Here is a 57,671-nt window from a genome sequence, read left to right as displayed (position 1 = left end):
ATCGGTTTGCGTAGCCCGTGTGAACATAAAAACGAGACATAGATATGGCAAAGGATAATACTTTCTCGGGAATGGCGCACAATGCGCTTACGGCAGAGACTACGGTCGTAGGCAAGATTGTTTCGCAGAAGGACATTCGCATAGACGGCACGCTCGAAGGGCGGCTGGAGTGTCAGGGTAAAGTGGTAATCGGCGAAACCGGTCAGGTAATCGGCGACATCGTGGCCGTGAATGCCGAGGTCGTGGGCCGTGTCACAGGCAATGTGATGGTGGCCGAGATGCTGGTCTTGAAGGCCACTTCGTCGCTCGAGGGCGATGTGCAGGCCCGGCGCCTGGCCATAGAGCCGGGGGCGGTGCTGAACGGCAAGTGCACCATGCAGCCGCCGCTTGACGAGGGTGGCGAGGCTTGAGTCGCGGTGGCGGCCGGGGGCTGTGGGCTTGAGAGCCGCGAGGTGAAGAGCCGGTCTGTAGGAGTAAGAATATGGAAAAGCAAGTAATACCCGTTTTGGAAATGAGTTGCGCCGTGTGCGCCGCTACGGTCGAGAAGACCGTGAGAGAGATGCCGGGGGTGGCCGAGGCTACGGTCAATTTCGCGGCCAACACCTTGCAGGTGGTTTACGATCCCAAGAAAATTTCGTTGAAAGAGATGCAGGCTGCCGTGCAGGCGGCGGGTTACGACCTGGTCATTTCGGATAATGCCGAGGCCGATGCCGCCGATGCCGAGCACCGGCACTATGTCGATATGAAACGCCGCACGTTGGGGGCCTGGCTCTTCGGTGTGCCGGTCATGGTGCTGTCGATGCTGTTTCACGAACCGTCGACGATATGGGTGTGGATATTGATGCTCCTCACCCTGCCGGTCCTCTATCTGGGCAGGTCGTTCTACATCTCGGGCTGGAAGGCTGCCCGACAGGGGCGGGCCAACATGGACACGTTGGTCATGCTCAGTACCTCGGTATCGTTTCTCTTCAGCCTGTTCAGTACGATTTATCCCCAATTCTGGGTGTCGCTGGGGCTGGTGCCTCACGTCTACTACGAGGCGGTGGCGATGATTATCGCCTTTGTGCTCACGGGCAAGTTGCTCGAGGCTCGGGCCAAGCAGAGCACTTCGGCCTCGATTCGGTCGCTCATGGGGCTGCAGCCCAAGACGGCCCGGCTGGTCGACGAGAACGGCGAGGAGCGCGATGTGCCCATCGGCATGCTGCGCCCCGGCAATCGGGTGAGTGTGCGCCCCGGCGAGAAGATTCCCGTCGATGGCGTGCTGCTCGAGGGGTCGTCGTATGTCGACGAGAGCATGATCAGCGGCGAGTCGGAGGCGGTGGCCAAGCAGCCCGGCGACCGGGTGCTGGCCGGTACCCTCAACCAGCGGGGGGCTTTCGTGCTGGATGTGCAGGCCTCGGGTGCCGATACGGTGCTGTCGCGCATGGTGCGCATGGTGCGTGAGGCGCAGGGCAGCAAGGCTCCCGTGCAGGGCATTGTCGACAAGGTGGCGGCTATCTTCGTGCCGGTGGTTATCGGCATCTCGATAGTGACCTTTGTCGTCTGGATTGCCGTGGCCGGTTGGGGCATGTTCCCCTATGCCCTGTTGAGTGCCGTCTCGGTACTGGTGATTGCCTGTCCGTGTGCCCTCGGCCTGGCTACTCCCACCGCTTTGACGGTGGGGATAGGCAAGGGGGCGCAACAACATATCCTTATTAAAGATGCCTTTGCCCTCGAAAACATGTGCCGGGTAAATGCCGTGGTGCTCGACAAGACGGGGACCCTCACCGAGGGGGCTCCCCAGGTGGTGGGCGAGAAGCTCTACCCCGATTTCGACCGCTACGCCCCGGTATTGCTGGCCGCCGAAATGAAGTCGGAGCACCCGTTGGCCCTGTCGCTGGCCGAGAACCTGCGACAGCGAGGATACAAGCCGGCCGAGCAGGTAGCCGACTTCGAAAGCCTTACGGGGCGCGGTGTGGTCTGCACCTGCGAGGGTATCCCCTTCTGGGCAGGCAACCAGGCCCTGGCCGAAGAGCGGCTGAAGGGGGTGGAGTTGCCCGAAGGGTATACCATCTACTTCGGGAACGACCGGGAGTTGCTGGCTGCCTTTGAGGTGAAAGATGCCTTGAAAGCGACTTCGCGCGAGGCGGTGGAGCAGTTGAAACGGTGCGGTATCGAGGTCTACATGCTCACCGGCGACAAGGAGTCGACCGCGGCCGAGGTGGCCCGGGCGGCTGGTATCGAGCACTATCGGTGGGGCGTGCTGCCCGACGACAAGGAGCGTTTCGTGGCCGAGTTGCAAAAGGCCGGCAAGTGCGTGGCCATGGTGGGCGACGGTATCAACGACTCGCAGGCTCTGGCTCGTGCCGATGTGAGCGTGGCTATGGGCAAGGGTACCGATGTGGCCATGGATGTGGCCATGGTGACCTTGATGAACTCCGACCTGTTGCTGTTGCCGCGGGCTGTGACTCTGTCGCGCAAGACGGTGCGCATCATTCGCGAGAACCTCTTCTGGGCCTTCGGCTACAACGTGGTGTGTATCCCGGTAGCTGCCGGGGTGCTCTATCCCATAGGAATATTGCTCACCCCCATGTGGGCGAGTGCGGCGATGGCCTTCAGTTCGGTGTCGGTTATCCTCAACAGCTTGCGATTGCGATAAGAAATAGATGTTTAATCTCAAAAAGATAGAATCATGATACAGGTAAAGACTTCGGCCAAATGTGCCGGTTGTGTAGCCAAGATTGGCGAAAAGTTGAATCAGTTTCTGACTCCCGAGCAGTGGAGCCTCGATTTGTCGAATCCCGATAAATTGCTGACCGTCAATGCCGACGTGCCAGCCGAGCGGGTAGTCGAGGCCGTGCGTGCCGCCGGTTTCAAAGCCGAGTTACGCTAAGGGCGTGGCGCAGATCATCACCCACTCGGGGTGGGTGCGGTACCACAGCCGGTAACCGCGTCGCGCCGGTGTGCGGCTCTCGGTGGCGGTAAATATCCCCTCCTTTTCGATAGTGTCGGGCGGGGTGAGGTGCAGGTGTTCGCGAAAGTCGATTTCGGTTTCGGGTATCGCCTTGAACAGCGCCTCCTTGGCCGACCAGCACAGGTGCAGCCACACGGTGTGCGTCTGGGCCGGGTCGGCGTGTGCCTGCAGTTCGGCATCGCCGAATACGCGTGTGGCCACGCGCTCTACCTGCACGCCTGTCCGCTCGATGTCTATCCCCACCGGCAGGGTGGGGTGCCACGCCACGGCCACCCATTGGCGGGTGTGCGAGATGGAGAGGTGCCCCGGGCGTCCCGGCAGATAGGGTTGCCCTTCTTCCGTATGGGCCACGAGGGCTCCGCGGGTAGCCTCCATGTGCTCGAGCAGCAGACGGGTGGCCGCCTGTTCGCAGAATCGTTTGGACGATAGTCCCTCTCCCGTCAGTCGCAGACGCTCCTCTTCGGGCAGAAGAGCTGCCAGTTCCGGCTCCGTTTCGGTGAGGTGCCACAAGGCAACGGTGGCTCCGGTGGGGGTCGATATGTAGTCGTAGAGCGGCATGGCTATCGGGCAGGGGTTTCTATGCTTTCGATGAGGTGGGCGATGTGGTCGGAGAGGTATCCGACGACGGGCGCGATGGAGTCGCTTTTACCCGGTTCGTCGAAGTAGACCGAGCCTCGCAGCAGGTACCGCACGCTGTCGGTCGCGATAAATTGCAGCGGCGTGGCGCTCTCGGCCGAGAGGTCGTAGAGGGTGGCGTAGATGTGCAGACTGTCGTTTTCGTAGGTGCCGGCCTGTACGGCTTCGGGGCGGATGCTCTGGCGGTAGACCAGTTCGCGGCTTTCGTCGAGCAGTCGGTCCAGATTGCCCCGCAAGGGGTGGTAGCTGCAATAGAGGGTAGCCCGGTAGCGGGGGAACCGGATGTTGAGCCACTGTACCCCACCGTGATGGCGGGTCGTATCATGGTCGAGCGTCTCGACCGTCCCCTCGGGGACCTCGAACGAGAGGGCTGGCTCCAGCAGCGTGGTGCGCCGGTAGCTATCGGGATAGGGGTCGATACGGAAGTAGCCGTCGGGTTTGGGAGTATACTGGCGGCGGCATGAGTAGCCGGCCGATCCGGCCACGAGACAGAGCAGCGCGTAGAGAGCCAGTCGATAGGGTCGTATGCGAAGGGTCGGCTTCATGGGGTCGCAGGGGTTATTCTTCGGTTTTGGCAGGGTCGATTTTTACCTTCACCTTGCCGATGCGTCGTTTGTCGAGCTCGAGTACCAGGAAGCTGCAACGGCCGTAGTCGATTTGCTCCTTCACCTTGGGGAAATCCTCCTTGATGTCGAGAATCAGCCCGGCCAGGGTTTCGGCGTCCTCGGCCTTGTCGCCGAACTCGCTCTCGTCGAGTCCCGTGATTTTGTAGAAGTCGTTCAGCAGGGTTTTCCCCTCGAAGATGTAGGTGTTGTCGTCGAGCTTGACGTAGTTCTTCTCCTCCTCGTCGTACTCGTCGCTAATGTCGCCCACAATCTCTTCGAGAATATCTTCCATCGTGACGATACCCGATGTGCCGCCGAATTCGTCGACGACGATGGCCATGTGGATTTTTTTCGTGCGGAACTCCTCCAGCAGGTCGTCGATCATCTTGGTCTCGGGCACGAAGTAGGCCCGGCGCATGAGCTTGCGCCAGTTGAACGAGGCATCCTGCCCGATGTAGGGCAAGAGGTCCTTGCTGTATATGATGCCCTTGATGTCGTCTTCGGTGGTGTCGTAGACGGGCAGCCGCGAGTAGCCGGTCTCGATGACGAGGTCGAGCAGCTCCTTGAAGTCGGTACGTATCTCTACGTCGGTAATGTCGACGCGGGCCGTCATCACCTCCTGCACGGTTTTGCCGCCGAATTTGATGATGCCCTCGAGCATCTCCTTCTCGTCATTCGCCTCGACCTGAGTCATCTCGAGAGCCTGCGAGAGTTCGTTCATCGAGATGTTGGCACTCTTCTTCACCATGTGCTTGTTGACGATGTGGGTCGTGTTGACCAGCAAGTTGGCCAGCGGAGAGAAAATCTTCTCCAGTACCGACAGCCCCCGGCAACTGCGTCGCACCCAGTTGACCGGCTTCTGATTGGCATAGAACTTGGGCATCACCTCGCCGAAGAGCAGCAGCAGGAAGGTGAGCAGAATCGTCTGGAAGATGAAATCCAGTACGTCGCTGTGGAAATGAAGAATATCTGAAAAGAAGAAGTTGCAGAGAATAACGATGGCCACATTGACCAGGTTGTTTGAGATAAGTATCGTAGCCAGCAGATACTCGGGACGGGAAAGCAGCTTTTTGACCAGGGCGTTGGTCGTAGACTCGTCGTTGTCAAACTCGTGAAGCTCTTCGGACGAGAGCGAGAAGTAGGCTATTTCGGAAGCTGAAACAAAAGCAGAGACACACAATAACAATCCTGCCAGGATGATAGCCAGAATGGCACCGCCCGAAGGGGAGGTCACTTCGATGGCAGAGAAAACCGATAAATACGAATCTGGGTCCAAGAAAAATGAGTATTAGTTAAACAATAGGCTTGCCTCTCCCGATGCCGGGTCGGCAACTCCTCGTGCCGGTCTGAACCGGCACGAGGAGCGTAGCCCGTTAATTGCCTGCAAAATTACAACAATCTATCAGAACGGCAAATCGTCGTCGGCACTATTTCCGCCAAGCGGTGCATTTCCCGGGTTGGCCGGAGCCTGGTAGCTTTGCGGTTGAGCCTGAGGCTGTGCGGCCGGAGCCGGTGCTGCGGTTGCCTGGCTGTCGCGACGGCCCAGCAGCTCCATGTTGTCGACATAGATTTCGGTGGTGTAGCGGCGAATCTTGTTCTGGTCTTCCCACGAGCGGGTACGAATCTTTCCCTCGATATAGAGTTGAGTGCCTTTGCGCACATACTTCTCGGCCACTTCGGCCAGGCCGCGCCAGGCCACGATGTTGTGCCACTCGGTTTTATCGGGTATCTGCACCCCGCTTTGGGTGGTATATCCGCGTTCGGTGGTTGCCAGGGTGAAGTTGGCCACGCACACGTTGTTTTCGATGTATCGCACGTCGGGGTCTTTCCCCACGTTACCTATCAGAATGACTTTGTTTACAGACATATTGTTGAGTTGTTGGTGGTATAATCTTTTTCAAAAATAGAGCGTTCACTTGAACTTTATGCCGAACCGCATCCTATCTTCGTGTAACAAAGATAGAGAAAAAAGCGAGCCGATGCAAGTGGCGCTTGAGTTTTCGTGCAGGAGCAATCGACAAAAAAGGACTCCCTTGATTTCAAGGAAGTCCCTCATGTAAAAAAATACAGGAATGTGTCGTTTTTAACGACGGAACGGTTCTTGTTTTGTGATGGAGATCCTCTCTGTCTTGATGTGCGTGTAAAGGCTGCTCGAGCCCCCTTGCGCTCTCACGGCTGCTTTCTGGACTTGAATTTCGATATTCCTATATCGGGCATTCGCCCGAAAACAAGCCGCATGATGTTTCATGCCTTTACAAAGAGTATTCCTGTATTTATGTCCCCTTTTTTAGTTTTGTACTTTTGTTTTTTTGAACCGTGTAACCATACAAAATACAACTCAAAGATAGGACGATAAAAGCAGCCCGGCAACTGTGCGGTAGGTGGCTTTTGAGATAAGAGGCCCGATTGTTGGATAAGAGGTGAAAAATCGGGATTAACAGGTTTGTTTTTAAAAATGGTAAACGTGTCGGAAAAAAGTAGTACCTTTGTTTCTTGCAAAATGGTTGATGCTCGATATTGTCAAAGGGGGGCCCTTTCTACTCTCGTGGATGTGGTAAAATGCTGTCTCCGATTAGGCATAGCCCGCGAATGATTTATACCTTTTGAGCCTTGACTGTTGTTTATAGAATAAGTGATTGACCCATGAAAATAATACAGTTTTGGCGATTGGCCCCTTGGTTTTTGTGTGGGATATTGGTGGGTAGTGGCTGTACCTCTCGACAGTCCGAGACCGTATCGCTCGATGCCATTAACCAGACGATAGCCGATTCGCTGAAGAGACACAATATTTCGTTTGTCGTTCAGGCCATCAACCAGGGAAAACGCGAGGCGCGCGACAGCGACGAGTATTATAACTTTGTGACACAGGATATTGTACGCCATTTCTATACGGGGCGTCCCGACTCGGTATTGCTCAATACCGACAGCGTGCTGCACTATTTGTCGGGGAAACCCTTTTCGGAATTCCGTAACCGATTGATGGTCAAATGTATGCAGGCTAAGGGTATCTATTACACCCAGTTTGTGTTCAATGCCGACTCGATGCTCTTCTATCAGAAAGAGGCCTGTCGCTATGCCGAGCAGGGTGATGAAGAGTCGGAGAAGCTGTTGTGCTATGCCAATTTGGCCGATGCCTACAAGTTTGGAGGCGATTTGTCGATGAGTGCCATGACCTACCGGCAAGCCATTGCTCTGGCCGACTCCATTCAGGCCGATACGGCCAGCTATATTCCGCTGTACAGTGGTTTGGCTGCGACCTATACGACCCTGCGCGATTTTGAGCAAAGTCGAATCTGGTGGGAGAAGTGCGGCCGGTTGTGGCCCCTGATGACGGTTTACGACCGGTTCAACTACTTGAACAGCCTGGGTAACGACTATTTCTATCAAAAGGATTATCCGCAGGCGCTGGAGACCTTTTTGCGGCTCGATACTTTTCTGCTCGACTATCCCGACATGAAGTGGGAGCGCCACTTCTGCCAAGCCAACTTGTCGGACATCTACCTGAAGCTGCACCAGCCCGAGCAGGCTCGCCCGCTCATTGCCGAGAATCTGGCGTTTTTCGGGGCAAGCGGACACAACGAGATGGTGATGTCGCACCTGCGCACCCAACAGATGGAACTGGCTTTGCAAGATGGCGATTTCGACAAGGCCGGCGAGCTGGTGGCCCGGTATCCCTATCGGGACGAACTGCGGTCGGAGCAGGGATTGCTGCGGCTCGATTTCCTGCGGCGGTTTTCAGAGGCCCGGCACGATTGGAAGCGGGCATTCGAATACAGTCAGACCTATACCTCCCTCTCCGATTCGCTGCGCAGCGAGCGGGTGCGCATGAAGATTGCCGAGAACCGCATGCGCTACGAGCGCGATGCCACCATCCTGAATCAATACCTGGTCATCAGCGACAAGGAGGCCCAGTTGATGCGCACCTACGCCCTGCTGGCCGGGGTGACGGTCGTTGTGCTGGTGCTGATTTTTTTCTACTTCTACCGCCGCAAACAGGTGAAACAGCGGGAGGAGCAGATGATGCGGCGCATCGTGACCATGAAGATGGAGAATGCCCGCAACCGCATCACGCCGCACTTCATCTACAATGCTCTCAACCACGAGTTGCTGGCCCGGCAGGAGGGGCGCCCTTCGTCGCTGGGGGTCCTGGTCGACATGCTCCGCCAGGGGCAGTCGCTGGCGAGTGCCTTCATCACGACGCTGCGCGAGGAGCTCGATTTTATCAACCTCTATGTAGCTGTCGAGGGCGAGTCGCTGGGCGAAAATTTTGATTATCAGGTAAAGGTAGCCGATGGAATTGCGCTGGATGCCGTGCAGTTGCCCTCGATGATGGTGCAGATTTTCGTGGAGAATGCCATTAAGCACGGCTTGAAGAAACTGCCCCACGATGCCGCCAAACGGTTGACGGTACAGGTCGACCGCCACGACGGAGCCATCCGCATCGAGGTGCTCAACAACGGGCCGTTGCCCGTCGTGCAGCGTAGCGGCGACAAGGTCCAAGTGGGCTTGCGGGTCGTTGCCCAGATTATTCAGTTGCTCAACACCCGCAACAAGCGGCCGATGAGTTTCGAGTTGAGCGGCTGTCACACTCCCGAGGGTGAAGAGGGGTGTCGAGCCCAGCTGATTATCCCCGACGGCTATAACTTCGATATAAACGATTGATATGGAAAACAGAATTGATACCGTAATCGTCGACGACGACAACCCGTCGATACGGCTCTTGGCCGACCGGCTGAAAGCCTACCCCGATGTGCGGGTGGTAGCTACAGCCGGTAACGGCGAGGAGGGTTGGAATACGGTCTTGAGGTATAAACCCGACCTACTCTTTCTCGATGTGGAGCTCTCCGACACGTCGGGGCTGGAGTTCCTGTCGTCGCTCGACAGGCACATCGACTGGGATATGAAGGTGGTATTTTATACCTCGTACGAGAAATACCTGTTGCCGGCTCTGCGGTTGCAGGCTTTCGATTATTTGCTCAAGCCGGTGAGCGACAGTGAACTGTCGCTGATTATGGACCGTTACTACCTGTTGCGCGACGAGTCTAGCCGGATGGTTGTCCCGCCTTCGATACCGTCGCCGTCGCCGATGCAGTCGATACTGATTACCACCATTACCAACGACAAGCTCATTGTGCGGGCCGAGAATATCGGCTTTTTCAAATACGATTCGGAGCGCAAGTTGTGGAAGGTCATCCTGAACAATCTGCAGCACTTTATTCTGAAACACCAGACCACGGCCGATACGATTCTGAATTACGCTCCCGAGTTTATCCAGATTCACAAGTCGTATATCATCAATATCAATTACCTGTATATGATTTCGGAGAACAGCTGCACGTTGTTGCCTCCGTTCAACAAGGTGTCGGAGCTCCGGGTGAGCAAGGTCTACAAAAAGAAATTGCTGGACCGGTTTTACGATTTGTAAACCAGCCCAGCAATAGCTCTTCGGAGGGATGTGCCTATTTCGAGGCCTTCAATCCCCGAACGACGGCAGCCGAAAATCCGGCGGCCTCCATTTCGTTAAGTCCTTTGATGGTGATGCCGCCGGGTGTGGTCACGCGGTCTATCTCCACCTCGGGGTGGTTGCCGGTATCGAGCAGCAGTTCGGCGGCCCCTTTGACGGTCTGTTCTACGACCAGTTGGGCATCTTGAGGACGGAATCCCATCTCTATGCCCCCCTCGATGGCAGCCCGTATGTAGCGCATGGCAAAGGCTGTGCCGCAAGAGCAGAGCGCTGTGCCGGCCTCCATGAGGCTCTCGTCGACGAGAAGGCTCTTGCCCAGGCTGTCGAGCATCGTCTTGATGACGTCTACCTGCTCGGGTGTGGCGTTGTAGGGGGTGAAGAGGGTCATGCTCTGCCGGATAGCCACGGCCGTGTTGGGCATCACCCGGAAGATGGCGGGGATGGCATCGCCCGAAGCGAAGAGAGCGGCCAGGCGTTCGATAGTGGCGCCGGCTACAATCGAGACAATCATCTGGCGGGGCAGGTCGAGCTCCTTGCGAATGTCGATGGCCACGCTGTCGAGAACCCAAGGCTTCACGGCCAGGACGATGATGTCGGCATCCTTCACGGCGGCCTTGTTGTCGGTGGTGGTGTGAATCGAGGCAATCTCGCCCTGAATCGTTTCCAGTTTCTCTTTACCCCGGTTGCTCACTGTAATGTCGTCCGGGTTTACGAAAGTGCTTTTGGTCAGTCCGCGGGCTATGGCTCCACCCATATTCCCGCATCCTATAATCGTTATTTTCATGGAAGTATGTTTTTAAGTTTACCGATAAAACAATCGGCTTGTTCTTGCGATAGCGACAGAGGCGGCAGCAATCGTATCACGTTCGTGCCCGAGGCTCCGGTAAATACGTGCTGCTCGAACAGCAGTTTGTGGCGCAGCTCCTTGACGGGCTGGTCGAACTCGAGCCCGATCATCAACCCCTTGCCCCGTACCTCCTTGATTTGAGGAATCTCCCGGAGCCGGTCGATGAGGTATTGCCCCACGCGGGCCGCGTTGTCGACGAGGTGTTCGTCGCGCATCACGTCGAGCACGGCACAGGCAGCGGCGCAGGCCAGGTGGTTGCCGCCGAAGGTGGTGCCCAGCATCCCGTATACGGGGGTGAACTGGGGGCTGATGAGGACTCCCCCGATGGGGAATCCGTTGCCCATGCCCTTGGCCATGGTGATGAGGTCGGGGCGTATGCCGGCATGCTGGTGGGCAAAGAACTTGCCCGTGCGGCCGTAGCCTGACTGTACTTCGTCGACGATGAGCACGACTCCGTGGCGGGTGCAGGCCTCGCGCAGGTCGCGCAGGAACTGCGCGTCGGGTACCTGAATGCCGCCCACGCCCTGTATGCCCTCGATGATGACGGCGCAGACGTCGCCGGCGGCCATCTCCTGCTCGACACGAGCCATGTCGTTGAGGGGGAGGAAAGCCACCTCGAAGGTGTCGTTGATGGGGGCGACGATGCGGGGGTTGTCGGTCACCTTGACTGCGGCCGAGGTACGGCCGTGGAAGGAGTGGGCAAAGGCGATGACCTTCTTCTTGCCGGTGTGGAACGAGGCCAGTTTCAGCGCGTTTTCGTTGGCCTCGGCCCCCGAGTTGATGAGGAAGAGGGCATAGTCGTCATACCCCGACAGGGCGCCCAGCTTATCGGCCAGTTGCTGTTGCAGGCTGTTGATAACCGAGTTGGAGTAGAAGACGAGCTTCTGGGCCTGCTCGGTAATGCGTTTCACGTAGCAGGGGTGCGAGTGGCCTATGGAGATGACGGCGTGACCCCCGTAGAGGTCGAGGTACTCGGTGCCCTGCGTGTCGTAGGTGTAGCACCCTTTCCCGGCTACGATTTCCAGGTCGAACAGCGGATATACGTCAAATAGTTTCATAACAGTTTCCAGCTTAAAAAGCCGAAGGTTTCAACTGCAGCCCCACCCGTTCGTGCAGGCCGAACAGCAGGTTCATGTTGTGTACGGCTTGTCCCGAGGCTCCTTTCAACAGGTTGTCGATGACCGAGACGATGAGCAGTTTGCCGTCGTGCTTCTCGAGATAGAGGAGGCACTTGTTGGTGTTGACCACCTGCTTCAGGTCGGGCATCCGGTCGGTGAGGAAGGTGAAGTTATGATCGTCGTAGTAGGTGTTGTACAGCTCCTTCAGCAGCTCCAGCTCGACGGGGCAGTCGAGGTAGAGCGTGGCAAAGATGCCCCGCGAGAAGTTACCCCTGACGGGGATGAAGTTGATGGGGGCCGAGAAGCTGTTCTGCAACTTTGAGAGGCTCTGCCGTATCTCGGACAGGTGCTGGTGGTTGAACGGCTTGTAGATGGAGATGTTGTCGTTGCGCCAGCTGAAGTGGCTGGTGGGCGAGGGCTTCTGCCCCGCGCCGGTCGAGCCGGTGATGGCGTGCACGTGTATCTCGCTGTTGAGCAGCAGGTTCTTGGCCAGCGGTAGCAGCGCCAGTTGAATGGCCGTGGCGAAGCAACCCGGGTTGGCCACATGCTTGGAGCGGATGATGTACTTGCGGTTCAGCTCGGGCAGCCCGTAGACGAAGTCGTTGTCGGGGGCATCGAGCCGATAGTCGGCCGAGAGGTCGATGATGCGCAGCTCGTCGGGCAGCTTGTGGCTCTCCATGAACTTGCGGGTGTCGCCGTGTGCCGTGCAGAAGAAGAGCAGGTCTATTTCGTCGAAGGGCATCTCGCGGGTAAAGACAAGGTCGGTCTCGCCGAACAGTCCGGTGTGAACGTCGGTCACTCGGTTTCCGGCGTTGCTTTCGCTGTGTACGAACACAATCTCTACATCGGGGTGGTTGATCAACAATCTTATCAATTCGCCGGCGGTATACCCTGCGCCGCCTATAATACCTACTTTAATCATAACGATGGGGTTGACAGTTTTGATTTTCGGACTCTAATCTACGATTTATTTTTTGTTTTTATTTTGTATGGAATAGAAAATTTTCATCTGGTTGCCCAAAATTTTGGTGAAGCCCTTCACATCGTCGGCGCTCCAGGCCTTGTTCACCTCGCCGTATTCGCCGAAATCCGACTTCATCAGGTCGTAGTCGCTCTCGATGCCCACCAGCACATAGCGATAGGGGTGCAGCTCGATGATTACGCGGCCGGTGACGTTGTGTTGCGAGCTGTCGAGGAAGGCCTCGATGTCGCGCATGACCGGCTCGAGGTACTGGGCCTCGTGCAGGAACATGCCGTACCACGTGGCTACCTGGTCTTTCCAGTATTGCTGCCACTTGGTGAGGGTGTGCTTCTCGAGCATCTTGTGGGCGGCGATGATGAGCATGGGGGCGGCGGCTTCGAATCCCACCCGTCCCTTGATGCCGATGATGGTGTCGCCTATGTGCATGTCGCGGCCTATGGCATAGGGCGAGGCGATGGCTTCGAGGGCCTGTATGGCCTTCACCTTGTCGTCGTAGGCCTGCCCGTCGATGGCGGCAATCTCGCCCTTCACGAAGTCGAGTGTGAGGGTGCGGCTCTGCGTGGCCGTCATCTGCGAGGGGTAGGCCTCCTCGGGCAACGTCTGGTTGCTCTTGAGGGTCTCCTTGCCGCCGATGCTGGTGCCCCACAACCCTTTGTTTATCGAGTATTCCATCTTCTTGAAGTCGGCCGTGTAGCCGTGCTTCTTGAGGTATTCGATTTCGTATTCGCGGGTGAGGGTCATGTCGCGGGTGGGGGTGATGATGCCGATTTCGGGGGCCAGAATCTGGAACGTAAGGTCGAACCGCACCTGGTCGTTACCGGCACCGGTGCTGCCGTGGGCCACGTAGTCGGCCCCGATCTCCTTGGCATAGTTGATGATGGCGATGGCCTGGAAAGTACGTTCGGAACTTACCGAGATGGGGTAGGTGCCGTTGCGCAGCACATTCCCGAACACCATGTATTTGATGCTCTTCTGGTAATACTCCTGGGTGATGTCGAGCGTAGCGTGCTTGACGGCGCCCAGTCGGTAGGCTCGCTCTTCGATCGATTTCAACTCTTCGGGACCGAAACCGCCGGTGTTGGCAATGGCGGTATAGACGTCATACCCGCACTCCTGCGACAGGTATTTTACACAAAAGGAGGTGTCGAGACCTCCGCTAAAAGCCAATACTACTTTCTTGTTAGCCATGATATGCAGTTATTTTTGAGGTTGATTGTCGTTGTTTTCGTGTTCGTGGGGGTCGTAGAGCATGCCGGTGCAGAGGCACATGCGGCGGTTGTTGCGCTGCAGGATGTCGAAGTTGACGCAGCTCTCGCACCCTTTCCAGAAGGCGGGGTCGTCGGTGAGCGAGGCAAATGCCACGGGGCGGTAGCCCAGTTCGTTGTTGATTTTCATCACGGCCTCGCCGGTGGTGAGTCCGAATATTTTGGCTTCGGGGAATCGCTCACGCGACAGCTCGAAGGCTTTGCGTTTGATGCGTTTGGCCAGGCCGTGACCGCGATAGGCGTCGACGACGATGAGGCCCGAGTTGGCCACGAATTGCTTGTTGCTCCAGCTCTCGATGTAGCAGAAGCCGGCAAACTTGTCGCCGTCGAGCGCGATGATGGCCTTGCGCTCGAGCATCTTCTGTTTTACATATTCGGGAGACCGTTTGGCAATACCGGTTCCTCTTATCTTGGCTGCTTTCTCGATGGTGTCGAGGATGGTGTCGACGTAGGGGATATGTCTTTCGTCGGCAACGATGACTTTGATTTCTTCTTCCATAATGTGTTTGTCCTCTTCTCCTTAAGAGGGGGTTATAGCGTCGTAGAATTTGTGTGGTTACTTGTGCAGGTCGGGCATGAAGGGCGAGAGCGCCAACATGGCTTGCTGGTGGTTGATGTTCTCTTCGAGAATCACCAGCACCGTGTCGTCACCGGCGATGGTGCCCAGCACTTCGGGCGGCGTGTTGCTGTCGATGTCGTAGGCCAGACTGCCGGCATATCCGGGTCGGGTCTTGATGACTGCCAGGTTGCCCGAGAAGTTGATGGAGATGAAGCTCCCCGAGACTGGACGTTCGGAGTTGTCGGCCAGCTTCTCCTGCATGAGTTTCCCTACGCTCCCGATTTCGGGCATGATGTAGACGTAGGAGCCGTCGCTGCCGGGAACCTTGGCGATGCGCAGTTGCTTCAAGTCGCGCGAGAGGGTGGCTTGGGTCAGGTCGAAGCCCGATTCATGCAGACGTTGCAGAATTTCGTCCTGGCTTTTTACCCTCGAGTGGATGATGATTTCTCGTATTGCTTGTAGACGAGCAGCTTTATTTTTCATAATGCGAATTTTACTGTTGAATAATTATGCGACAAATATAACTAAAAAATAGAATAATGGAATAAAATTTGTATATTTTTTACAGTATAGGGCGAAATTTAAACTCTAACTGCATGCTTATGCAATAAAACAGTCTTTGAGCCTGCCGGTCGGTCGGGTGTGGCTCGGATGTGGGGAGAAGAGGAGAAATTTTTTCGACGCTATAACCCCCTCCCTTGCACCTTTGCCTCCCGTGAGTTGTCCGGGCTGTGTCATGCAAAAGGGTGCGCTCGATTGGAGAACCGGAACGCACCCTTGTATTGCCTGTTAGAGTAGGGGTTTCACCCCCTGCTGTAATTTACAGGTTCAATATCGAGGCAAACTCGGGTGCGGTGCCGACGGCCGAGCAGTCGGTCGAGCAGGGTACGATGGTGGCGTAGCCGCGGTCGAGCCAATACTCGTCGGTATCGGTGGCATCGGGTTCGTTGTTTTTGAAGGTGCCGGTGAGCCAGAAGTATTCCCGGCCGTGCGGGTCGACGCGGCAGTCATACTCTTCGGTCCAGTATCCCTGGGCGGCCCGGCACAGCTTCACGCCGTTGAGTTGCGGCCGGTTGGGTATGTTCACGTTGAGCCCGATACCCTGCGGCCATTGCTTGGCGGCGAGTGCCTTCCGGCAGATGTCGACCACGAGGTCGCGGCACGGTGCAAAGTCGGCATCGGCCTTGTGGTTGCAGAGTGAGAAACCTATGGAGGGGATGTGCAGCAGCGCTCCCTCGAACACGGCACCCATGGTGCCCGAGTAGACCACGCTTACGCCCGAGTTGGAGCCGTGGTTGATGCCCGAGACGATGAGGTCGGGGCGACGGTCGAACAGAATATTCATCGACAGTTTTATGCAGTCGACGGGCGTACCGTTGGTGCTGATCTGGCAGAAGCCCTCCTGCTCGTCGATTACCTTCATGCGCAGGGGCACGGTGACCGTGATGGCCGAGCTCTGTCCCGAGCGGGGGCCGTCGGGGGCCACCACTACGATGTCGCCCAGCGGTTTCAGAAATTGGGCGACCTGCTGCAATCCTCTGGCCTGGATGCCGTCATCGTTAGTGATGAGGATGAGCGGTCGCTGAGAATGAATTATTTTTTTCATATCATGCGGAAATCTGTTTAATGATGCAAAAGTAATGAATAAAAATCTTAATCTTTTATATTTTAACGGATAATATGGAGTCCTAAAATAGGTAAAAGAGGCGGCCGTTTCTGGTGGAAGTCTCTGAAAAAAAGTGTATCTTTACGCAGAAAAACAGCGAAGTGGCTGTTGTGTTTATCAACAAAAGGGGCCACTTATCAACAATTGGACTATTTTCGAGTACACCGGAGTGCGTAATGTGGATGAAAAGATATTCCTTTGTATAGTGAAAAAATAACAGTATGGGTAAAATTATCGCTATTGCAAATCAAAAAGGGGGCGTCGGGAAGACGACGACTTCGATCAATTTGGCTACCTCTCTGGCTGTTTTGGAAAAGAAGGTTTTGCTCCTCGATGCCGATCCTCAGGCCAATGCCTCGTCGGGTCTGGGCATAGACCCGCAACAGGTGAAATCGTCGATCTACGAGTGTCTGGTAGGACAGGCCTCGATTAAGGATTCGGTGGTAGATACCTGTGTCGACGGGCTTAACCTGGTAGCTTCGCATATCGACTTGGTGGGTGCCGAGCTGGAACTGATGAATATGAGAAACCGCGAACGGGTGTTGGCGCAGGCGCTCAACGAAGTGCGCGACGACTACGACTACATATTGATCGACTGCTCGCCCTCGTTGGGACTGATTACGGTCAATGCCCTCACCGCGGCCGATTCTGTTATTATCCCCGTACAGGCCGAATATTTCGCGCTGGAGGGGATTAGCAAATTGTTGAATACGATTAAGATAATCAAATCGAAACTGAACCCGAAGCTCGAAATCGAGGGCTTTCTGCTCACGATGTACGACTCGCGTTTGAGACTGGCCAACCAGATTTACGAAGAGCTGAAAGGCCACTTCGGCAGTCTGGTGTTCAATACGGTAATCCAACGGAACATCCGTTTGAGCGAGGCCCCCAGTCACGGCCTGCCGGCGTTGCTCTACGACTGCGAGTCGCGGGGTAGCGTCAACCACATGGAGCTGGCCAAAGAGTTGATTACCAAGAATCGATAGATAGTAGAAAAGAAGGAGAACAAAGATATGTCAGCACCTAAAAGAAGTGCATTGGGTAGAGGACTGGATGCCCTGATTTCGATGGACAACATCGTTACCAGCGGTACCTCCTCGATTCATGAAGTAGAGTTGTCGCGGATTGTGCCCAACCCCGACCAGCCCCGGCGCGAGTTCGATCAGGAGGCGCTCGAGGAGTTGGCGGCTTCGATTCGCGAGTTGGGCATCATACAGCCCATTTCGCTCCGACAGTTGGAGGGCGGCGACTACCAGATAATTGCCGGTGAACGCCGTTACCGCGCTGCCCAGATGGCCGGGCTCGACACGATTCCCGCCTATGTGCGTACGGCCGAGGACGAGACCCTCATGGAGATGGCTCTCATCGAGAACATCCAGCGCGAAGACTTGAACGCGATTGAAATCGCCCTGGCCTTCCAGAAGCTCATCGAGCTCTATCAGCTCACGCAAGAGAAGCTGAGCGAGCGGGTGGGCAAGAAACGGACCACCATAGCCAACTACCTGCGGCTGTTGAAACTCCCGGCCGAGGTACAGATAGGCCTGCGCGACAAGCGCATCGACATGGGTCACGCCCGGGCTCTGCTCTCGGTCTCCGACCCGGCCCTGCAGCTCGAGCTCTACGAGCGCATCCTCTCCGACGGGTTGAGCGTGCGCAACGTCGAGGAGTTGGCCAAGACCCTTGCGGCCGGTGGCGAACGTGCCCGCAAGAAGGCACAGAAGAAGGTGATGATGCGGCAGGAGTACAACGTGCTCAAATCGCACCTCTCCGACTTCTTCCAAGCCAAAGTGCAGTTTAGCTGCGACGAGAAAGGAAAAGGAAAAATATCGATCCCGTTTAAGAACGAGGAAGACTTAGAACGAATTATCGGTTTGTTCGATAAATTGAAATAGAGTTTTGAGACTATCGGGTAACATGGGCTGGAAAAGAGCCTCGATACTGGTGTGGATAATAGGGTGGTGGAGCTTGACGTCGTTGGGCGCGGTTCCCGAATTGTCGCGGCCTGTTACCGGCGGACGGCTCGTCCCGGGTGCAGCCCGTCAGGCCCAGGGGGCCAAGAGCCTCCCGGCCGATTCGATACGGGCCGTCGAGCCGCAAGTGGTGGCCGACTCGGTGTCGGTGACCTCGGGCGACAGCATAGGCGCGCTGCTGCAAGACTCGGTACCCCTGATGATTACCGACTCGCTGGGGCAGATTGCCCTGGCCGATACCGCCCAGCTGAAATCGACACACCGCAAGTCGTGGCGTCCCGCCTCGTTCAACCCCGACCCCATGCGGGCGGTGTGGCTGTCGGCCCTCTTCCCGGGACTGGGGCAGATTTACAACCGCCGCTACTGGAAACTGCCTATCGTCGTGGGCGGTTATGTGGGGCTCTTCTATGCGACGACCTGGAACAGCAACATGTTGGCCGACTACCAGCGGGCCTATCTCGATATCATGGACAGCGACCCCACGACCAACAGCTATATGGACTTTTTCTCCTCGGCTTACAAGGAGGAGGATATAGACAAGGATTGGCTCACCAGCGTGCTGAAGCAGCGCAAGGACTACTACCGGCAGTATCGCGACCTCTGTATCATCTGCATGATCGGGCTCTATGCCATCTGTATGATCGATGCCTATGTCGATGCCCAGTTGTATCACTTCGACGTGAGCCCCGACATATCGATGCAGTGGCAGCCGGCCGTGATACCCACCGGCCGATCGGCATTGCCGGCGGTGGGTGTGCAGTGTGCGATTACGTTTTAATGAATTGGAATAAAGAGAAAGAGGATAATGAAGAGGATAGGATTTATTTTAGCAGGTTTGGGGCTTTCGTTGTGTAGCTTCGCCCAGGGGGTGGAGCTCGACGAGGAGTATATCGAGTTGGATACGACCGAGGTGGCCTTGCCCGACTCGATGGAGATATTGGTCTCTGACAGTACCGAAGTGTATCCCGAGAGTATGGAGGCCGATTTGAATACACTGCTGACCAACTGGTACATACAGCAGTATGCCGTGGTCGACAATTCGTGCCTGGAAAACAGCGTGAATGTCGATTATCCCGACTCGGTCTATATCCGCAAGCTGTCGCAACTGCCCACGGTTATCGAGATGCCCTACAACAGCGTGGTGCGTCGCTATATCGACATGTATGTGCAACGACGTCGTGCCCTGGTGGAGAACCTGCTGGGTCTGAGTACCTACTACATGCCTATCTTCGAGGAGGCTCTCGAGCGTGAAGGGCTCCCGCTCGAACTGAAATATCTGCCCATCATCGAGTCGGCACTGCGACCCGATGCCACTTCGCGTGCGGGTGCCGCCGGCTTGTGGCAGTTCATGGTGAAGACCGGCAAGAGCATGGGACTCGAGGTGAACAGCCTGGTCGACGAGCGCCGCGATCCCATCAAGTCGTCGGCCATGGCGGCCCGCTACCTCAAAGACCTCTACGGCATCTATCACGACTGGGCATTGGCTATAGCCTCGTACAACTGCGGCCCCGGCAATGTGAGCAAGGCCATCCGTCGCTCGGGCGGCAAGACCGACTATTGGGAGATTTATCCTTACCTGCCTCGCGAGACGAGGGGATACGTGCCGGCCTTCATTGCCGTCAACTATGTGATGAACTATTACAACGACCACAATATTTGTCCCGTGCTTACACGTCGGCCCCTCCTGACCGATACGGTGCAGGTGACTCGCCGGGTGCACCTCAAGCAAATATCCGATGTGCTGCAAATCCCGATCGAGGAGATTCGCAGCCTCAATCCCCAGTACCGCCGCGACATTATCCCGGGCAACATTCGCCCCTATGCACTCATCTTGCCTTCGCAGCAGGTCTATGCCTATATCGAGGCTCAGGACGATATTTTTGCCCATGATGCCGAGCTGTATGCGCAGCGCACTTCGGTCGAGCCGGCCGGTATTGCCCCCGGCACGATGGTCTATCACAAGGTGCGCAAGGGTGAGACTCTCTCGAAGATAGCTCAGAAGTATGGCGTATCGGTGAGCAATCTGCGGGCCTGGAACAACCTGAGCAAGAGCTCCTATCTGCGTATCGGGCAGCGATTGGCCGTGAGCAGCAAGGGGGCGAAGAAGAGCAGCAGTACGGCTGTAGCAGCTTCGTCGGCCAAAAGTAAAAGCGGTTCTTCGGCGTCGAAGTATCACACGGTGCGCAAAGGCGAAAGTCTGTGGACCATCTCCCAAAAGTATAAAGGCATTTCGGCCGAAGACATTAAGCGCGAAAACAATCTGAAAGGCAATGCCATCCGGCCGGGACAGCGGCTGAAGATTCCGGCAGCCTGATCAGGACCGATTATTCAATCTCCATCGAAAGGGGTATCGTCGTCTATCTCCTCGAGGTCGATAATGGCATCGAGGATGAGACTTTGGTCTATTTGAGCAAAGTAGATACGGCGGGCTCCCATGTACCGTTTGGCATAATAGGGCGACGAGCTCCAATCCTCGCGTATACCCTGCGAGGTAGAGGCATGTATGAACTTGAATCGCCCGTCGGGGTAGACTTCGGTTACCAGTCCTACGTGTCCCACCCTTGCCCGGCGGCTGTTACTCCCCTTGAAAAATACCAGGTCGCCCCGGCGTATCTGTTCGTCGGCTACCGAGATGCCCTGCAGAAACTGCGAAGCCGAACTGGCGTTGAGCGGGTAGGAAAAGTGGTTGAAGACATATTGCATGAATCCCGAGCAGTCGAATCGATTGGGTCCCTTTCCGCCCCGGCGGTAGGGGGTGCCGGTATATTTGCGGGCATAGACGATGAGGCTGTCGATTTGTTTGTCGACCAGAGTTTGAGGCAGAGGTACCGACAGCGGCTTCATCAGCGAGTCGGGTATGTTTACGGCGGTATTGGTATCGCGAGGGGTTGCAGCGGTATGGCTTTTTTTAGGAGCAGCTCCGGCCGACAGAAGACAGGTTGCGGTCAGAAATACGATGGCTGCGTGACGATAAGTAATACAAATCCTCTTCATAATCTTTCTTGTTTTTGAGCGATAGGCCGGTCGCCTGAGTCGGGATGGATGCGGGTTGTCAAAAGGCTTCTCGGTATTTCCCGTCGGAACTGTCGTCGATGATGCTCAGGTAGCTGGCGTATCTCGATTCGCTTATCTCGTGATTTTCGAGAGCCTTCAACACCGCACAGCCGGGTTCGTGCCGGTGGGTGCAGTCGCTGAAGCGGCATCCCCGCGAAATCTCGAATATCTCGGGGAAGAAGTGAGCCACCTCGCTTGGGTCGAAGTCGATGGTGCCGAAACCCTTGATGCCCGGGGTGTCGATGAGGTATCCCCCTTGAGGCAGCGGGTACATCTCGGAGAAGGTGGTCGTGTGCATGCCCTTGTGGTGGGCGGTCGATACGGCACCGATTCTGATTTCGACACCGGGCAGGATGCGGCTGATGATGGTCGATTTCCCCACCCCCGAATTACCCGATAGCAGGGTGATGCGATCTTTGAGCGAGTCGGTGATGAAGTCGAACCCCTCGCCCGTGGCGGCCGACACGCAGCGGCACTCGTAGCCGATGGAGCGGTAGAGGTAGCAGAGTGCCTCGGCATACTCCCGGTCGTCGGGGGTGAAGGTGTCGCACTTGTTGATGACGATGTGCACGGGTATGCGGTAGGCCTCGGCCGTGGCCAGAAAGCGGTCGATGAAGGTGGTCGAGGTGAGGGGCGAGTTGACGGTGACCACAAGCAGGGCCAGGTCGATGTTGGCGGCGATGATGTGCGACTCTTTCGACAGGTTGGAGGCCCGGCGTATGATGTAGTTCTTCCGCTCGTGTATGCGGGTGATGAAGGCGGTATGGTCGGGGTTCATCTCGATGTCGACCCGGTCGCCCACCGATACCGGGTTGGTACTGCGTATTCCCTTCAATCGGAAATTCCCCTTGATTTTGCACGGTATCGACTCGCCCGCATCGGTGCGCACGATATACCAGCTACCCGTATTTTTGATGACAAGCCCTTCCACGTAATCGGTTTTTTGGTTACAAATGTAGCAGAAAGTTTTGGAAATGGAAATAAAAAGGAGGTGAGCCTGTGGTTTTTCGACCCGGCTCACCTCTGGTATGACCAATTTGAAAGTGTCGTTATACGGTGAGAATCTCTTTCTCCTTCTCGGCAAAGATGTCGTCGATTTTTTTCATGTATTTGTCGTGCAGCTTTTGAGCCGAGGCTTCGCCATCTTTGGCTACATCTTCCGACATGCCCTCTTTCTGGGCCTTTTTCAAGGCGTCGATTACATCGCGGCGGGCGTTACGTACGCTCACTTTGGCATTTTCGGCCTCTTGTTTCGACTGTTTCACGAGCGCTTTGCGTCGTTCCTCGGTCAACGGGGGAATGGAGAGCCGGATAATTTCGCCGTTGTTCTCGGGGGTGATGCCCAGCTCGGAGTCGAGAATGGCTTTTTCGATAACCCGGAACATCGATTTTTCCCACGGGGTGATGACGATGGTGCGGGCGTCGGGCACCGAAATGTTGGCTACATTCGAGAGCGGGGCCTGGCTGCCGTAGTAGTCGACCCGTATGCCGTCGAGAATCCGCGGGTTTGCTTTACCGGCCCGGATGTGAGCCAGAGCCTCGTCGAGGAATTCGATAGCCATAGACATTTTTTCTTCGGCCGTGTTGAGATATGTTTTTACGTCGTCCATAATAAAGTAGGGTTGAAAAGTTTCTAATAGTTTTGTGAACAAATGTACTCTTTTTTTCGAGAATGACCAAGCGGGCCGGTTAATATACCAGGGTGCCGATGTTCTCGCCCGACAATACCTTTTTCAGGTTGCCCACGGTATCCATGTCGAATACGATGATGGGCAGGTGGTTCTCTTTGCAGAGGGTGGTGGCGGTGAGGTCCATTACCTTCAGGCCGCGGGTGTAGATTTCGTCGTAGCTGATCTTGTCGAACTTCACGGCGGTGGGGTCTTTCTCGGGGTCGGCCGTGTAGATGCCGTCGACGCGGGTACCCTTGAGCATCACGTCGGCTTCGATTTCGATACCGCGCAGGGCCGAACCGGTGTCGGTGGTGAAGAAGGGGTTGCCCGTTCCGCACGAGATAATGGCGATTTCGCCCTTCTGCATGGCCTCGATGGCTTTCCACTTGCTGTAATGCTCGCCGATGGGGAACATGTTGATGGCCGTGAATACCCGGGCCTTTTGGCCTACCTTCTCGAGCGCCGAACTCAAGGCCAGGCTGTTGATGACAGTGGCCAACATGCCCATCTGGTCGCCTTTCACCCGGTCGACCCCTTGGGTCGTTCCGCTCAATCCGCGGAATATGTTGCCGCCGCCGATGACGATACCGATTTCGATACCCATCCCGGCAATCTCTTTGATTTGCGAGGCATACTCGGTTACCCGTTTTTCGTCGATGCCATATTGTTTTTCACCCATGAGCGACTCGCCGCTCAGTTTCAGGAGTATTCTTTTGTAACGATTGCTCATAACCACACTGTGTTTGTTGATTTTATTGGTTTTCAAAAATAGTGAATTTTTATTATTCTCTGAATTTTGGGTCGCAAATTCTGTAAGAAAAATAGCAGTTTCGTTTTTTTAGCCTCTTCTTTGCCGATATTCCGCTGCCGAATGTGTATATTTGTCCGTCTGTAATGTGATTGATTAAACGTATGAATATGAGGCGGGTAATAGGTGTGCTTCTTTTGTGTGCGACGCTCTTTGCGGCATGGGGTGAACAGCCGTATCGCACTGTATTGCGGAAGGCCGACGACTACTTTGTAAATGCCGAGTGGCGCGATGCTCTTGCCATGTGCGACACGCTGCTCGAGCGTCGACCCGGTCGGGTGAAAACCTATGTCGATGCGGTGGTTGCTTCGGCCATGCTCAACGACTCGGCGGCTATCATGCAATATGTGGTGCGGTCCGAGATGCAGGGGCTCTCGCTCGATTCGCTCTTTACGGGCATCGATGTGCTCTCCCGCTCCATTGGACAGACCGGCGTGTATGAACAGGTGCTGCTGCTGGTCAAGAGCGAGCAGCCTTGGTTTACGCGGGTGGCAAACAATTACCTGTTGGGTTACTACGAGTTCCGGCGTGATGCGGTCCACACCCTGGCCATTGCCGATGAGTTGCTGGCGGTGATGCCTCGCCAGGTCAACTACCTGAAGTCGAAGGCTAATGCCCTGCTGCTGGCCGGCGACAGCGAGGCCGCTGTCGAGGTGCAGAAGTCGATTCTGCAAATCGACTCGCTCGACTTCGATGCCAATCTTTTTCTGGGTAGCTACTATGCCGTCAAGGGGCAGGAACGACTCGATTCGATAGATACCCGTTATCTCGAGGAGGTGGGGCAGCCACCGGTGCAGGCCTCGTACTATCGCGAGGCCAAGCGCGAGGTACTCGCTTCCGATATAGCCAGTGCCCGTCGCTATTTTACGGCGGCGGTTCAGAGGCAAAGCAATCGGTATTTGACCGACCAACTGGCTCGGCTGGACCGTCTGACCGACGAGTTGCCCCAGCTCAGCGGCATTGTCAAACCGTTGCTCTGGCGGTTAAAGCAGGAATGATACCTCTTTGAAGGCGAAGCGTCTCTCCTCGCCCGTATCGGTCGTGAGTATCAGATGGCCGTCGGGCTCTACCCCTGTAATCGAAGCATAAAAGGTTTTGCCCTCGCTGCAATAGGGATACTCTCCGTCGTTGCGGTAGAGGGTGGCTGCATACTCTTCGCGCAGCGCCCGGGCCGAGTCGGTAAAGGTCTGCTGGTAGCGGGTGCGGAAAGCATCGACAAACTGGTCGAGAACCGCCTCGATGTCATAGGTATGACCCGTAATCTGGAACAGCGAAACGGGGTTGGGAGCATCGCTCACGAAAGTTGCTTGATTGATGTTGAGTCCTATGCCCACGATGGAGCGGGCAAAAGTGGTGCCGCTCAATACATTTTCGATGAGGATGCCGGCTATCTTCTTGTCCTCCCAGTAGATGTCGTTGGGCCATTTGATGGAGAAGCCTGTGGCATAGCGGCCGAGCAGGTCGGTCATGGCCAGCGAAACGGCCTGCGAGAGCAGAAACTGTTGGTTGGCCGGGATGTGTTCGGGGCGCAGCAGCAGGCTGAAGGTAAGGTTCTTGCCCGGTTCCGATTCCCACGAGTTGCCCCGTTGTCCACGTCCGGCCCGTTGGGTATCGGTGTAGACGATATAGCCCTCGGGCAAGTGCCGGTCGGTATCGAGTTGTTGCAGATAGGTGTTGGTCGAAGCGGTTTCGACCAGGTGGTCTTTGGTGAAAATTATCTCTTTGGTTTCCATTGCGTTTGCAGATGAATGTTAACAGTTAAGAGGGGCGAGAAAGGCATCTTCGATATGTTCGATTTCGAAGCTGTCGTTATTGCCCACAAGGGTGATGATGTCGAATCGCACCTCGAACGGGATATTGAACAGGCGTATGTAAGCATCGGTAGCCCGCACGATATTCTTGATTTTGCGCAGGGTCACCGCCTCTTCGGGGCGTAGAAAGTCGAGACTGCTGCGGGTCTTCACCTCGACCACGACGAGGGTCGTGTCGCGATAGGCCACCAGGTCGAGCTCCATCTTCCCGCTGCGCCAGTTGATGTCGCGAATGATGTACCCCTTTGAGATGAGGTATTCGGCCGCCCGTTCTTCGCCGGTCTTTCCCAATTGGTTGTGTTGTGCCATAGGCTTGCGATTGGGTAGCGAATATACGAAGATTCGGCGGGAATCGGAAGCCGGAGTGCAGATAAAGTGAAAGAGAATAGGGGGAAAATGGTTTTTAAGCGTTATCTATTCAATTATTCAATAATAGTTATATATTTGTGCAGGAGTATGTAATCCGTAAAAATAGAAGAGATATGAAAAACAAGTGGATTGTACCGGCTATCATTGTAGCCTTGGGCCTGTTTTTGTTGGGCCAGCGTATCGAGAGTGGCATCGTCAAGTCGAAAGAGGCTGTGCGAACGGTCTCGGTGAAAGGCCTTTCGGAGCGGGAAGTCCCGGCCGATCGGGTCATCTGGCCGCTGGTATATAAGGAGTTGGGCAACGATTTGAGCTCGATATACCGGGCGGTGAATGCCAAGAACAAAATCGTGATCGATTTCTTGAAATCGAACGGCATTGGCGAGAACGAAATTTCGGTGGCCCCTCCCAGCATCGTCGACATGCAGGCCGACCGATATAGCAACCTCAATAATCCGTATCGATACAACGTCACCTCGGTTATCACCGTTTCGTCGAATCAGGTCGACAAGGTGCGCGAGCTCATTGTGAAACAGGCCTCTCTGCTGGAGCAGGGGGTAGCCATCGTGTCGGGCGACTACCAGTACAACACGCAGTTCCTCTTTACCAAGTTGAACGAATTGAAACCCGAGATGATTGCCGAGGCCACCCAGAATGCCCGTATCGCCGCCGAGAAGTTTGCCAAGGATTCGGACAGCAAGCTGGGCAAAATCTCTTCGGCCTATCAGGGGCAGTTCTCTATCGAGGATCGCGATGCCAATACACCTTATTTAAAACACGTGCGCGTAGTGACCTCGGTGGTTTATTACCTGAAAGATTGATTGAAATTGTTTTATGCGTTAACTTTGCGGAGAGTCCTTGAGTCGGTAGCGACCGGGGATTCTCCACTTTTTTTATAAGTGCAACAGAATGATGGACGATAAAGAAAAAGACGAGCGATATATGCGGATGGCCTTGCAGGAGGCCCGGGCGGCTTTCGAGGCTGGCGAAATTCCGGTGGGGGCCGTAGTGGTGTGTAAGGACCGGGTAGTAGCCCGAGCCCATAACTTGACCGAGTGTCTGGGCGATGTGACGGCTCATGCCGAGATGCAAGCCATCACCTCGGCGGCCGCTTCGTTGGGGGGCAAGTATCTGACCGACTGTACCCTCTACGTTACCCTGGAGCCTTGTGTAATGTGTGCCGGGGCTATCGGATGGTCGCAGTTGTCGCGTGTCGTCTTCGGGGCCGGCGACGACAAGCGGGGTTACCGCCGCTTTGCTCCCGAAGCCCTGCACCCCAAAACCCGCGTCGAGTCTGGTATTCTGGCCGACGAGTGCGCCGCCTTGATGAAGAGCTTTTTCAAACGGCGGAGGTAGGTTACAGACCGAAGCAACGGTATATGAGCGGGGATGGTATTTTCTTGATGATTTTGGCAACGAGTACCGGGAGATAGATACCTATGAGAATGCTGGCCAGATAGAGAGTCCAATAGGAGACCTCGGAATGGGGGATTTTCGTGTATACGATTCGAATGGCTATTTGCGGGAAGATACCCAGTAAAAAGATTTGGAATGTATAATCTCTGAACGAAGCAAACAGCCGAGGTGTCAAAGGTGCCAGATTAAGAGCTAAAGAGGTTGAAGCGAGTATACCCGAGAGATTTAGCAGCAGCCTGGGGCATCCCGGAATAAGCGTAAAGGCACAGAATAGAGCCAATAGCACGATGAATATCCAAGGTGTGCTCAGGTATTGGTGCAGGTGAAATTGACAAAAGAGTATCCCCAGACAAAAGAAAATCAGCATATAAGCCACATTGGAGAGTCAGAGCAACTCAATATCGGCAGGAAAAAATAGATTCAGTGCGATACACCCCAATAAGAGTATTCCAATCTTGAAGGGACTTGTAATCATATATTTCAAGAGAGGGTAGGTAAGCATGATAATAAAGAGAGTTGCGACAAACCACATTTCGCTTAAGGGATTGCTCCCCGGATACAGGAAACTGTTGACAAACTGCGAAATTGACAACTCCACAGGGCGTTTCATAAACGGGGCAAATGCAAATTTCACTGCAAATGTGAACAGCGTGAAGAAGAGAAACGGAATACCTAATCGTTTGAGCTTATCGATAACTACATTTTTTTATAAGCGATATTGCGGCTTATTTTGGTATAATAGAAAAGGAAGCCCGATATAAACATGAACAGGGGCATGTGGAAACTGTAAATAATTGTTTCGATGGCTGCGCTTACCGGGGTCTCGGGATTCTCAAAGGTTCCGGTGAGCGTGATGTGCCCGACGACGACCAGCAGCATGCTCCATCCTTGCAGTATCTGGAGCCATGTAATTTTTTGTTTCATGTGGGGGTAGTAATAGTCTTTCTTTATAAAACACAAAAAGTTTATATTTATTGTATGTTTTTTCTTGATTGCCGGCAGGGTTCCGGTTTTTGTCGTGAACGATTGTAAGTGATTATTATCGAAATAGTTTGCAGAGAAAAAAAGATTTCGTATCTTCGCACCGATTTTAACAGACCATATAATGTCTAACTTAGTAATCAAAAAATCAATTATTTAAACAACATGAGTGAAGAACTGAAAAATGGCCCGGTAGAAAATTTCGACTGGGACGCCTATGAAAATGGCGAAGTGTATGGCGACAAAAGCCACGACGAATTGGTAAAAACTTATGACCAATCGCTGAACACCGTTAAAGACAAAGAGGTAATCGAAGGTACGGTTATCGCCCTGAACAAGCGCGAGGTAGTCGTAAACATCGGTTACAAATCGGATGGTATCATTCCGATGAGCGAATTCCGCTACAATCCCGATTTGAAAGTGGGAGACAAAGTAGAGGTTTATATCGAAAATCAAGAAGACAAGAAAGGACAATTGGTTCTGTCGCACAAGAAAGCCCGCGCTACCCGTTCTTGGGATCGTGTTAACTCGGCTCTCGAAAACGACGAAATCATCAAGGGTTATATCAAATGTCGTACCAAGGGCGGTATGATTGTCGATGTATTTGGCATCGAAGCATTCTTGCCCGGTTCTCAAATCGACGTGAAACCCATCCGCGACTACGATGTATTCGTAGGTAAAACGATGGAATTCAAGGTGGTTAAAATCAATCAAGAATTCAAGAACGTGGTTGTTTCGCACAAGGCTCTCATCGAGGCCGAGCTCGAGCAACAGAAGAAAGAGATCATCGCCAAACTCGAAAAAGGTCAGGTTCTCGAGGGTACCGTCAAGAACATTACCTCGTATGGTGTATTCATCGACCTGGGCGGCGTAGACGGTCTGATTCACATCACCGACCTCTCTTGGGGCCGTGTTTCGCACCCCGAAGAGGTGGTTTCGCTCGACCAGAAACTCAACGTCGTTATCCTCGACTTCGACGACGAGAAGAAACGTATCGCTCTGGGCTTGAAACAACTGCAACCGCATCCCTGGGATGCTCTCGATCCCAACCTGAAAGTAGGCGACAAAGTAAAAGGCAAAGTCGTTGTGATGGCCGATTACGGTGCATTCGTCGAAATCGCTCCGGGTGTAGAGGGTCTTATCCACGTTTCGGAAATGTCGTGGTCGCAACACCTGCGTAGCGCTCAAGACTTCATGAAAGTGGGCGACGAGGTAGAGGCCGTAATCCTTACGCTCGACCGCGAAGAGCGCAAAATGTCGCTGGGTATCAAACAACTCAAACCCGATCCCTGGGAAAATATCGAAGAGAAATATGCCGTTGGTTCGCGTCACCACGCCAAAGTTCGCAACTTCACCAACTTCGGTGTATTTGTTGAACTCGAAGAGGGCGTAGACGGTCTTATCCACATTTCGGACCTCTCTTGGACGAAGAAAATCAAACACCCCTCGGAGTTCACTCAGATCGGTGCCGACATCGAAGTTCAAGTGCTCGAAATCGACAAGGAGAACCGTCGTCTCAGCCTCGGTCACAAACAACTCGAGGAGAATCCTTGGGACGTATTCGAGAACATCTTTACCGTTGATTCTATCCACGAGGGTACAATCGTCGAGATGCTCGACAAGGGTGCCGTTATCGCATTGCCTTACGGTGTAGAAGGTTTCGCTACTCCCAAACACCTGGTAAAACAAGACGGTACGCAAGCTCAACTCGAGGAGAAACTCCCCTTCAAGGTTATCGAGTTCAACAAAGACGCCAAACGTATCATCCTCTCGCACAGCCGTATCTTCGAAGATGAGGCTAAGGCTGAGGCCAAGAAAGAATCGGCTGCCAAGAAAGCTGCCAAGAAAGCTGCTAAGGCCGAGGATACGATTGTAACTCCGCAAGTTGAGAAGACGACGCTGGGCGACATCGACGCTCTGGCTGCTCTGAAAGAGAAACTCGAAGCCGAGGACAAAAACAACAAATAATCGTTGTGAAGTAATCGACAAATGACTCTATACCGATAGGCCGGCAATTTTGCCGGCCTATCTTTTTATCGGGGTATCGTATTGTCTGAAGTAACGTATCTGCTCGAAAAGGGTTATCTTTGTAGATATTGTATACCGTCAGAAGTTATGGGAAAATTTGAAATCAATGTTTTGGGATGCGGCTCGGCCTTGCCTACCTTGCGTCACTACCCGAGTACTCAGGTGCTCAATCTGCGTGACAATCTGTTTATGATCGATTGCGGCGAGGGGGCGCAAATCCAGTTTCGCCGCATGCACCTGAAGTTTACCCGGCTGGGGCACATCTTCCTGAGTCATCTGCACGGCGACCACTGTTTCGGGCTTATCGGCCTGATTTCGACCCTGTCGTTGCTGGGGCGCACGGGCGAGCTGGTGATTCATGCCCACCCGCAGGCCGAGGCGGTTTTCCGTCCGCAACTCGACTTCTTTTGCCGGGAATTGCCCTTTGCCGTGCGGTTCGAACCCGTCGTGCCCAATTGTTCGGAGGTAATCTACGAAGATCGTTCGATACGGGTACGCTCCTTGCCGTTGATTCACCGGGTGCCCTGCTCGGGCTTCCTTTTCGAGGAGAAGCCGGGGCAGCTTCATCTGCGGGGCGATATGGTGAAGTTCTACGACATACCCGTCTACCGGAGAGCCGAAATCAAGGCCGGTGCCGACTACACGACCCCCGACGGGCAGACCATACCCAATGACCGACTCACCACCCCGGCCGACCCGCCGCTACGCTATGCCTATTGTTCCGACACGGCCTACAACGAAGCCCTCATTCCTTTGATTGAAGGGGCCGATTGCCTCTATCACGAAGCTACGTTTGGCGACGATGCCGAGGAGTTGGCTCGCCTTACCTGCCATTCGACGGCTCGTCAGGCCGCTCGTATTGCCCGGGCTGCATCGGTCAAACAGTTGGTGCTGGGCCATTTTTCGGCTCGGTACGAAGATGAGCAGCCCCTTTGCGACGAAGCCAGCCAGGAGTTTACCCCCTGCACCCTGGCCCGGGAAGGAATGAAGATTGTTTTGGGCCGATGAGCCGCATAAACAAAAGTGAGGATGAAATTGTTATTCCAATATCGATTTTCTTGGAAAATTGGCAAGAAAAGCATAAAAAATACATTGAGTATTAAAAATAAAGAAAAAATGTATTAACTTTGCATCGGATTAAAACAATGTGTTTTCAAGTTGTTTAATTTAAACGTAAAAAAGAATGAACGTAGAAGTTATTGGAACATGGGCAGGCCAAGTTTGGAATGCTTTGCATGAGTCGGGTAAACTGACTGTAAAAGGTCTGAAGAAAGCGACTAAACTGAAAGAAAAAGAAATTTATGCCGCCCTGGGCTGGTTGGCTCGCGAAGGTAAAGTGAGCATCAGCGAAACAGAAGCTGACGTAGAAGTTGTATTGCTCTAATAGAAGACGCAGTACGGAAGTTATAAATCGAGGGCACGGGATTTTTCCCGTGCCCTCGATTGTTGTTGACCGGGGCGGTAGAATAAACAAAAGGGCGTCATCGGCTGTTTAGTAAGCAAGAAACTAAAAAACGAACAGCTATGAAAGAAGCCCTTGTACCGATAAAACCCGAGGTGGTCGTGAGAGTAATCGAGTGTGGCCCGCTGCGTATTGGCGGGCATGTGCGCATCCAGTTTTCCGATGGCAGTATGGTCGTAAAGCAGCGAGCCTTCATGTGCCGTTGCGGCAAGTCGGCCAACCAGCCGTTTTGCGACGGTTCCCACGCCAAGAAATAGCCGTTGCCGGTTCTTCCGGCCGAGGCCGACCTCATCCTTCATCAGGGAGAGGCCGGCATTTTTTATGGATAGTGCAGAGGGGTAGACCGGGTTCGACCCGAGCCCAAATGAAAACCCGTGGTTTTCATTTGCCTCAGCGCTCACCTTTCACTATCTTTGAAGAAGATAGGGAGCGGCTCGGTATAGCCAAATCTTGAAAACTGTGTTTCCGGTTTGTCTCTACTCTCACCTTTCTCTATTTTTGTTACACGAAGATAGGAGTCGGTTCGGCATAGCCAAATTTGAAAACCCGTGGTTTTCCTTTGTCTCTGCGCTCACCTTTCACTATCTTTGTACAAGAAAAACATACAACAGCATAATAGATTATGGTAGAAATTGGAACGGTACTGACCCCTGTCGGTAAAAAAGCATTGCTCTGCGGTAGCGGAGAGTTAGGAAAAGAGGTTGCAATCGAGTTGCAACGCTATGGTGTAGAGGTGGTTGCGTTGGATAAATATGCCAATGCTCCGGCCATGCAGATAGCTCATCGCAGCCACGTGCTGTCGATGCTCGACGGTAAGAAACTGCGCGAAGTGATTGAGGAGGAACGCCCCGATTACATTATTCCCGAGGTAGAGGCTATTGCTACCGATACGTTGGTGGCTCTCGAGAAAGAGGGCTACTCGGTTACCCCTACGGCTACGGCCGCTTACCTGACGATGAACCGTGAAGGCATACGCCGTCTGGCCGCCGAGCAACTGGGTTTGCCCACCTCGCCCTATCGGTTTGCCTCGACCCGCGAGGAGTTCGAAGCTGCCGTGAAAGAGATAGGCATGCCTTGCGTGGTGAAGCCCATTATGAGCTCGTCGGGTCACGGACAGAGTGTCGTACGTACCGCCGATGATATAGACCACGCCTGGCACTATGCCCAGGAGGGTGGCCGTGCCGGAGCCGGTCGGGTGATTGTCGAAGGTTTCGTGAAGTTCGACTACGAGATTACCCAGCTCACCGTGCGCCACTCGGCCGGGACTACCTTCCTCAAACCCGTCGGTCACATACAGGTCGATGGCGACTATCGAGAGTCGTGGCAGCCGCAAGCCATGTCGCCGAAGGCCTTGGAGCGCGCTCAGGAGATTGCCCGCAAGATTACCGACGCTCTGGGCGGTTACGGCATCTTCGGGGTCGAGTTGTTTATCAAGGGCGACGACGTGCTCTTCAGCGAGGTTTCACCTCGTCCGCACGACACCGGTATGGTGACGATGATTTCGCAAGACCTCTCGCAGTTTGCCCTGCATGCTCGCGCCGTGTTGGGCCTGCCCGTTCCCGGCATTCGCTTCTACGGTCCCTCGGCCTCGCGTGCCATTGTGGTCGAAGGCGATACCGACAAGGTGGTATTCGGCAATCTCGACCAGGTACTCGCCGAAGAGGGTGTGCAGATACGTATCTTCGGTAAACCCGAAGTGGTGGGCCACCGCCGTCTGGGTGTGATTCTGGCTATCGCCGATACCGTAGAGGAGGCTCGCGCCAAAGCCGACCGTGCCTACAAGAAACTGCAGATAAAAGTTCTGCCCCGATAAGGGCATTCGCTTCGGTCAAATAGAGACTGAATATAGAATCTGGAAATAAAGACAAGCCCCGGGAGCATTGCTCTCGGGGCTCGTCATATATAAAGAGAGGTAAGGATTACTCGACGATGAATTTACCGGTGTGCATCCTCTCGTCAACCTTGTAGAGGGCGAGGTAGGCTCCCTTCTTCAGGTACGAGGTGTCGATGGTGCATTGGTCGATTTGCTTCATGAGCATCTGACCGGTGAGGTCGTAGATGTTCAGCTCCGAGGCGCAGCCTTGAGCCAGGCGTATCTTTTCGCCCTGCTTCACCACCGAGGGGATGAGGTTGCCGGTCTCGGTGTGGCTCTCGACCGGGACGATGGCCGACTCGACCTGAATTTGGGCCTGGCCTTTCAGTTTGATGTCGCGCGACGAGAATCCCAGTTCGATGTTGTAATCTCCGTTGTCGACTACGAAATTCTTGCGGTTCACGTCGTAGTACGAGAAGGCGTCTTTCGTCAGGTAGAGGGTGATGGTCTGCTCTTCATCGGGTTCGAGGTAGACCTTGCGGTAGTTCTTCAGCTCCCGGATGGGACGCTCCACAGGGCTGCTTCCGTTTTTGCCCACATAGAGTTGAACCACCTGGGCTCCGGCCCGCGAGCCGGTATTCTTGAGGGTGCACGATACTTCGAGCAGATGGTCGTCGTCGGCCGGCTCTGCAATCTGCATGTCAGAGAGTTCGAAGGTGGTGTAGGAGAGACCGAACCCGAAGGGGTATTGCACTTCGGTGCCCGCCTTGTCGTAACCGCGGTAGCCCATCATAACGCCCTCGGTAAAGTTTACCTGCTTCGTGCCGTTGTCGTAGTAGCTGTTGTAGCAGGGGTTGTCCTCCCACCGTTTTTCGAAGGTGACAGGCAGTTTGCCCGAGGGGTTGCACAGACCGAACAGTACCTCGGCCATGGCCGTGCCGGCCTCCTGACCGCCGTACCAGCCCCACACGAGGCCCTTCATGCCGGGTTCCCACTCTTGCATCTCCACGTTACCGCCGGCGTTGACCACGCCAATCATTGGCTTGCTGCTTTTCTGGGCAGCCAGCACGAGGTCTTTCACATCCTGAGGCAGCCCGAAGGAGCGGTCGCCCGCCTCGGCTTCGCTGCTCGAGTTGTGGCCGATGAAGGCTACGATTACGTCGGCCTTGTCCAGCTCTTCGCGGAACCGGTCTTCGTCGCCCGCCTTCAACCAGGCCAGGTCGATGCAGGCACCGCCGCCCTGCTGGAAGTAGTCGAGTTGTATGGCATAGCTCTTGCCCGCCTCGAAGTGCATGGTGTAGCGGCTTTCGCGGGTGGAGCCGGCCTGAAATTCGTCGATGACGGTAGCGCCGTTGAGCATCAGCCGATAGCCGTCGTCACCCTTCACGATGATGGTATAGTCGCCGGTCTCTATGGGACGGATCTCGCCGGTCCATTTTACCGAGAAGTAGTTCTTGTTCACCTCGGTGAGGTCGGTCCCGGCCGTCCACTCAAACCCGATGCGCGGGTCTACGCGGGTAGCTACGGGTGTACCCTCGAGCTTCTCGTTGTTGTAGTATTGTCCGGTAAGGCCGTGTTCGCTTGAGCCGGGAGCGGCATAGAGCACATCCTCCATGTGGTCGTAGAGGTCGACGAGGTTCACCTCGATGCCCTGCTTGGCGGCCAGTGTCTTGAGACCGTCGAAATAGGATACGTAGTGGAAGGGACGCACCAGACCGCTACCGCCGCCGGCCGCATAGATGGTGGCGTTGTTGCCGATGACGGCAATGCGTTTGACGGTGGCGGGGTTCAGGGGCAGGATGTCCGACTCGTTCTTGAGCAGGACGATACCCTCGCGGGCAATCTCGAGAGCCGTCTGTGCCGTCTCGGGGTTGTCGAGGGGGATGCTGGGGTCGAGCTGTTCGCGGTCGAAGAAGCCGAAGCCAATCATCGTTTGCAGAATATGTTTCACCTTGAGGTCGATTTCGCTCATCTCTATCTCGCCCGTAGCGAGGTATTTGCGCAGGTCCTCTTCGTTTTCGATTTCATTGCCGGCCATCTCCAGGTCGAGCCCGTTTTTCACGGCCGGGATGCAGTTGTGGGTCGAGCCCCAGTCCGACATGACGAGTCCGTTGAAGCCCCACTGCTCGCGCAGCACCTCTTTGAGCAACCACGGGTTTTCGGTGGTCCAGGTCCCGTTGAGCAGGTTGTAGCTGCTCATTACGGCACCCACCTCGGCATTCTGCACGGCCGACTTGAAGGCCGGGAAATAGATTTCGTGCAGGGTGCGCTCGTCGATGTTGGAGCTCACGTAGTTGCGGTCGTACTCCTGGAAGTTGGCGGCAAAGTGCTTGATGACACCCATCACGCCATTCTCCTGCAATCCCTTGATGTATTCGGTCGAGGTGTTGGCGGCCAGCAGCGGGTCTTCGCCCATGTACTCGAAGTTACGGCCCGAATAGGGTGCTCGGATGATGTTCACGGCCGGGCCCAGCAGGATGTTCACGCCGCGGGCCTTGCAGTCCTGGGCCAGAGCGGCCCCGTAGGCATAGGCCATGTCGGGGTTCCAGGTAGCGGCCAGCAGCAGGGCGCAGGGATAGGCGGTCGAGGGGCCCCAGGTGCCTACGCCTTGCGGGCCGTCGGACATTTTGATGGCCGGAACGTCCAGCCGGGGAATGGCCCGGGTGTACATCCAGTCTACACCGCCTATGTAGGTGAGGCGTTCTTTGACGGTCATGTTTTTCAATATCTCTTCGGCCCGTTTCTCAACCTCGGGAGTGAACCACGATTGGGCGAAAGAGGGGGTGGCCAGCGAGAGCAGCAAGGCTGCCAGCGACCATTTGTATTTCGATAGTTTCATGGTGTTGCTGTTTATTTGACGATTAGTTTTTGAGTTTGAGTGGTGGCGTCGTCGCCTGCCGATATGATGTAGGCTCCGGCAGGAAGGGCAATTTCGTGGTACGAGTCGGCCGTCGTTCCCTGAGCGGCGAGGGTGCCCGACAGGGTGTACACGCTATATTTTACGGGGTGGGGTTGGGCCTGGCGTATGGCGATGGAACCTTGCCCCGAGACGATAGTTACCGTTTCTCCTTCGATACTCTCGATACCCGACCCGTCGGATTCCCGGCCGAAAATCTGGAATTTGAGCAGCTGAATGTCGCCGGCACCGTTGTTGGCCTCCACGTCGAGCAAGATGCGGGTGAAGGTCAGCGGCGAGGATACCTCGTATTTGAGGGTCGAGTAGCGGGTGGGGAAGTAGGCGTCGGTCTGGCGGTCGAGCTCTACCCAGCCCAGCTCTTCGTTATAGCCGTTGAGAATCCATTTGCGGGGGTCGCGGTCGGGGTGGTCGTAGGAGCTCGAGAGAGCATACGAGTCGATGGTGCAGGGCTTGTCGAGCTCGATCTCCACGTAGAAGCTGGTGGCTCCGTGGGCATAGTATTTGGTGCTCATGTTGCGGTCGAAGAGGCGGTAGAACTCCTCGCTGAAGTTGTCGCCCGATTCGCCGGTGGGGTATCCCGTCACATGTGTTTCGATGTCGAGGCCTTCGGTCAGGTCGGCCGGGAAGTTCTGTTCGCCGGTAGCCGTGTAGGGCAGACCGAAGAGCTGCCATTCGGCCATCTGCAGGCCCTCGGCCTGAGCCTCGAGTTTGTAGTATTGTGCGGCATTTGTGGTGGCACTGCCCGGGGTTTGGGTAATCTCGTAGAGAGTAGCTCCGTCGAGGTCGGTCGCCGTGTTGTAGGAGAGTTCCTTCCACGAGGAGCCGTCGGTCGAGCTGTACAGTTTCCAGCTGTCGGTGTCGATTTCGCTGTCGATGCCGGCCGAGAGCAGGAATCCCGTGAGCAGCACGGGTACCTCGCACTTGGCCACTACCTCGACACTCGACGACTCGGGTACGAAACTCGTATACTCGTCGTTGTCGGTGAGCAGGGCGAGGGTGGTGTTGCTCTGGGGCGATGTAATGGTAGCCCCGTCGGTGAAGTCGAAGGGATAGGCCATTCGCACGATTTCGGGTCGTTCGATGGTCTGGGTCGTGGTGCATATCTCGAACTTGTCGAGGTTGGGCCCGTTGTCCTCATGCAGCCCGAAGGTGATGGTGTTCTTCCCCTTGTCGAGATAGATGAGGGTCGATACCATCGACGTGGGCGGGTTGTCCCAGTTGGGTGAGTCGAGGGTGCGGATGATGCTCTTCGCGTAGTGGTTGACCTGGATGGTGAGAGCGCGGCTCGAGCCCATGGAGTAGACCTTCAGTTCGTAGGTCCCCTCCTCGGGTATCTCTACATCGTTGAACCGCAGGTATGAGTTGGCTGCCAGGTCGAAGTCGCCGATATATTTCCCGCCCGAGAGCCCGTCGACCGAACTGCCGTCGACGGGCTTCACCTTCAGGTTGCCGAAGAGCTGGGCCGTTTCGGCCTCGAGCAGGATGGGAAATTCGCCGGGGGTAGGCAGTTCGACGTCGGTGGTGATGATTTCGAATTTGTCGAGGTTGGGACCTCCGCTACCTTGCGGAGTGATGGTAATGGTGTTCATCCCCTTGTCCATGTAGATATAGGTGCTCATGGTGTTGGTGGGAGGATTGTCCCACCCGGGGGTGGTGTTGGTTACAGTCGAGATGAACTCGGAGTAGTTGTTGACCTTGATGGCAATCGAGCGGTTTTGCATGCTCATGTAGTAGGTCTTGAACTCGTAGGTGCCGGTTTCGGGGACCTCGACGTTGGTAAATACAATCGAGCTGCCGGGGTCGTTGTCGCCTACATATTTTCCACCGGAGAGTCCGGCTACGGTAGTGCCGTTGGTGGGTTTCACTTTTGCTGGTAATGTGATGATACCATCTTCCGCCTCGAGGGATACAAGCACCTCCTGTGCCTGTACCCACGAAGCCGACAAGATGGTAAATCCCAGCGACATCAGTCGCAGGGATTTACAAATTCTGTCTTTCATGATAAGTTAAAAATATGTGTTAGAGCTTTACAGTTACGCCTTTTTTCAAAGAGCCCGAGCCTTTGTAAACTTTCCCGTTCATCATCAGTTCTACGTTTACGGCTTTGATCTCTTTTTCGATTTTGCGTTTACCCTCTTTCGAGGCCAGTTTTACATCGACGGTATTGCCTTTCTTCTCGGCCGAGAAGGTCATGAGGCTGTAATCGCCGCACTGGAAGTCCCAGCCGTCGCCGGCATCCCAGTAGAGCTGGCCCTGGGCCTTGCCGTTTTCGTCGAGACAAACGAGCAGGGTAAGGGGTTCGAACGAGTTTTCGGTCGTGCTTTGTACCACCCGGCCGGCCGGAATGATGCTGCCACCCTTGATTTTCAGCTCGGCCTGGTATTTGTCGCTGTACTCACCGTCGATGAGGGTTACACGCTCCCAGATGCCGTAGGGCAGCACGGGGTTCTCGGCAAAGGCCGGAACAACCAGCAGGTTGTCGCCCAGCAGGAAGGCCTGTTGCTCGCTGCGCAGGCGCAGGTCTTGCGGGTCGGCAAAGAAGACGGGAGCCATTACCGGCAGGCCGGTGGTGTGAGCTTCGTAGAAGAGTGTATAGAGGTAGGGCAACAGGCGGTAGCGGCGTTCGATGGCGATGCGCGAGGTGTTCTCTACGGCTTCGCCGAAGGCCCAGGGCTCCTTGTCGTTGGTACCGGCGCAGGCGTGACCGCGGGCGAAGGGGAGGAAGGTGCCGAACCCAATCCAGCTGGCGAAGAGGTCGGCGTCGGTGTTATTGAGGAAACCGCCTATATCGGGACCGCTGAAGGGTTGGCCCGAGAGACCCAGGGTGAGCGACATGGGCACCGAGAGTTTCAGGTGGTCCCAGCCGGCCCAGTTGTCGCCTGTCCAGGTAGCCGCATAGCGTTGGTAACCCAGCAGGCCGGCACGTGAGAGAAGGAAGGGCCGTTTCTCGGGGTTCACCCGCATGATACCCTCGTACGAGGCCTCGACCATCAGTCGGCCGTAGGCGTTGTGGTAGAGCAGGTGAGGACCGGCAGGCAGATTGCCGCCGCCCCGGTGAGGCGTGTCGTAGGGCATGGTTCCGATGCGTTCGGCCTCGGGGATGTCGTCGTCGGTCACGGCCGGTTCGTTCATGTCGTTCCATACGCCGTCGATACCCTTGGCCAGGAAGTCCTTGTAGAGGTCGGCCCACCAGTCGCGAGCCTCGGGCATGGTGAAGTCGGGGAAGGCGCAGTAGCCGGGCCATACCTTACCCTGGTAGGTTTCGCCGTTGGGGCGTTTCACCCACACGTCGTTGGCCGTACCCGACTGATAGACGTGGTAGTTCTCGTCGACCTTGGCTCCCGGGTCTATCATGTAGACCGCCTTGAAACCCTTTTGGTGCAACTCTTCGTTGAGCGCCTTGGGGTCGGGGAAGTTGGTCTCGTTGAAGGTGAAGATGCGGTAGCCGTCCATGTAGTCGATGTCCATCCAGATGACGTCGCAGGGTATGTGGCGGTTGCGGAAGTTATCGGCAATCTCGCGTACCTTCTGCTCGCTGCCGTAGGAGAAACGGCATTGGTGGTATCCCAGAGTCCAGCGGGCCGGCATGGTGATGGTACCGGTCAGTTCGGCCAGACCCTTGAGTACGGCCTTGGGCGACTCGCGGTCGATGATGAAGATGCGGAAGAGGGCACCCTCGGTGTTGAATTCGATTTTGTCGGAGTTGGTGGTGAGTTCGGCTTTCCACGAGGTATCGAAGAGGATACCGAATGCGGTACCGTCGCGGCGTACGCCCATCACCCAGGGGTGCGACTGGTAGAGGCGTTTGCCGCCGTCTACGCCGTAGGCCCCGGTATCGGTGTTCCACAACTTGATGTATTGTCCGTTACGCAACAGCGGGCCGGTGACTTCGCCGCCGCCGTAGAGACTGATTTCGCCCGTGAGGCTGAGCGAGGCGCAGGCTTTGCCGTCGACCAGGGTAAACTGGGGCACCAGTTCCCAATCGGCCGGGGTGGCCCCTTGAGTCGTGGGTTCCTCTTTGAGGATGAGCGACGGAGTCTTGGTCTGGTCGAAGCCTTGCGGAATAAATTCGACGATGTTTTCGCCCACAAGCGACGATTGCGCGATGGCCACATTTTCGGCTCGAGCACCCAGTACTCCGGCCGCGCACAGGGCTCCTATGAGCAGTTTGTTCAGATTCATGGATAAAAGTTTTTAGTTATTAGTTTACTGCGAGTTTGGCATAAAGTTCGACAATGGCACCCTGGTCGAGAATGTCGCCGGGGTTATCGGTAATCTCGTTTCCGCTGAATTGCTTGAAGAAGAGCCCCGTCTCGGCATCGCGGGTGTACTTCCAGGCGTGGTCGAGCGATTTGCGGATGGCCAGCATGTAGGTGCCGTTGCTCTCGACCTTGTTCAGTTCGAGGAATCCGCGCACCATGATGGCGTTGAACCAGCGCTTGCCATCCTTGAGGATGCGGAACTGTTCGCCCGAGTAGTTGGATACGAAATTCTCGAAGAAGTAGTTGTAGCAAGCCTCGGCCAGCAGTTTGGCATCGGTGAGGTATTGGGCGTCGCCGGTGGCGTTGTAGAGCAGTACGGCGGCCTGGAGCATCTGCCCCGAGTTGTAGGAGAACTTGCTGGTCTCTACGGTACCGTCGATTTTGATGCAGTCCCAGTAGAGGTAGTCGGCGGGGTCTTGCAGTTTCGATTTCACCCATTTGTAGACCTCTTTACCGGTCTCGAGATACGAGGGGTCGTTGGTCACCTGGTAGAGCTTGAGAGCCAACACGACGGCCGGGGCGTTCGAGCAGGTGTTTTTCGAATCGCGGGGCGACTCTTTCCAGTAGATACCGCCGCCCAAGGCATCGTCTTTGCCGGTGAGCACAAAGTTCCACACGCTCTTGGCATAGTCGAGGTACCAGTTGTCTTTGGTCTTGGAGTAGAGGTCGGTGAGGTCGATGCCTACCCAGATGGCATCGTCGTAGAGCCGCTCGTCGTGGTCGTTGACGAAGCAGCCGAAGCACATGGGCTCTTTCGTGGTGTTGTAGTATTCGAGCAGGGTGCGCTTGAGCTGGCTCTCGTAGGTGGTGCGGAAGTCGACGTTGTCGGTGTTTTGCACAATGGCGTTGAAGCCCGAGAGTACGCCGCCCAGACCCCACAGATAGGCGTGGCTGTTGTAGTCGGGGCTGTTGGGCTCGTCGTGCGTACCCAGCGTGTTGGGGTAGGTACCGAACATCAATCCAACCCGTTCGCTCCAGTAGTATTTGAAGATATTGGCAAAGGTCGTTTCGGCCCGGCTCATGTACTCTTCGTTGATACTACCCGGCTCGTTGGGCTTGATGGCTTTGATGGGAGCATCTTCGCTTTTGCAGCAGGTGAGCAGCACTAAAAGGAAGATGAGAAGTAACGAATTTCTTTTCATGATGTGTGTTGAAGATTTAATAGTTGGGAAACAAATGCACCGACCCGGCGAGAGTGCTTCTCTCCCCCCAAGCCGGTGCGTTTGCCGGATTTATTGCTTTTCAAACTTGATTTCCATCTTCTCGGTGTCGAGGGTAATCTTGTAGAGACCGGCCTGCTCGGCGGTAATCTTCCACTTGTAGTCGGGTTGTTCGCCCGGAGTTACCTGCACGTCGGTGCTCTCGATCGAACCGTCGGCTACGAGCGGTTTGAAGGTAGTGCCGTTGAATTCGCGTTGAGCCAGAATCTTCAGTTCTCCCTCCTGCAAAGCCCCTTGATAGGTAAAGATGTTGGGGTTGAGGTTGTCGGGAGTCATGGCGATGAGTTTGTCCAAATCCCATTGAGCGGCGGTGGCGCTACCCACGAGGTAGAGGTTTTCGTAGAGCAGCTTCTTGTACGAGATGCTCATCTCTTTGAGCGAGATGTAGATGTAGTACAATCCGGGATCGCTTATCTGGAAGTACTCGTCGGGGTCGCTCTCGGTCGTGCGTTTCACGAGCGTGCTGTTGTCGGCCCCCTTGTTGTACGAGGGCAGAGCTACGCCCGGCGTGGTGATGAACTTGAATCCGCCGGCGGTGAGTTGTCCCTTCCAGTTGTAGAGACGTCCGTTGGAGAGCTCGGTCATCTTGTCGGCATTGTTGAGGTCGGTGCCGCCAGGGGTAGCCGAGCCGGTGATGTAGAGCGCTTGCGAGCGGGGTATGTAGGTAGTTACCCGCACGGTGGTATAGGCAATCTCGGGATATTGGAATTTGGGACCGTTGACACGGGCAGCTACACGGGCTTCGACCGATACCGGTTCGCCGGCCGTCTTACCCCACTTCTCGACGATGAGGTCGTAGAGTTGCGACGAGGTGTAGCTCACCGATTCGTTGGCACCGAGGGTTACCACGTCGGTAGCCGACTGGAATTCGTTGTCGGCGATGTCGATCTGGAACAGATAGTCGAAGGTGTATTCCGGGCCCAGGCTGGTAGCCTCGTTCCAGGAGAAAGAGAGGATGACGTCGTCGGGGGCGTCCTGGTTGAGCGTGACCGATTGGGCCGAGGCTTCCAGTTTCAGTTGGGTTCTCTCGATGGCCTTGTCGTCGTCCTTGTCGCAAGCGACAAAGGCGAAGACAAAGAGCAGAGAGAATAATAGATGATATATTGTTTTCATATCGGTATTATACATTTAGAGTTCGGAAAAAAGAGTTTACCATTTGGGCAATTGTCTGAGGTTGGGGTTCTTGTCGAGCTGGTTCTGGTGAATGGGGAACCAGTAGTTTTTCTCGCTGAAGGCGCGGGTAATCTCGACGCGACGTTTGAAGTAGGCGTTCTCGTTGCTCTTGTCGCAGCTCTTCTCGGTACCGAACTTGTTCATGCCGTAGTAGTCGCCCCGCAGAATGTCGATCTGTTTCCAGCGGCGGATGTCGTCGAAGCGGATGGCATACTCGCAGTTGAACTCGACGCGGCGTTCGCGGTGGATAGCCTCACGCATGGCAGCCTGGTCGCTCGGTGCGGGAATCTTGTCGAACCCGTTGCTGTCCTTGCCCGTACCGTATTGGGGAATGCCGGCACGCTCTCTCACGAGGTTTACGTATTTGAGAATCTCGTCTTTCTGGGAGGGATCCCACTCGTTCAGCGCCTCGGCATAGTTCAGGTAAGCCTCGGCCAGACGGCAGATGATACCGGGACGATAGGGAATCGTGTAGTTGAGGATGTTGGTCTCGGGGTGTACCCGTTTTCTCAGCAGGTAACCGGTCTGGGGAGCATCCCAGAGCGAGCCCGATGCGGGACGTCCGTCCTCGCCCATGTAGTAGAAGTCGACGTAGCGGTTGTCCTGACGATACCAGGCACCGTTGTAGAGTACCGATACATAGAAACGGGGTTCGCGGTTGACATACATGTTGAAGGTACCGGCCGGAGCTACCGTGTTTTCGGTATTGGAGCTCTTGGCATCCTTGTCACCTTCGATCCATTTGGTTTTCCGCACGTCGGGTTCGGTAGAGAAACCGCTCTCGTTGTAGCCCGAAGCCTGGTTGATGATGGGCTCGCCGTTGGGCTCATAACCGGTAATGGCGGGCAGACCGTTGCTCATGAAGAAGGCATCGACCAGCTCCTGGGTAACACCCAGACCGCCCTGGCCACGCGAGCCACGGGGTACGGCGTGTTGCGAGTAGAGGTCGGCACTCACGTCGGGACGGGGGAAGAGAATCTCCTTGTTGCCCTGGTTGAACTCTTTGTAGCACATGTTCGAGTAGCTCATGAAGGGGTCGATCGAACCGTCTTCGTTATACTCGTAGTAGAGGTGGTATCCGTTGGCTTCGGCCTCGTCGATGAGCTCTTTGCAGGCTTTCACGGCTCTTTCCCACTTGGTGGGGTCGTAGGTCGAGTTGAAGATGTTCTGGCCTTTGTTGTTCTGGTAGGCGGCATAGTCGGGGTCGTCGTTGCCGTTTACCAGCGGGCTGGCGGCAAAGAGCAGCATGCGGGCGCGGATGGCCAGAGCCATAATCGAGGTGGCGTGACCGTAGTTACGATCTTCGGTATAGACGGCCGGCAGTTGCTTGGCTACCTCCTGAAACTCGGTATCGAGCCAGTTGATGACATCGTCGTAGGGAGTCTGGCCGATGAGAATATCTTCGGTAGGAGCATTCACGTCGGTAAGCCAGGTTTGCAGAGGTATGGCACCGTAGGTGTTTACCAGCAGGTAATAGTAGTAGGCGATGAGGAAACGGGCCTCGGCCTTCATGTTGTCGACATCTTCCTGATATACCTGTTGCTCGGGCAGAGCCTTCACGTTGTTGATGAAGATATAGGCACTGCGGATGCGCACGGGGAAGTCGCCCCAGAAGTTACCTTTCCATTCGCTTTGGGGAGTCCAGTTGCCCAGAATCTTGTCGATACAGTCCCAGTCGGCAAAAGCACGCCAGTCTTGCGATGGCGAGAAGTCGTCGGCATAGGCATCGTAGTTACGCATCATGGGGGTATAGGGGTCGGGTATACCGTCGTAAATACCGGCGAGCCACTCCTCGGTACGGTTTTTACTGTTGAATACCATTTCCAAGGTCAAAATATCGTCGGGCGCATTGTCCAGGTAGTCGGTACAAGAGGTAACCGAGAAGAGCCCGATGATAGCCAATGTATATTTAACAATCGTATGTTTCATGATTTTTTGTTTCCTTTTCTGTTTTATGGGTTTAGAATCTTACTTGCAGACCGATAGAGTAGGTGGCCATGATAGGATATTTCAGACCGTTGCTGGTGCTCAGCTCGGGATCCCACAGGTCGAATTTGGAGAATTGCAGCAGGTTCGTACCGCGGATGAATATGCGGGCATATTCCATGGCGGCTTTCTTGATGAGGTTCTTGGAGAAGGAGTAACCCAGCTCTATGTTTTTGAGTCGCAGCATGCTCATGTCTTTCAACCACCAGTCGGATGATTGAGCGTTGTTGGCATTGTAACCCATGTGGAGGCGGGGATAGAAGACATCCTGGCTGGGATTCTCGACGGTCCAGGCATCGGAGGCGTTGGTAAAGATGTTACCCTCGGCACCGATGGTCGAGCCGGGCAAGAAGTTCGTCTGGTTTTCGCCGATGATGCGGTAGGTGCGGCCGTTGCCTTGGAAGAAGGCACCGAAGTCTACGTTTTTGTAGCTGAGGTTCACGCCGAAACCATAAACGAGTTCGGGGTTCACGGTTCCGCCGATGGCCGTCTTGTCGGTTTCGGTGATTTCGCCGTCGCCGTTCATGTCGACATACTTGATGTCACCGGGATATACGCGGTCCGAGAACTTGGGAACGGGGATACCGGGTTTCAGTTCGCCGGTCGTTACGTCGGCAAAGTCCTCTTCGGTGAAGAGTCCGTCGCTTACCAGACCGAAGATTTGGCCCACGGGTTTGCCCGTGCTCGAACGGTAGGTACCCAGCACACCCAGGTCTTCGTCTTGTTCGATAATCTTGTTGCGGGCATACGATACGCTGGCGCGAGCCGAGATGAACCAGTCTTTATTGATTTGCTTGTTGAGATCGAGCGAGAAGTCGAAACCTTTGTTGGTCACGATACCGTAGTTGGCCCAGGGCAGCGAGGGGAAACCGGCTGAGCTGGGGTAGTTCTTGCGTTGCATGAAGATGTTTTCACGACGTTCGTGGAAGAAGTCCAGTTGGATTTCGGCCATCTTGAACAGGCCCAGTTCGATACCGACGTTGGCCTTCTTGACCGTCTCCCAGGTAAGGTTTTCTACACCGGGGTCACCCTCGCGCAGACCGCCTTTTTCGTAGAAGGCGTTGGAGTTACCCCACTTGTAGCCGTCGGTCGAGCCGATGGTGGTGATGTAGGCGAAACGCTTTTGCGAGCCATCGTCGTTGTAGAAACGGTCGTTACCGGCCAAACCATACGATGCTCTCAGTTTCAACTTGTTGATGTAGTTTTGTACGGGGCGCATGAACTCCTCTTCCGACACAATCCAGCCGGCGGCAATCGAGGGGAAGAAACCGAAGCGGTGACCCTTGGCAAAGTTTTCGGAACCGTTGTAACCGAAGTTAAACTCGGCAATGTAGCGGTCGGCATAGGTATAGGCGGCACGGCCGGCAAAACCTTGTGTACGGTAGGGCACCTGGTCGCCATCGTCGTAGTTGCGCTGGTTGTACAGCAACAGGGCGCTTACCGAGTGGTCGCCGAAGCGTTGGTCGTAGGTGATGTTACCTTCGAGGTAGGTACTGTAGTTACCGTACTCTTCCCAGCGGCTGTAACCCAGGAACTCGTCGCCCTCGTTCAATACCATGAGGATGAGCTCGCCGGTAACCGGGTCGCGTTGGGTAGCGGGCGAGTAGTAGCGGGGCGATTTGCCACGGTCTACACCGTTGCGCGAATAGTAGTCGTACGAGAAGATACCCTTTACCTTCAAACCGGGGAGGATACCTTTCAGGTCTTGCTCTACGGCGAAGAGGGTTTCGAGCTTACTCTCGGCCTCGCGTTTGAAACCCGATTGCGTCAGTTTGGCCCAGGGGTTTTCGTTCTCACGCGGTTTGGGTATGCAGCCGTTGTTGTAGATAAGCGGAACCATGTAGGGGGTAGCCTTGAAGGCGGCGCTGAAGATGTCGTCGATACCGTCTTTCGGGGCGTTGCGTTGTTGCAGGTAACCACCGATGTTGAAGGTCAACAGGGTGGTCGAGGTTACGTTCATGTCGACGTTGGTACGCAGGTTGAAGCGGTTGACCGAGATGCCCGAATCCCAGGCCTGGGTCTTGTCGGTCTCGGTGATACCTTGCTCGTTGTAGTAGGCACCTACGAACGAGTAGCGCAGTTTCTCGTTACCGCCCGAGAGGTCGAACGAGGCGCGCGTGTTGTTGGCAAAGTCTTTGGTGATGGCATCGATCCAGTCGATGTCGGGGTAGAGCTCGGGGTCGTAGCCGGTGCGATATTTGTCAATCAGTTCGGGCGAGTAGAGCTCGGTACCGGTCTCCTGGATGTTGATGTTGTTCAAGAGGGTCAGGTAATCGGCGGCATTGAGGAACGAGGGGAGCTTGGCCGGGCGGGTGATGGAGTGCTCGACCGATACGTTGATGGTCGTCTTGCCCGAGTGACCGCGTTTGGTGGTAATCAGGATGACACCGTTGGCACCCCGCACACCGTATACGGCACTGGCCGAAGCATCTTTCAAGACCGAGAACGACTCGATTTCGGAGATGTCGATGTTGTTGAGCGAACGCTCTACACCGTCGACGAGCACGAGCGGCGAGTTGCTGCCCTTGAACGAGCTCATACCGCGGATCCAGAACTCGGAGTTGTCGTAGCCCGGTTCGCCCGACCGCTGTACACCGATGATACCGGCAATGTTACCGGCCAGGTCGTTACTGAGCGAACGGGTGGTACCGACTTGCAGCTGTTGGGGTTTCACGCTGGTGATGGCGGCAACGACCGAAGCCTTCTTTTGCACACCGTAACCAACCACTACCACATCCTCGAGTTGGGTCGAGGCGTCTTGCAGTACCACGTTGATGATCTTGCGGCTGTTCACGGCCTCTTCGCGCGAGGCGAAACCAATGTATTTGAATTGCAGGATGGCGCTTTTGTCGGGTACGTTGATGTCGTAGATACCGTCGACGTTGGTAATGGTTACAATCGAGGGGTCGTCTTTTACCGACACGGTTACACCGATCAGGGGCTCGCCGTTGACGTCGGTGACGTTACCGTGGATGGCAATCTTTGTCTGGTTCTTCCCTGAAGCGTTATTCTTGTTGTATAAAATAATCTGCGACTGTTTGATTTCAAACTTGATGTTTGATTTTGCGAGCATTTGCGATATGGCTTGCCGCACAGGTGTGTTGTTGGCTTTCAACGATACTTTTTGGTTGACATCCAGTTTCAAGGCATCGTAGAAGAAGGTGTATTTGCTCACGCTTTCTATTTTTTTAATAGCCTCGGATAGCGGAATGTTTTGGAAAGAAATAGTCAATGATTCTCCCGGGGCCTGAGCAAACAAGTTCAAGGAGAATAAAATGGCCAGGAATAGGACCAATTTTTTCTTTAGATTCATATCATGGGTATATTAAAGTTAACTCAATAGGTTCTCTTTCTTTTTCTTTTTGTGTGTATTTAGTGTTTTAAAAAAGTCTATAAATGTTTTTTGCGGTAGTTTTTTCGTTCAGTATTTTATCATAGGCAATAGTTTTTTAAGGGGTTATTATTAAAGTGTTGTTTTCGTCGAAGTGATAATGAATCGAAGAGATGCTGGCCATGATGCGCACAATATCTTCGAGGCTTTGGTCATATAGGGTAAACGTGTAGGACTGGTCGTCGGAGAGAGCCGGATCGATTTCGATTTTCACGTTATACCATTTGGAGAGGTATCGGCATACCTCGTGCAGATTCTTGTTTTCGAGTTTCACCCGGTCTTTGGTCCACATCATGGCAAACTCTACATCGCCTTCTTCCACGCTTATGGTCTTGCTCTTCTTGTCGAGCGAACCCTCTTCGCCGGGTTTCAGGTAGTGGTCGGGCTTGTCGTCGCCCAGTACGTGCATCGAGACCGAACCCTCGTAGAGGCTCACGACCGATTTGTCGTCATCGTCATAGGCGCTTACGTTGAACTGGGTACCGTGTACCTTGACCGCAATGTCGTTGGTTTTGACGATAAACGGTTTTCGGTCGTGCTGTACATGGAAGAAAGCTTCGCCTTTGAGGGTTACCTCACGTACGTCGGCATGCAGGTTGGTATATTCGAGTTCCGAGTTGGCGTTGAGCCATACCTCGCTGCCGTCGGGGAGGATAAACTTCGATTTGCCGGTGATGGTCGAGTAGGTTTGGGCAATGGCTTCGTGTTTGGCGTGGTGATTGCTCTCGAAGAAAAGATAACCGGTACCCGATACGACCAGCAGTAAACCTATTGCAGCGGCAAAGCGACGGAGCACTCGGCCCGACGCCCACCGCGGCACAATCTTCTTTACCTTCTCAGGTTTGGTTTGAATGGAATCTTGGTGTATATAAGTCTGGAATTTTTTCCAATAGAAATCGACGTCTGGATTGTATCCGGCTGCCTTGGTTTGAATTTGGTTCCACAAATTTTGCAATTCGTTGAAAAACTGTTGGTTCGCAACGTCTTGATTCAGCCACTCTTGCAGCTGTGTTTGCTCGTCTTCTGATAGCGAGATGCCTTTGAATCGAGCTATGATAATGTCCCAAGGGAGCTTCTTGTTCATAATTATCAGACTTTTTTAGATGAAAAAATATTTTACCGCATTATTTTGATTTCATTAGTTAGACACAAAAAAAGAGATAAACCCTTATACCGGATACCGTAAAAAAGGAAAAACAATTGGGAATAACTTGCGATTATTTGATAAATTGTTGTTAATCAGTATGTAAAAAAGAGAGGGGAAAGAGCTTTTTTTCTGCTTTGTGGGTGAGATAATTTTTTTTTGTAGAATAATATTCTTTTCTTTGCACAGTATTCCTATATATAAAACGGTGGCCAACATAGCAAACGACATATTATTGCTCAGGCAAATACGGGAGGGAAATGAAGAGGCATTCAAAAGTTTGTTCGAAACCTACTTTACTCCGTTGTGCCGTTTTATATACCTTTATCTGGACGACAAGGCTGTGGCCGAAGAGCTGGCCATGGATATTTTTATCTATCTGTGGGAGAACCGCGACACCTTCCACATACAACTTTCGTTGAAAGCCTATCTGTTTCAGGCTGCACGAAACAAGTGCTTGAATGAATTGCGTAAAAAGAAAGAGATGGTGAGTATCGACGACGCCGAGTTGTCGGGACTCAATACCGACGTGTCGTCGCTCGAGACCGAAGAGCTGTATCGGCTTATCCACGAGGCCATACTGGCTCTGCCCGAAAAGTGTCGCCATATTTTCGTTCTCAGCCGGCAGGAGAGCCTCACCAATCAGGAGATTGCCCAGAAGTTGAATCTCTCGGTCAAGACGGTCGAGGGGCAAATAACCATTGCCCTAAAGAAAATCAGAAAATTTCTGGGCGACCAGTACAGCTATTTGTGGTAAAAAAAATTTTTTTCATTCGGTATAAGGGTATATGATGCTTTTTGTGTCATAGTATGTGAAACCCTGGAATATTACCGACATGAAAAACTCTTTTAAGTGCACATACTCTTTTTGTTACGGTCCATTTCCTACTCCGTTGACCGGGAGATACCCCTATTAGAGCTTTTTGTACAGGCAAAGATTCTATCGTTTTTCTTAGACTTGAGTGAGAGATATGTACAAGAAAATTACAAGTTTGTGTTTTGCCCTGCTGGCAGCCTGCAGCCTGTATGCTCAGGAGCCGTTGCTGGTTCTGGAGGCCGAGGATGCCCGGCTCACCCCGCCGGTGAAGGTCAAATATGTCGACGGCTATTCGGGAAACGCCTACGTGGGCGATAACGATAGCGGGTCGGAAATCGTGTTTGAAAATGTTTATGTCGAGAAGGCGGGAACCTATGAGTTTCGCACCTACTATACCAGCATGTTCATTCGCTCCATCGCCGTGCAGTCGGGGTTCTATACCCCGGTAATCCTCACGATGACCGAGACGACCGAGGACTGGAACCGTCCGCCGGTGGGCATGATGCTGTCGTATATCTATCTCGACGAGGGATACAACACCTTGCGCATTACCCCCTATAACGGTGGTGGCCCCAACATCGACAAATTTGAACTCTGGGAGACCGGGGTGAACATGCCCAAGCCCGAGAAGGAGAGCGCCGCTTTCGGTTACGACCTCACCGACGAGGCCTCGGTGACCGTCGACGGTGCCGACTATTCGGCTTCGGCCATGAACGACAACAACGAGTATACCTCGTGCGAGATGCCCGCCTCGTCGAACTACATCTATGTAACCTGTCCCGAACCTTACCTGATTACCGGCTACCTCTTCTCCGACGGTACGGCCATAGCGGCCGGTGTCGATGCCTGGAGCCTGGAGTATTCGGTCGACGGACAAAACTACAATCGCTTGTCGCCCAATTCGTCTACCCGGTACAGCGCGGCGACACTCTATACCATCGATCGTCAGCCTCATTCCGACGCTGCCCGGGCTGCCCGTTATTACCGCATTGTCACGCAAGGTGGCCGTGTGGGCGAGATACAACTCTTCGGGATACCCTATTATGAGAATACCGACGGAAAGAATTTCCCGACCGATATAACGGCCGGCGTCGATGCCTATGCCTCGGCGCTGGGCTCTCCGCTGGGTGCCTTTACCGTGGCCGACGAGCGCTACTTCAACCTCTTCGACCGCAACATGCAGCGCAAGTATTACAGCGACGAGGGTCCCCTCTTCCAGGTAGAGATAGAACTCGACAAGCCTTATCGCCTCGAGAGCTACACGCTCACCTCGTGTCAGGATTACCCCGACCGTGACCCGAAGAGCTGGGTGGTCGAGGGCTTCGATCGTGATTGGGAGGTGGTGAGCGAAGTCGAAGGCTTTGAGTTTCCCAGTAGGTATGCGACCATGAAATTTGCCGTAAACGGTACGAAACTATACAGGGGCTATCGCTTGAGAACCCTCGAGAATAACGGGGCCGATGCCTTCCAGTTGCTCAAGTGGCAACTCTTTGGCAGCGACCAGCCGGCAGCCCTCTCTTCGGCTCGGGTTGACGAGGTGCGGGTAACGGCCGGCGACCGGGCCATTGTGGTCTCGACAGCCGACGAAGCAGCTTGCCGCGTGTTGACCCTCTCGGGCCAGACTCTCTACGAAGGGCGGTTGCGCGGTGACGATTGCCGCATTGCGGTGCCTGCCGGCATCTATCTCGTGGGGGTGACCGTGCAGCACGAGCAGACGGTACACAAAGTAGTGGTAAAATGAAGATTTATTGAAGATGAAAACCAGATTGACATACGGACTCCTGATTGTGGCAGGAGTGATGAGCGGTATCGCTCCGGCTTGGGGCGAACAGGTCCTGGGCGAGTCGACCTCGCCCAACGACTCGATTAAACTCGTCGTGCTCGACGACAACGATGCGTTGTATTACAAGGTCGTGAAGGGTACCGCTACCCTGATAGAGAAGTCGGCCCTGGGAATCGTCACCTCGGTGGGCGATTTTTCGAGCGGGGTAGGCGACCTCGCCTTTACCGACCGCCTGGTCGAAGACCCTTATGAATTGCCGTCGGGCAAACGCAGCCGCTACGAAAATACCTACAAGGAGGCCACGGTGACCGGCAGCAAGGAGGGGCACGGAGTGAAGTTTGTCTTCCGCGTCTACGACGACGGTGTGGCCTACCGCTACGAGCTTCCCGGCAGCGGCGAGGTTTCGGTCTATGCCGAACAGAGCGAATGTCTGCCCGCCGCCTGCGAAACCATCTATTCCCAACAGTATTCCAAAGACAGCCAGTCGCTTTTCAGCGAGACCGCTACCGAGTTCGTGGCCTGTGCCACCTATACCCCCTTCCCCATACTGGTCGACATGGGGGGCAACTATATGTTGATGACCGAGGCGAGAGTCAACGGCTCGTATTGCGGGAGCACACTCACGGTCGACGACGAGACCGGTGCCTTCTGTTTCCAGCCTCGTGAATCGGTATCGACTACCCTCCCGTTGGCTACCCCGTGGCGGGTGCTGTTGGTGGGTTCGCTCGAGTCGGTGGTCGAGACGGTGATGCTCGAGAATCTTAACGATGCGACGGCCGTCAACTCCCTCTCGTGGATTACCCCGGGACGGGCTACCTGGAACATTGCCGGCGAGGATTTCACCGCCGACTACCTGAATATGAGCAACATCAAACACTATATCGACTGGGCCCAGGAACAGGGGTGGGAGTACTTCACCCTCGACAAGTGCTGGGAACAGAACGGCATCTCGCTGAAGGAGGTGGTCGATTATGCCTCTTCGAAGAAGGTGGGCGTGCTGATATGGGTGAACCAGAATGACCTTCCCTCCGACGAGTCTGCCCTGAACGCGATGGTACAGAGCTGGAAATCGCAGGGTGTGAAGGGGTTGAAGGTCGACTTCTGGGAGAGCGAGTCGCAGGCTACGATGCAGAAGGTGGACCTGCTGCTGCGGGTGACGGCTCAGAACCAGCTGTTGCTCGACCTCTATGCCTGCCCCAAACCCACGGGTTTGCGACGCACCTGGCCTCACCTGCTCACCTCGGAGGCTGTGCTGCCCAACACCGTATTTACCGACTTTCCCGATATTCACAACATCAACTCGGCCATAATTCGCGGCGCTATCGGTTCCACCGATTATGCCCCCGTCGACTTTGCCGACCGCAACGGCTGCATCCACTCCGGCACCACCTGGGCTCACCAGTTGGCCCTGTCGGTGGTATTCGAGTCGGGCATACAGCATCTGGCCGATGCTCCCGAGAATTTCGAGTATCACATGGCCCGCGAGTTCTTGAAACGGCTGCCCGTGGCCTGGGACAATACCCGCTGTCTGGAGGCCCGTCCCGACGAATATGTGAGCCTTGTGCGCCAGAAGGGCGACGAGTGGTATTGGGCCACGCTCACGCACGAAGCCCGCACGGCACGGGTGCCTCTGTCGTTCTTGCCCGAGGGCGAGAACTACTGTGCCTATGTGTATGCCGATGGCGATTGCCCGTCGGAGGTCCGGTTTGAGTACCGCGACAACCTGTCGTCCCGCGATACCCTGTCGGTCGACCTGCTGAAGCGGGGTGGGGCCGTAGTGCTCTTCTCCACCTCGTCGCAACTGCCGCGACCCATACAGATGAAATACGAGGCCGAAGCCGCCGAAAACACCATACCCTTCGGGGTGCCGGTGAAGAGCGACGTCGACAGCCTCTGTTCGGGTGGGGAGTATGTGGCCTCGATAGGCAACGGCCGCGCCCTGGTCTTCAACGGGGTGACCGTGCCTGAGTCGGGTACCTATGCCATGACCCTCTACTACATGAGCGATGCTCCCTGTTCGGCCTATGTGAAGCTGAACGGCGACATCAACTCGTGGCAGGAGGTTTCGTTCGAGAATACCGGCGGCCCCACGGGTCGTTACATGGCACACCGCACAGTGCTGGTTACGCTCGACCATACGGTGAGCAACACGATTGAGGTAGGCAACAACTCCGATTACGGTCCCAATCTCGACCGTATCGTCCTGTCGAAGTATGCCGACGGGACGACCGACGTGGAGGCTCCGCAGGAGAGCGAGTCGGTAGGGTTGGTCTACGTGCTCGACCGCGACATCATCATCGAGCAGGCATCGGCTACCGACTATGCCGTCTACAATTCGCTGGGCCAACTCTTGCGCACCGGCCACTTCGAGGGCGGCCGCCTGTCGGTCTCCGTTCCCGATCGGGGCGTCTACTTCGTGAAGCTCCACACCGCCGGGCTCGACTTTACCCAAAAAGTATTGATAGGACGATGAAAATGAGAACCTTTTGTTAAACTTAATAATAAAACTTATGAAAAAGATTACTTTTTTAATGGTCTGTTTGTTGTCCGTGCTCGGACTCTCTGCAGCCAGTTATGATCACCTGTATGTAATCGGCGATGCCACATCGGCCGGTTGGAACACCAATAGCAACCTGGAGATGACCAATCTCGGGGATGGAAAATTTACCTGGACCGGCGAATTGCTCGACCATGGCGACAATTCGCGTCGATTCAAATTCATTGTTAGCCGTAGCTGGTATCCCTGCTTGACGACTACCGCAGCCGCTCACGAGACCGTGACTCCCGGTGTGAAAGTCGCTCTGCTCGACAAACACGAAGAGGTTCAACCCGATGCTGCCTTCATCGTAGACAAGACGGGAACCTACAAGATCGATATCGACCTGAACGAGATGACCATGTTACTGACCGAGACTACGCAGGAGCTCCCCGACGTAGCCGAGTTCGGTCAAGTATACCTGGCCGGTAGCGCCTTTACCGACAAGGTAGCCATGGAGAAGGTTTCGGACGGTGTCTACACTTGGTCGGGCGTAATCGAAGAGGCCGACCCCATGGTAGGTTTCTACTTTGTAAACGGCGACGAAACCATGTCGTTCAACCCCGCCAATACCGGCAGCATCAAATCGGGTTCGTACAGTATGGTATATAGCGCCGACGGCGTAGGTACTACCGAGTTCCAAATCCCCGCCACCTCGACCTACACGATTACGGTTAATGTAGCCGAGATGAAGATGGAAGTTCTCAAAATCGACTACGAGCACCTCTATATCGTAGGTAGCGCCTTGACGGCTCGTCCCGGTAGCTGGCTGACCGAAGATGGTGTGGAGATGGAAAAGATCGAATCGGGCAAATTCACCTGGTCGGGTCAACTCTATGCTCAGACGACCGACGGTAGCGGCACGGAGTTCAAGTTCCTCAACCAACTCATCCCCGGTGTATGGGAAAACGACTTTGTATTCGATGCGACTCAAAGCGCCAATCAACCCATCGAAATCGGCGGCAGCTACACGATTTCGTACCGCGGTTCGGGCCACGACAACAAGTTCACGGTGCCCGAGGATGGTAACTACAAACTCACGGTCGACCTCCATGCCATGACTCTCACGGTCGAGGAGGGTACCTCCAGCGCTGTAAGCGAAGTGCTGGCTACCGCTCCGGTTGTAGTAGCCGACGGTGCTACTATCCGCGTATTGGCCAACGGCCTCGACCTCGACGGTGTGATGGTATTCGACTTGCTGGGCAACTGCGTAGCCTCGACGGGTGCCGTAAGCGACTATGCTTTCGACATGGCACAGAGCGGCGTATATGTAGTGCGCGTAGCTTGTGGCAACCAGGTATATTCTCATAAAGTAATAGTTAAATAAGATCTTAAGATTTTGAGCCGAGTCGGGGAGCCGACCTCCCCGGCTCGGTATTTTTTTGCTTGTTTTTTAGTGCGGAAAATCGGGAATGCCCGAGACCTCTTGGGGTGAAAACCGCCGACAAACTGTAAATCGTATGAAGAAAACATGTCTCATGATAGCTCGCTGCCTGGTCCTTGCCACCGTAAGTCTCGCACCTGCGGTGTGCCAGGCCGGGAGCGACAACTACAATCGGGCCGTCGCCACGTTCGATGCCGTGATGGAATGCTATGGCGACGAACGTCTCCCCCTCTTTCGGGAGACCTACCCCTTTGACGACCAACTGAAAGTGACCTACCTCTCGAACGAAGAGCAGGCCGACCAGCAGAAACGCTACTCCTACCTGTGGCCCTTCTCGGGCAGCCTCTCGGCCGTGGCAGCCATTTGGGATGCTCGTCTCGACCCCCGTTTCGAGCAGGTGCTGGAGCAGCAAGTCCGTCCCGGACTGGAAATGTATTTCGACTCGGTGCGCACACCGGCCGCCTACTCCTCTTATCTGAATACGGCCCCCGCCTCCGACCGCTTCTACGACGACAACATCTGGATAGGTCTCGACTTTACCGACCTCTATCGACTCACTCGTGCCCCCCGATACCTGGAGCAGGCAAAACTCGTGTGGCGCTTTATCGAGAGCGGTATCGACAACCAGCTGGGCTACGGCATATACTGGTGCGAACAGAAGAAGAACGGGAAAAACACCTGTTCCAATGCTCCGGGTTCGGTCTATGCCGCCAAGCTCTACCTCGTGACCGGCGACAGCAGCTACCTGCGCACCGCCGTGCGCCTCTATGAGTGGACCCGCACCAACCTGCAAGACCCCACCGACGGCCTCTACTTCGACAACAAGAGCCTCGACGGCACCATAGGCCGGGCCAAGTTTGCCTACAACAGCGGGCAGATGATGCAGGCCTCGGCCCTTCTCTACCGCCTTACGGGCGAGGAGCACTATCTGCGCGAAGCCCGGCGACTGGCAGCCGCCTGCTACGAACACTTCTTTGCCGCCCCGTCGCAACCCGGGCGTCGGTACCGCGTGTTCACCCCCGGCAACGTCTGGTTCACGGCCATCATGGTGCGGGGCTTTATCGAGCTGTACGGCATCGATTACGACCGTCGTTACATCGATGCCATACAAGAGAATCTGGACCAGGCCTGGACCAACGGCATGCGCGAGGAGAACGGCCTCTTCAACGACAACTGGACCGGGCAGACCCGCAACGAATCGAAGTGGCTTCTCACCCAGTTTGCCATGGCCGAGATGTATGCCCGCTTTGCCCTGATCGACGCAGAAGAGTAGTGTGTTTATGACATAAGATGAAAACTCCCGGAGCAACCTTTCGTTGCTCCGGGAGTTTTTTATGCCTATGCACGAGACTATGGCCCAGCACGGTATCGGCCGGGAAAGTATCCTTGGTTTGTGAATTACGGCTGTATGGTTATGGGTCGTCTCGCCCTTGACGAAATGCAGAAGAGTAGGCCGGTATCCTATGAGAGGGGAAGGTAGAAACGAAAAAACCGAAACAGCAATATTGCTATCTCGGTTTTCGGTGGTGCCACCAGGGATTGATGTATCCTTGTAAGCACTTGTATCTCAACGCTTTGCCTTTG

49 protein-coding genes are annotated in these 57,671 nt (G+C 54.9%); 22 read left to right on the top strand and 27 right to left on the bottom strand.

The features are described 5' to 3' along the window. The first annotated feature begins 44 nt into the window (after nucleotides 1-44). The 3 genes from NW211_RS01645 to NW211_RS01635 all read left to right on the top strand — a co-directional run bounded on the left by NW211_RS01645 (nucleotide 45) and on the right by NW211_RS01635 (nucleotide 2,872). Nucleotides 45-410, top strand: coding sequence for a polymer-forming cytoskeletal protein (locus NW211_RS01645; RefSeq protein WP_087409279.1), 366 nt, complete (start codon nucleotides 45-47; stop codon nucleotides 408-410). A gap of 71 nt (nucleotides 411-481) precedes the next feature. Continuing rightward, on the top strand, nucleotides 482-2,638 hold the full coding sequence (locus NW211_RS01640; RefSeq protein WP_258326703.1) for a cation-translocating P-type ATPase: 2,157 nt from the start codon (nucleotides 482-484) through the stop codon (nucleotides 2,636-2,638). Nucleotides 2,639-2,671: 33 nt separating this feature from the next. After that, complete coding sequence (locus tag NW211_RS01635) at nucleotides 2,672-2,872, top strand: heavy metal-associated domain-containing protein (protein ID WP_087409281.1); 201 nt, start codon at nucleotides 2,672-2,674, stop codon at nucleotides 2,870-2,872. Here the strand turns inward: NW211_RS01635 and NW211_RS01630 are convergent. The 4 genes from NW211_RS01630 to NW211_RS01615 form a co-directional block, all read right to left on the bottom strand. After that, a complete protein-coding gene (locus tag NW211_RS01630; RefSeq protein WP_258326702.1) occupies nucleotides 2,864-3,511 on the bottom strand; it encodes a 4'-phosphopantetheinyl transferase superfamily protein in 648 nt (215 codons plus the stop codon). The genes NW211_RS01635 and NW211_RS01630 overlap by 9 nt on opposite strands. A 2-nt stretch (nucleotides 3,512-3,513) precedes the next feature. Continuing rightward, nucleotides 3,514-4,134, bottom strand: a complete 621-nt coding sequence (locus NW211_RS01625; protein ID WP_258326701.1) for a hypothetical protein — start codon at nucleotides 4,132-4,134, stop codon at nucleotides 3,514-3,516. 13 nt (nucleotides 4,135-4,147) lie between these two features. Continuing rightward, on the bottom strand, nucleotides 4,148-5,470 hold the full coding sequence (gene gldE / locus NW211_RS01620; protein ID WP_087409284.1) for a gliding motility-associated protein GldE: 1,323 nt from the start codon (nucleotides 5,468-5,470) through the stop codon (nucleotides 4,148-4,150). 126 nt (nucleotides 5,471-5,596) lie between these two features. Next, nucleotides 5,597-6,061, bottom strand: coding sequence for a single-stranded DNA-binding protein (locus tag NW211_RS01615; RefSeq protein WP_087409285.1), 465 nt, complete (start codon nucleotides 6,059-6,061; stop codon nucleotides 5,597-5,599). A 776-nt stretch (nucleotides 6,062-6,837) separates the two neighbouring features. Here NW211_RS01615 and NW211_RS01610 point away from each other — a divergent pair. Together NW211_RS01610 and NW211_RS01605 are read left to right on the top strand one after the other, a co-directional pair. Next, complete coding sequence (locus tag NW211_RS01610; protein WP_258326700.1) at nucleotides 6,838-8,856, top strand: histidine kinase; 2,019 nt, start codon at nucleotides 6,838-6,840, stop codon at nucleotides 8,854-8,856. 1 nt (nucleotide 8,857) lies between these two features. Then, nucleotides 8,858-9,619 carry a LytTR family DNA-binding domain-containing protein gene (locus NW211_RS01605; RefSeq protein WP_258326699.1) on the top strand — a complete coding sequence of 254 codons (762 nt, stop codon included), beginning with the start codon at nucleotides 8,858-8,860 and terminating at the stop codon, nucleotides 9,617-9,619. Between the two features lie 34 nt (nucleotides 9,620-9,653). On the opposite strand, the gene proC is transcribed toward NW211_RS01605, so the two are convergent. From proC to surE, 7 genes are all read right to left on the bottom strand, one after another. Continuing rightward, a complete protein-coding gene (proC, locus tag NW211_RS01600) occupies nucleotides 9,654-10,442 on the bottom strand; it encodes a pyrroline-5-carboxylate reductase (RefSeq protein WP_087409289.1) in 789 nt (262 codons plus the stop codon). Further along, nucleotides 10,439-11,563: an aspartate aminotransferase family protein gene (locus NW211_RS01595; protein WP_258326698.1), complete on the bottom strand. Its 1,125-nt coding sequence runs from the start codon at nucleotides 11,561-11,563 to the stop codon at nucleotides 10,439-10,441. Before NW211_RS01595 ends, proC begins: the two co-directional genes overlap by 4 nt. 13 nt (nucleotides 11,564-11,576) lie before the next feature. Beyond that, on the bottom strand, nucleotides 11,577-12,545 hold the full coding sequence (gene argC / locus NW211_RS01590; RefSeq protein WP_087409291.1) for an N-acetyl-gamma-glutamyl-phosphate reductase: 969 nt from the start codon (nucleotides 12,543-12,545) through the stop codon (nucleotides 11,577-11,579). Nucleotides 12,546-12,590: 45 nt separating this feature from the next. After that, nucleotides 12,591-13,793, bottom strand: a complete 1,203-nt coding sequence (locus tag NW211_RS01585) for an argininosuccinate synthase (protein WP_087409292.1) — start codon at nucleotides 13,791-13,793, stop codon at nucleotides 12,591-12,593. 9 nt (nucleotides 13,794-13,802) lie between these two features. After that, a complete protein-coding gene (locus NW211_RS01580; RefSeq protein ID WP_087409293.1) occupies nucleotides 13,803-14,369 on the bottom strand; it encodes a GNAT family N-acetyltransferase in 567 nt (188 codons plus the stop codon). Nucleotides 14,370-14,426: 57 nt separating this feature from the next. Continuing rightward, complete coding sequence (locus tag NW211_RS01575; protein WP_087409294.1) at nucleotides 14,427-14,912, bottom strand: arginine repressor; 486 nt, start codon at nucleotides 14,910-14,912, stop codon at nucleotides 14,427-14,429. Nucleotides 14,913-15,249: 337 nt separating this feature from the next. Then, complete coding sequence (gene surE, locus NW211_RS01570) at nucleotides 15,250-16,035, bottom strand: 5'/3'-nucleotidase SurE (RefSeq protein WP_087409295.1); 786 nt, start codon at nucleotides 16,033-16,035, stop codon at nucleotides 15,250-15,252. Between the two features lie 281 nt (nucleotides 16,036-16,316). Here surE and NW211_RS01565 point away from each other — a divergent pair, with 281 nt between their 5' ends. From NW211_RS01565 to NW211_RS01550, 4 genes are read left to right on the top strand one after another with little or no spacing between them, the layout of a single operon-like run. After that, complete coding sequence (locus tag NW211_RS01565; protein ID WP_087409296.1) at nucleotides 16,317-17,081, top strand: ParA family protein; 765 nt, start codon at nucleotides 16,317-16,319, stop codon at nucleotides 17,079-17,081. Between the two features lie 27 nt (nucleotides 17,082-17,108). Beyond that, the gene (locus NW211_RS01560; RefSeq protein WP_087409297.1) at nucleotides 17,109-17,987 is read left to right on the top strand and encodes a ParB/RepB/Spo0J family partition protein; all 879 of its coding nucleotides are present in this window, start codon (nucleotides 17,109-17,111) and stop codon (nucleotides 17,985-17,987) included. Between the two features lie 22 nt (nucleotides 17,988-18,009). Further along, a complete protein-coding gene (locus NW211_RS01555; protein WP_087409298.1) occupies nucleotides 18,010-18,843 on the top strand; it encodes a DUF5683 domain-containing protein in 834 nt (277 codons plus the stop codon). Nucleotides 18,844-18,870: 27 nt separating this feature from the next. Beyond that, nucleotides 18,871-20,379, top strand: a complete 1,509-nt coding sequence (locus NW211_RS01550) for a lytic transglycosylase domain-containing protein (protein ID WP_258326696.1) — start codon at nucleotides 18,871-18,873, stop codon at nucleotides 20,377-20,379. A 14-nt stretch (nucleotides 20,380-20,393) separates the two neighbouring features. Here the strand turns inward: NW211_RS01550 and NW211_RS01545 are convergent, their stop codons facing one another. From NW211_RS01545 to pyrH, 4 genes are all read right to left on the bottom strand, one after another. Further along, nucleotides 20,394-21,059, bottom strand: coding sequence for a C40 family peptidase (locus NW211_RS01545; protein WP_258326695.1), 666 nt, complete (start codon nucleotides 21,057-21,059; stop codon nucleotides 20,394-20,396). 58 nt (nucleotides 21,060-21,117) lie between these two features. Further along, the gene (gene rsgA, locus NW211_RS01540) at nucleotides 21,118-22,050 is read right to left on the bottom strand and encodes a ribosome small subunit-dependent GTPase A (RefSeq protein ID WP_258326694.1); all 933 of its coding nucleotides are present in this window, start codon (nucleotides 22,048-22,050) and stop codon (nucleotides 21,118-21,120) included. A 118-nt stretch (nucleotides 22,051-22,168) separates the two neighbouring features. After that, on the bottom strand, nucleotides 22,169-22,729 hold the full coding sequence (gene frr / locus NW211_RS01535; RefSeq protein ID WP_087409302.1) for a ribosome recycling factor: 561 nt from the start codon (nucleotides 22,727-22,729) through the stop codon (nucleotides 22,169-22,171). Between the two features lie 79 nt (nucleotides 22,730-22,808). Continuing rightward, entirely contained in the window at nucleotides 22,809-23,519 is a 711-nt protein-coding gene (gene pyrH / locus NW211_RS01530; protein ID WP_087409316.1) for a UMP kinase, read from the bottom strand. A gap of 188 nt (nucleotides 23,520-23,707) precedes the next feature. Between pyrH and NW211_RS01525 the strand changes: the two genes are divergently transcribed. Further along, entirely contained in the window at nucleotides 23,708-24,595 is an 888-nt protein-coding gene (locus NW211_RS01525) for a lipopolysaccharide assembly protein LapB (RefSeq protein WP_258326693.1), read from the top strand. On the opposite strand, the gene NW211_RS01520 is transcribed toward NW211_RS01525, so the two are convergent. Together NW211_RS01520 and NW211_RS01515 are read right to left on the bottom strand one after the other, a co-directional pair. Then, a complete protein-coding gene (locus tag NW211_RS01520) occupies nucleotides 24,581-25,330 on the bottom strand; it encodes a biotin--[acetyl-CoA-carboxylase] ligase (protein WP_258326692.1) in 750 nt (249 codons plus the stop codon). The genes NW211_RS01525 and NW211_RS01520 overlap by 15 nt on opposite strands. 18 nt (nucleotides 25,331-25,348) lie before the next feature. Then, nucleotides 25,349-25,717 carry a YraN family protein gene (locus NW211_RS01515; RefSeq protein WP_087409305.1) on the bottom strand — a complete coding sequence of 123 codons (369 nt, stop codon included), beginning with the start codon at nucleotides 25,715-25,717 and terminating at the stop codon, nucleotides 25,349-25,351. A 173-nt stretch (nucleotides 25,718-25,890) separates the two neighbouring features. On the opposite strand from NW211_RS01515, the gene NW211_RS01510 reads away from it, so the two are divergent. Further along, nucleotides 25,891-26,595, top strand: coding sequence for an SIMPL domain-containing protein (locus NW211_RS01510; RefSeq protein WP_087409306.1), 705 nt, complete (start codon nucleotides 25,891-25,893; stop codon nucleotides 26,593-26,595). Nucleotides 26,596-26,686: 91 nt separating this feature from the next. Then, on the top strand, nucleotides 26,687-27,130 hold the full coding sequence (locus tag NW211_RS01505; protein ID WP_258326803.1) for a nucleoside deaminase: 444 nt from the start codon (nucleotides 26,687-26,689) through the stop codon (nucleotides 27,128-27,130). A 445-nt stretch (nucleotides 27,131-27,575) separates the two neighbouring features. On the opposite strand, the gene NW211_RS01500 is transcribed toward NW211_RS01505, so the two are convergent. Both NW211_RS01500 and NW211_RS01495 read right to left on the bottom strand, forming a co-directional pair. Continuing rightward, entirely contained in the window at nucleotides 27,576-27,839 is a 264-nt protein-coding gene (locus tag NW211_RS01500) for a hypothetical protein (protein WP_309249693.1), read from the bottom strand. Nucleotides 27,840-27,886: 47 nt separating this feature from the next. Beyond that, nucleotides 27,887-28,114 (bottom strand): acyltransferase family protein, encoded by a 228-nt coding sequence (locus NW211_RS01495; RefSeq protein ID WP_258326690.1) that lies wholly within the window; start codon nucleotides 28,112-28,114, stop codon nucleotides 27,887-27,889. A gap of 222 nt (nucleotides 28,115-28,336) precedes the next feature. On the opposite strand from NW211_RS01495, the gene rpsA reads away from it, so the two are divergent. From rpsA to purT, 5 genes are all read left to right on the top strand, one after another. After that, the gene (rpsA, locus tag NW211_RS01490; protein ID WP_087409308.1) at nucleotides 28,337-30,139 is read left to right on the top strand and encodes a 30S ribosomal protein S1; all 1,803 of its coding nucleotides are present in this window, start codon (nucleotides 28,337-28,339) and stop codon (nucleotides 30,137-30,139) included. Between the two features lie 147 nt (nucleotides 30,140-30,286). Then, a complete protein-coding gene (locus NW211_RS01485; protein ID WP_258326689.1) occupies nucleotides 30,287-31,207 on the top strand; it encodes a ribonuclease Z in 921 nt (306 codons plus the stop codon). 175 nt (nucleotides 31,208-31,382) lie between these two features. After that, nucleotides 31,383-31,583 carry a winged helix-turn-helix domain-containing protein gene (locus NW211_RS01480; RefSeq protein WP_087409310.1) on the top strand — a complete coding sequence of 67 codons (201 nt, stop codon included), beginning with the start codon at nucleotides 31,383-31,385 and terminating at the stop codon, nucleotides 31,581-31,583. Between the two features lie 140 nt (nucleotides 31,584-31,723). After that, nucleotides 31,724-31,918, top strand: coding sequence for a CDGSH iron-sulfur domain-containing protein (locus NW211_RS01475; RefSeq protein WP_087409737.1), 195 nt, complete (start codon nucleotides 31,724-31,726; stop codon nucleotides 31,916-31,918). Nucleotides 31,919-32,283: 365 nt separating this feature from the next. Next, nucleotides 32,284-33,474 (top strand): formate-dependent phosphoribosylglycinamide formyltransferase, encoded by a 1,191-nt coding sequence (purT, locus tag NW211_RS01470; RefSeq protein ID WP_258326688.1) that lies wholly within the window; start codon nucleotides 32,284-32,286, stop codon nucleotides 33,472-33,474. A 106-nt stretch (nucleotides 33,475-33,580) separates the two neighbouring features. Here purT and NW211_RS01465 read toward each other — a convergent pair whose 3' ends face one another. From NW211_RS01465 to NW211_RS01430, 8 genes are all read right to left on the bottom strand, one after another. Continuing rightward, entirely contained in the window at nucleotides 33,581-36,313 is a 2,733-nt protein-coding gene (locus NW211_RS01465; protein WP_258326687.1) for a glycoside hydrolase family 3 C-terminal domain-containing protein, read from the bottom strand. Between the two features lie 11 nt (nucleotides 36,314-36,324). After that, on the bottom strand, nucleotides 36,325-38,391 hold the full coding sequence (locus NW211_RS01460; protein WP_258326686.1) for a T9SS type A sorting domain-containing protein: 2,067 nt from the start codon (nucleotides 38,389-38,391) through the stop codon (nucleotides 36,325-36,327). Between the two features lie 19 nt (nucleotides 38,392-38,410). Then, entirely contained in the window at nucleotides 38,411-40,573 is a 2,163-nt protein-coding gene (locus NW211_RS01455) for a TIM-barrel domain-containing protein (RefSeq protein ID WP_258326685.1), read from the bottom strand. A 19-nt stretch (nucleotides 40,574-40,592) separates the two neighbouring features. Then, nucleotides 40,593-41,795 carry a glycoside hydrolase family 76 protein gene (locus NW211_RS01450; RefSeq protein WP_087408941.1) on the bottom strand — a complete coding sequence of 401 codons (1,203 nt, stop codon included), beginning with the start codon at nucleotides 41,793-41,795 and terminating at the stop codon, nucleotides 40,593-40,595. Between the two features lie 90 nt (nucleotides 41,796-41,885). Continuing rightward, complete coding sequence (locus tag NW211_RS01445) at nucleotides 41,886-42,986, bottom strand: SusF/SusE family outer membrane protein (protein WP_258326684.1); 1,101 nt, start codon at nucleotides 42,984-42,986, stop codon at nucleotides 41,886-41,888. Nucleotides 42,987-43,022: 36 nt separating this feature from the next. Next, nucleotides 43,023-44,975, bottom strand: coding sequence for a RagB/SusD family nutrient uptake outer membrane protein (locus NW211_RS01440; RefSeq protein ID WP_258326682.1), 1,953 nt, complete (start codon nucleotides 44,973-44,975; stop codon nucleotides 43,023-43,025). 31 nt (nucleotides 44,976-45,006) lie between these two features. After that, nucleotides 45,007-48,207, bottom strand: coding sequence for a TonB-dependent receptor (locus tag NW211_RS01435; RefSeq protein ID WP_241147839.1), 3,201 nt, complete (start codon nucleotides 48,205-48,207; stop codon nucleotides 45,007-45,009). 274 nt (nucleotides 48,208-48,481) lie between these two features. Next, nucleotides 48,482-49,507: a FecR family protein gene (locus NW211_RS01430; RefSeq protein ID WP_258326681.1), complete on the bottom strand. Its 1,026-nt coding sequence runs from the start codon at nucleotides 49,505-49,507 to the stop codon at nucleotides 48,482-48,484. A 268-nt stretch (nucleotides 49,508-49,775) separates the two neighbouring features. Between NW211_RS01430 and NW211_RS01425 the strand changes: the two genes are divergently transcribed. From NW211_RS01425 to NW211_RS01405, 5 genes are all read left to right on the top strand, one after another. Further along, nucleotides 49,776-50,324: an RNA polymerase sigma-70 factor gene (locus NW211_RS01425; protein WP_087408948.1), complete on the top strand. Its 549-nt coding sequence runs from the start codon at nucleotides 49,776-49,778 to the stop codon at nucleotides 50,322-50,324. A gap of 214 nt (nucleotides 50,325-50,538) precedes the next feature. After that, a complete protein-coding gene (locus NW211_RS01420; protein ID WP_258326680.1) occupies nucleotides 50,539-52,125 on the top strand; it encodes a DUF6383 domain-containing protein in 1,587 nt (528 codons plus the stop codon). A gap of 13 nt (nucleotides 52,126-52,138) precedes the next feature. After that, a complete protein-coding gene (locus NW211_RS01415) occupies nucleotides 52,139-54,640 on the top strand; it encodes a glycoside hydrolase family 97 catalytic domain-containing protein (RefSeq protein ID WP_258326679.1) in 2,502 nt (833 codons plus the stop codon). A gap of 37 nt (nucleotides 54,641-54,677) precedes the next feature. Continuing rightward, nucleotides 54,678-56,030: a SusF/SusE family outer membrane protein gene (locus NW211_RS01410; RefSeq protein WP_258326678.1), complete on the top strand. Its 1,353-nt coding sequence runs from the start codon at nucleotides 54,678-54,680 to the stop codon at nucleotides 56,028-56,030. Nucleotides 56,031-56,163: 133 nt separating this feature from the next. Further along, on the top strand, nucleotides 56,164-57,360 hold the full coding sequence (locus NW211_RS01405) for a glycoside hydrolase family 76 protein (protein WP_258326677.1): 1,197 nt from the start codon (nucleotides 56,164-56,166) through the stop codon (nucleotides 57,358-57,360). Nucleotides 57,361-57,671 lie beyond the last annotated feature (311 nt).

Origin of the sequence: Barnesiella sp. ET7, assembly GCF_024733785.1 — a bacterium.
Taxonomy (GTDB): Bacteria; Bacteroidota; Bacteroidia; order Bacteroidales; family Barnesiellaceae; genus Barnesiella; species Barnesiella merdigallinarum.
This window is presented reverse-complemented; position numbering and strand designations above follow the sequence as displayed.

Excerpts from the sequence above, each read along its gene's own strand:
- NW211_RS01495 (WP_258326690.1), bottom strand. The coding sequence starts at position 28,114 with ATGAAACAAAAAATTACATGGCTCCAGATACTGCAAGGATGGAGCATG.
- surE (WP_087409295.1), bottom strand. The coding sequence starts at position 16,035 with ATGAAAAAAATAATTCATTCTCAGCGACCGCTCATCCTCATCACTAAC.
- NW211_RS01445 (WP_258326684.1), bottom strand. The coding sequence starts at position 42,986 with ATGAAAACAATATATCATCTATTATTCTCTCTGCTCTTTGTCTTCGCC.
- NW211_RS01555 (WP_087409298.1), top strand. The coding sequence starts at position 18,010 with ATGGGCTGGAAAAGAGCCTCGATACTGGTGTGGATAATAGGGTGGTGG.
- NW211_RS01640 (WP_258326703.1), top strand. The coding sequence starts at position 482 with ATGGAAAAGCAAGTAATACCCGTTTTGGAAATGAGTTGCGCCGTGTGC.
- NW211_RS01605 (WP_258326699.1), top strand. The coding sequence starts at position 8,858 with ATGGAAAACAGAATTGATACCGTAATCGTCGACGACGACAACCCGTCG.
- NW211_RS01455 (WP_258326685.1), bottom strand. The coding sequence starts at position 40,573 with ATGAATCTGAACAAACTGCTCATAGGAGCCCTGTGCGCGGCCGGAGTA.
- NW211_RS01510 (WP_087409306.1), top strand. The coding sequence starts at position 25,891 with ATGAAAAACAAGTGGATTGTACCGGCTATCATTGTAGCCTTGGGCCTG.
- NW211_RS01580 (WP_087409293.1), bottom strand. The coding sequence starts at position 14,369 with ATGGAAGAAGAAATCAAAGTCATCGTTGCCGACGAAAGACATATCCCC.
- NW211_RS01565 (WP_087409296.1), top strand. The coding sequence starts at position 16,317 with ATGGGTAAAATTATCGCTATTGCAAATCAAAAAGGGGGCGTCGGGAAG.
- NW211_RS01520 (WP_258326692.1), bottom strand. The coding sequence starts at position 25,330 with ATGGAAACCAAAGAGATAATTTTCACCAAAGACCACCTGGTCGAAACC.
- argC (WP_087409291.1), bottom strand. The coding sequence starts at position 12,545 with ATGATTAAAGTAGGTATTATAGGCGGCGCAGGGTATACCGCCGGCGAA.
- NW211_RS01485 (WP_258326689.1), top strand. The coding sequence starts at position 30,287 with ATGGGAAAATTTGAAATCAATGTTTTGGGATGCGGCTCGGCCTTGCCT.
- NW211_RS01410 (WP_258326678.1), top strand. The coding sequence starts at position 54,678 with ATGAAAAAGATTACTTTTTTAATGGTCTGTTTGTTGTCCGTGCTCGGA.
- NW211_RS01525 (WP_258326693.1), top strand. The coding sequence starts at position 23,708 with ATGAGGCGGGTAATAGGTGTGCTTCTTTTGTGTGCGACGCTCTTTGCG.
- NW211_RS01625 (WP_258326701.1), bottom strand. The coding sequence starts at position 4,134 with ATGAAGCCGACCCTTCGCATACGACCCTATCGACTGGCTCTCTACGCG.
- NW211_RS01585 (WP_087409292.1), bottom strand. The coding sequence starts at position 13,793 with ATGGCTAACAAGAAAGTAGTATTGGCTTTTAGCGGAGGTCTCGACACC.
- pyrH (WP_087409316.1), bottom strand. The coding sequence starts at position 23,519 with ATGAGCAATCGTTACAAAAGAATACTCCTGAAACTGAGCGGCGAGTCG.
- NW211_RS01465 (WP_258326687.1), bottom strand. The coding sequence starts at position 36,313 with ATGAAACTATCGAAATACAAATGGTCGCTGGCAGCCTTGCTGCTCTCG.
- NW211_RS01550 (WP_258326696.1), top strand. The coding sequence starts at position 18,871 with ATGAAGAGGATAGGATTTATTTTAGCAGGTTTGGGGCTTTCGTTGTGT.
- NW211_RS01545 (WP_258326695.1), bottom strand. The coding sequence starts at position 21,059 with ATGAAGAGGATTTGTATTACTTATCGTCACGCAGCCATCGTATTTCTG.
- NW211_RS01595 (WP_258326698.1), bottom strand. The coding sequence starts at position 11,563 with ATGAAACTATTTGACGTATATCCGCTGTTCGACCTGGAAATCGTAGCC.
- NW211_RS01560 (WP_087409297.1), top strand. The coding sequence starts at position 17,109 with ATGTCAGCACCTAAAAGAAGTGCATTGGGTAGAGGACTGGATGCCCTG.
- NW211_RS01515 (WP_087409305.1), bottom strand. The coding sequence starts at position 25,717 with ATGGCACAACACAACCAATTGGGAAAGACCGGCGAAGAACGGGCGGCC.
- NW211_RS01475 (WP_087409737.1), top strand. The coding sequence starts at position 31,724 with ATGAAAGAAGCCCTTGTACCGATAAAACCCGAGGTGGTCGTGAGAGTA.
- NW211_RS01505 (WP_258326803.1), top strand. The coding sequence starts at position 26,687 with ATGGACGATAAAGAAAAAGACGAGCGATATATGCGGATGGCCTTGCAG.
- frr (WP_087409302.1), bottom strand. The coding sequence starts at position 22,729 with ATGGACGACGTAAAAACATATCTCAACACGGCCGAAGAAAAAATGTCT.
- rpsA (WP_087409308.1), top strand. The coding sequence starts at position 28,337 with ATGAGTGAAGAACTGAAAAATGGCCCGGTAGAAAATTTCGACTGGGAC.
- NW211_RS01630 (WP_258326702.1), bottom strand. The coding sequence starts at position 3,511 with ATGCCGCTCTACGACTACATATCGACCCCCACCGGAGCCACCGTTGCC.
- proC (WP_087409289.1), bottom strand. The coding sequence starts at position 10,442 with ATGAAAATAACGATTATAGGATGCGGGAATATGGGTGGAGCCATAGCC.
- NW211_RS01610 (WP_258326700.1), top strand. The coding sequence starts at position 6,838 with ATGAAAATAATACAGTTTTGGCGATTGGCCCCTTGGTTTTTGTGTGGG.
- NW211_RS01460 (WP_258326686.1), bottom strand. The coding sequence starts at position 38,391 with ATGAAAGACAGAATTTGTAAATCCCTGCGACTGATGTCGCTGGGATTT.
- NW211_RS01480 (WP_087409310.1), top strand. The coding sequence starts at position 31,383 with ATGAACGTAGAAGTTATTGGAACATGGGCAGGCCAAGTTTGGAATGCT.
- NW211_RS01415 (WP_258326679.1), top strand. The coding sequence starts at position 52,139 with ATGAAAACCAGATTGACATACGGACTCCTGATTGTGGCAGGAGTGATG.
- NW211_RS01575 (WP_087409294.1), bottom strand. The coding sequence starts at position 14,912 with ATGAAAAATAAAGCTGCTCGTCTACAAGCAATACGAGAAATCATCATC.
- NW211_RS01430 (WP_258326681.1), bottom strand. The coding sequence starts at position 49,507 with ATGAACAAGAAGCTCCCTTGGGACATTATCATAGCTCGATTCAAAGGC.
- NW211_RS01615 (WP_087409285.1), bottom strand. The coding sequence starts at position 6,061 with ATGTCTGTAAACAAAGTCATTCTGATAGGTAACGTGGGGAAAGACCCC.
- NW211_RS01420 (WP_258326680.1), top strand. The coding sequence starts at position 50,539 with ATGTACAAGAAAATTACAAGTTTGTGTTTTGCCCTGCTGGCAGCCTGC.
- NW211_RS01405 (WP_258326677.1), top strand. The coding sequence starts at position 56,164 with ATGAAGAAAACATGTCTCATGATAGCTCGCTGCCTGGTCCTTGCCACC.
- NW211_RS01635 (WP_087409281.1), top strand. The coding sequence starts at position 2,672 with ATGATACAGGTAAAGACTTCGGCCAAATGTGCCGGTTGTGTAGCCAAG.
- purT (WP_258326688.1), top strand. The coding sequence starts at position 32,284 with ATGGTAGAAATTGGAACGGTACTGACCCCTGTCGGTAAAAAAGCATTG.
- NW211_RS01450 (WP_087408941.1), bottom strand. The coding sequence starts at position 41,795 with ATGAAAAGAAATTCGTTACTTCTCATCTTCCTTTTAGTGCTGCTCACC.
- NW211_RS01645 (WP_087409279.1), top strand. The coding sequence starts at position 45 with ATGGCAAAGGATAATACTTTCTCGGGAATGGCGCACAATGCGCTTACG.
- NW211_RS01440 (WP_258326682.1), bottom strand. The coding sequence starts at position 44,975 with ATGAAACATACGATTGTTAAATATACATTGGCTATCATCGGGCTCTTC.